Source organism: Paenibacillus sp. FSL H8-0537 (assembly GCF_038051995.1).
Classification (GTDB): Bacteria; Bacillota; Bacilli; order Paenibacillales; family Paenibacillaceae; genus Pristimantibacillus.
In genome coordinates this window covers 6,095,686-6,153,356 of sequence record NZ_CP150290.1, presented here as the reverse complement: position 1 = coordinate 6,153,356, position 57,671 = coordinate 6,095,686, and the positions used below count along the sequence as shown (strand labels likewise).

46 protein-coding genes and 2 pseudogenes (2 of these 48 only partly in view) are annotated in these 57,671 nt (G+C 47.0%); 40 read left to right on the top strand and 8 right to left on the bottom strand.

The window, feature by feature from the left end; all coding sequences use genetic code 11:
- From MHB80_RS25970 to arsC, 5 genes are all read left to right on the top strand, one after another.
- Positions 1–13, top strand: the final stretch of a protein-coding gene (locus MHB80_RS25970; protein ID WP_341283082.1) for an ABC transporter permease subunit. It extends 860 nt beyond the left edge of the window; the window shows 13 of its 873 coding nt (coding positions 861–873); its start codon lies off the left edge, out of view; the stop codon is at positions 11–13.
- Between the two features lie 24 nt (positions 14–37).
- Positions 38–964 carry a carbohydrate ABC transporter permease gene (locus MHB80_RS25965; protein ID WP_341279671.1) on the top strand — a complete coding sequence of 309 codons (927 nt, stop codon included), beginning with the start codon at positions 38–40 and terminating at the stop codon, positions 962–964.
- Positions 965–1,232: 268 nt separating this feature from the next.
- Positions 1,233–1,601 carry a metalloregulator ArsR/SmtB family transcription factor gene (locus MHB80_RS25960; protein WP_341279670.1) on the top strand — a complete coding sequence of 123 codons (369 nt, stop codon included), beginning with the start codon at positions 1,233–1,235 and terminating at the stop codon, positions 1,599–1,601.
- Positions 1,598–2,998 (top strand): arsenic transporter, encoded by a 1,401-nt coding sequence (locus MHB80_RS25955; RefSeq protein ID WP_341279669.1) that lies wholly within the window; start codon positions 1,598–1,600, stop codon positions 2,996–2,998. Before MHB80_RS25960 ends, MHB80_RS25955 begins: the two co-directional genes overlap by 4 nt.
- Before the next feature lie 15 nt (positions 2,999–3,013).
- The gene (gene arsC / locus MHB80_RS25950; RefSeq protein ID WP_341279668.1) at positions 3,014–3,439 is read left to right on the top strand and encodes an arsenate reductase (thioredoxin); all 426 of its coding nucleotides are present in this window, start codon (positions 3,014–3,016) and stop codon (positions 3,437–3,439) included.
- 140 nt (positions 3,440–3,579) lie between these two features.
- Here arsC and MHB80_RS25945 read toward each other — a convergent pair whose 3' ends face one another.
- Positions 3,580–4,965, bottom strand: coding sequence for an MmgE/PrpD family protein (locus MHB80_RS25945; RefSeq protein WP_341279667.1), 1,386 nt, complete (start codon positions 4,963–4,965; stop codon positions 3,580–3,582).
- Between the two features lie 146 nt (positions 4,966–5,111).
- A complete protein-coding gene (locus tag MHB80_RS25940) occupies positions 5,112–6,086 on the bottom strand; it encodes a LysR family transcriptional regulator (protein WP_341279666.1) in 975 nt (324 codons plus the stop codon).
- A gap of 257 nt (positions 6,087–6,343) precedes the next feature.
- On the opposite strand from MHB80_RS25940, the gene MHB80_RS25935 reads away from it, so the two are divergent.
- The 7 genes from MHB80_RS25935 to MHB80_RS25905 all read left to right on the top strand — a co-directional run bounded on the left by MHB80_RS25935 (position 6,344) and on the right by MHB80_RS25905 (position 13,856).
- Complete coding sequence (locus MHB80_RS25935; RefSeq protein ID WP_341279665.1) at positions 6,344–6,901, top strand: DJ-1 family glyoxalase III; 558 nt, start codon at positions 6,344–6,346, stop codon at positions 6,899–6,901.
- Between the two features lie 15 nt (positions 6,902–6,916).
- Positions 6,917–7,468, top strand: a complete 552-nt coding sequence (locus MHB80_RS25930; protein ID WP_341279664.1) for a DJ-1 family glyoxalase III — start codon at positions 6,917–6,919, stop codon at positions 7,466–7,468.
- Between the two features lie 171 nt (positions 7,469–7,639).
- Positions 7,640–9,565, top strand: a complete 1,926-nt coding sequence (locus tag MHB80_RS25925; protein ID WP_341279663.1) for a beta-glucoside-specific PTS transporter subunit IIABC — start codon at positions 7,640–7,642, stop codon at positions 9,563–9,565.
- Entirely contained in the window at positions 9,558–10,973 is a 1,416-nt protein-coding gene (locus tag MHB80_RS25920; RefSeq protein WP_341279662.1) for a 6-phospho-beta-glucosidase, read from the top strand. Before MHB80_RS25925 ends, MHB80_RS25920 begins: the two co-directional genes overlap by 8 nt.
- A 44-nt stretch (positions 10,974–11,017) precedes the next feature.
- Positions 11,018–11,290, top strand: a complete 273-nt coding sequence (locus MHB80_RS25915; protein ID WP_341279661.1) for an HPr family phosphocarrier protein — start codon at positions 11,018–11,020, stop codon at positions 11,288–11,290.
- Positions 11,283–13,010, top strand: a complete 1,728-nt coding sequence (ptsP, locus tag MHB80_RS25910; protein ID WP_341279660.1) for a phosphoenolpyruvate--protein phosphotransferase — start codon at positions 11,283–11,285, stop codon at positions 13,008–13,010. The genes MHB80_RS25915 and ptsP overlap by 8 nt, the downstream gene beginning before the upstream one ends.
- Positions 13,011–13,190: 180 nt before the next feature.
- A complete protein-coding gene (locus tag MHB80_RS25905) occupies positions 13,191–13,856 on the top strand; it encodes an oxidoreductase (protein WP_341279659.1) in 666 nt (221 codons plus the stop codon).
- A 78-nt stretch (positions 13,857–13,934) separates the two neighbouring features.
- Here the strand turns inward: MHB80_RS25905 and MHB80_RS25900 are convergent, their stop codons facing one another.
- Positions 13,935–14,888, bottom strand: a complete 954-nt coding sequence (locus MHB80_RS25900) for an HD-GYP domain-containing protein (RefSeq protein WP_341279658.1) — start codon at positions 14,886–14,888, stop codon at positions 13,935–13,937.
- A 414-nt stretch (positions 14,889–15,302) separates the two neighbouring features.
- Between MHB80_RS25900 and MHB80_RS25895 the strand changes: the two genes are divergently transcribed.
- The 13 genes and pseudogenes from MHB80_RS25895 (at position 15,303) to MHB80_RS25835 (ending at position 32,357) form a co-directional block, all read left to right on the top strand.
- A complete protein-coding gene (locus MHB80_RS25895; protein ID WP_341279657.1) occupies positions 15,303–16,868 on the top strand; it encodes a response regulator in 1,566 nt (521 codons plus the stop codon).
- Positions 16,869–16,871: 3 nt separating this feature from the next.
- Positions 16,872–18,602: a sensor histidine kinase gene (locus MHB80_RS25890; RefSeq protein WP_341279656.1), complete on the top strand. Its 1,731-nt coding sequence runs from the start codon at positions 16,872–16,874 to the stop codon at positions 18,600–18,602.
- 125 nt (positions 18,603–18,727) lie between these two features.
- The gene (locus tag MHB80_RS25885; protein ID WP_341279655.1) at positions 18,728–20,434 is read left to right on the top strand and encodes an extracellular solute-binding protein; all 1,707 of its coding nucleotides are present in this window, start codon (positions 18,728–18,730) and stop codon (positions 20,432–20,434) included.
- A gap of 50 nt (positions 20,435–20,484) precedes the next feature.
- Positions 20,485–21,444 carry an ABC transporter permease subunit gene (locus MHB80_RS25880; protein ID WP_341283081.1) on the top strand — a complete coding sequence of 320 codons (960 nt, stop codon included), beginning with the start codon at positions 20,485–20,487 and terminating at the stop codon, positions 21,442–21,444.
- A 15-nt stretch (positions 21,445–21,459) separates the two neighbouring features.
- Complete coding sequence (locus tag MHB80_RS25875; protein ID WP_341279654.1) at positions 21,460–22,380, top strand: carbohydrate ABC transporter permease; 921 nt, start codon at positions 21,460–21,462, stop codon at positions 22,378–22,380.
- A gap of 66 nt (positions 22,381–22,446) precedes the next feature.
- Positions 22,447–24,186, top strand: a complete 1,740-nt coding sequence (locus MHB80_RS25870; protein ID WP_341279653.1) for a carbohydrate-binding protein — start codon at positions 22,447–22,449, stop codon at positions 24,184–24,186.
- Positions 24,187–24,258: 72 nt separating this feature from the next.
- Positions 24,259–26,193 (top strand): carbohydrate-binding protein, encoded by a 1,935-nt coding sequence (locus tag MHB80_RS25865; protein ID WP_341279652.1) that lies wholly within the window; start codon positions 24,259–24,261, stop codon positions 26,191–26,193.
- A gap of 261 nt (positions 26,194–26,454) precedes the next feature.
- Positions 26,455–28,357 (top strand): annotated as a pseudogene (locus MHB80_RS25860) (MMPL family transporter); the annotation flags it as partial.
- 18 nt (positions 28,358–28,375) lie between these two features.
- Positions 28,376–28,702, top strand: a pseudogene (locus tag MHB80_RS25855) (sensor histidine kinase); the annotation flags it as partial.
- A 15-nt stretch (positions 28,703–28,717) separates the two neighbouring features.
- Positions 28,718–29,155 (top strand): hypothetical protein, encoded by a 438-nt coding sequence (locus tag MHB80_RS25850; protein ID WP_341279651.1) that lies wholly within the window; start codon positions 28,718–28,720, stop codon positions 29,153–29,155.
- 86 nt (positions 29,156–29,241) lie between these two features.
- A complete protein-coding gene (locus MHB80_RS25845) occupies positions 29,242–30,006 on the top strand; it encodes an AAC(3) family N-acetyltransferase (RefSeq protein WP_341279650.1) in 765 nt (254 codons plus the stop codon).
- Positions 30,007–30,344: 338 nt separating this feature from the next.
- Complete coding sequence (locus MHB80_RS25840; protein WP_341279649.1) at positions 30,345–32,033, top strand: diguanylate cyclase; 1,689 nt, start codon at positions 30,345–30,347, stop codon at positions 32,031–32,033.
- A 171-nt stretch (positions 32,034–32,204) separates the two neighbouring features.
- Entirely contained in the window at positions 32,205–32,357 is a 153-nt protein-coding gene (locus MHB80_RS25835; protein WP_341279648.1) for a hypothetical protein, read from the top strand.
- A 989-nt stretch (positions 32,358–33,346) separates the two neighbouring features.
- Here the strand turns inward: MHB80_RS25835 and MHB80_RS25830 are convergent.
- Both MHB80_RS25830 and MHB80_RS25825 read right to left on the bottom strand, forming a co-directional pair.
- Positions 33,347–34,204 carry an SDR family oxidoreductase gene (locus MHB80_RS25830; protein ID WP_341279647.1) on the bottom strand — a complete coding sequence of 286 codons (858 nt, stop codon included), beginning with the start codon at positions 34,202–34,204 and terminating at the stop codon, positions 33,347–33,349.
- A 156-nt stretch (positions 34,205–34,360) separates the two neighbouring features.
- Positions 34,361–34,777 carry an Rrf2 family transcriptional regulator gene (locus MHB80_RS25825; RefSeq protein ID WP_341279646.1) on the bottom strand — a complete coding sequence of 139 codons (417 nt, stop codon included), beginning with the start codon at positions 34,775–34,777 and terminating at the stop codon, positions 34,361–34,363.
- A 158-nt stretch (positions 34,778–34,935) separates the two neighbouring features.
- On the opposite strand from MHB80_RS25825, the gene MHB80_RS25820 reads away from it, so the two are divergent.
- The 8 genes from MHB80_RS25820 to MHB80_RS25785 all read left to right on the top strand — a co-directional run bounded on the left by MHB80_RS25820 (position 34,936) and on the right by MHB80_RS25785 (position 44,975).
- Positions 34,936–36,108: a TerD family protein gene (locus MHB80_RS25820; protein WP_341283080.1), complete on the top strand. Its 1,173-nt coding sequence runs from the start codon at positions 34,936–34,938 to the stop codon at positions 36,106–36,108.
- A 479-nt stretch (positions 36,109–36,587) separates the two neighbouring features.
- The gene (locus MHB80_RS25815; protein ID WP_341279645.1) at positions 36,588–37,475 is read left to right on the top strand and encodes a sugar ABC transporter permease; all 888 of its coding nucleotides are present in this window, start codon (positions 36,588–36,590) and stop codon (positions 37,473–37,475) included.
- Between the two features lie 18 nt (positions 37,476–37,493).
- Positions 37,494–38,351, top strand: coding sequence for a carbohydrate ABC transporter permease (locus MHB80_RS25810; RefSeq protein ID WP_341279644.1), 858 nt, complete (start codon positions 37,494–37,496; stop codon positions 38,349–38,351).
- Positions 38,352–38,407: 56 nt separating this feature from the next.
- On the top strand, positions 38,408–39,682 hold the full coding sequence (locus MHB80_RS25805) for an extracellular solute-binding protein (protein WP_341279643.1): 1,275 nt from the start codon (positions 38,408–38,410) through the stop codon (positions 39,680–39,682).
- 36 nt (positions 39,683–39,718) lie between these two features.
- Positions 39,719–41,320: a glycoside hydrolase family 43 protein gene (locus tag MHB80_RS25800; protein WP_341283079.1), complete on the top strand. Its 1,602-nt coding sequence runs from the start codon at positions 39,719–39,721 to the stop codon at positions 41,318–41,320.
- A 7-nt stretch (positions 41,321–41,327) separates the two neighbouring features.
- Positions 41,328–42,380, top strand: a complete 1,053-nt coding sequence (locus MHB80_RS25795; protein WP_341283078.1) for an NAD(P)-dependent alcohol dehydrogenase — start codon at positions 41,328–41,330, stop codon at positions 42,378–42,380.
- Between the two features lie 80 nt (positions 42,381–42,460).
- Complete coding sequence (locus MHB80_RS25790) at positions 42,461–44,230, top strand: sensor histidine kinase (protein WP_341279642.1); 1,770 nt, start codon at positions 42,461–42,463, stop codon at positions 44,228–44,230.
- Positions 44,202–44,975: a response regulator gene (locus MHB80_RS25785; protein ID WP_341279641.1), complete on the top strand. Its 774-nt coding sequence runs from the start codon at positions 44,202–44,204 to the stop codon at positions 44,973–44,975. The genes MHB80_RS25790 and MHB80_RS25785 overlap by 29 nt, the downstream gene beginning before the upstream one ends.
- A gap of 8 nt (positions 44,976–44,983) precedes the next feature.
- On the opposite strand, the gene MHB80_RS25780 is transcribed toward MHB80_RS25785, so the two are convergent.
- The 3 genes from MHB80_RS25780 to MHB80_RS25770 form a co-directional block, all read right to left on the bottom strand.
- Positions 44,984–45,838: an alpha/beta hydrolase gene (locus MHB80_RS25780; RefSeq protein ID WP_341279640.1), complete on the bottom strand. Its 855-nt coding sequence runs from the start codon at positions 45,836–45,838 to the stop codon at positions 44,984–44,986.
- Between the two features lie 232 nt (positions 45,839–46,070).
- Entirely contained in the window at positions 46,071–46,691 is a 621-nt protein-coding gene (locus MHB80_RS25775; protein ID WP_341279639.1) for a TetR/AcrR family transcriptional regulator, read from the bottom strand.
- A gap of 45 nt (positions 46,692–46,736) precedes the next feature.
- Entirely contained in the window at positions 46,737–48,200 is a 1,464-nt protein-coding gene (locus MHB80_RS25770) for a DHA2 family efflux MFS transporter permease subunit (RefSeq protein WP_341279638.1), read from the bottom strand.
- A 285-nt stretch (positions 48,201–48,485) separates the two neighbouring features.
- Here MHB80_RS25770 and MHB80_RS25765 point away from each other — a divergent pair, with 285 nt between their 5' ends.
- The 7 genes from MHB80_RS25765 to MHB80_RS25735 all read left to right on the top strand — a co-directional run.
- Complete coding sequence (locus tag MHB80_RS25765) at positions 48,486–49,376, top strand: sugar ABC transporter permease (RefSeq protein ID WP_341279637.1); 891 nt, start codon at positions 48,486–48,488, stop codon at positions 49,374–49,376.
- Positions 49,377–49,391: 15 nt separating this feature from the next.
- Positions 49,392–50,228: a carbohydrate ABC transporter permease gene (locus tag MHB80_RS25760; protein WP_341279636.1), complete on the top strand. Its 837-nt coding sequence runs from the start codon at positions 49,392–49,394 to the stop codon at positions 50,226–50,228.
- A gap of 32 nt (positions 50,229–50,260) precedes the next feature.
- Entirely contained in the window at positions 50,261–52,033 is a 1,773-nt protein-coding gene (locus MHB80_RS25755) for a sensor histidine kinase (RefSeq protein ID WP_341279635.1), read from the top strand.
- The gene (locus MHB80_RS25750; RefSeq protein WP_341279634.1) at positions 52,030–53,655 is read left to right on the top strand and encodes a helix-turn-helix domain-containing protein; all 1,626 of its coding nucleotides are present in this window, start codon (positions 52,030–52,032) and stop codon (positions 53,653–53,655) included. The genes MHB80_RS25755 and MHB80_RS25750 overlap by 4 nt, the downstream gene beginning before the upstream one ends.
- A 143-nt stretch (positions 53,656–53,798) precedes the next feature.
- Positions 53,799–55,214, top strand: coding sequence for an extracellular solute-binding protein (locus tag MHB80_RS25745; RefSeq protein WP_341279633.1), 1,416 nt, complete (start codon positions 53,799–53,801; stop codon positions 55,212–55,214).
- 106 nt (positions 55,215–55,320) lie between these two features.
- Entirely contained in the window at positions 55,321–57,315 is a 1,995-nt protein-coding gene (locus tag MHB80_RS25740) for an alginate lyase family protein (protein ID WP_341279632.1), read from the top strand.
- A gap of 19 nt (positions 57,316–57,334) precedes the next feature.
- Positions 57,335–57,671, top strand: partial view of a hypothetical protein gene (locus tag MHB80_RS25735; protein WP_341279631.1) — the start only. Its footprint extends 2,072 nt past the window's final position; the window shows 337 of its 2,409 coding nt (coding positions 1–337); the start codon lies at positions 57,335–57,337; its stop codon lies beyond the right edge, outside the window.

The window sequence follows — 57,671 nt, the reverse complement described above, 5'->3', positions numbered from 1 at the left end:
CAGGCTCTACTAATCCATGTGCAAGGAGGCAAACACTATGAGTCAAGCCAAATCAACTCGTAAAGCATACTTTTCTTCCCCTGATAAAATATTCGATGTGTGCAATATCATTTTTATGCTATTGCTGATCGTTGTAACGCTGTACCCTTTCTTGAATATGTTTGCTCTTTCCTTTAATGATGCCAATGATTCCATTCGTGGGAGTATCTATATTTGGCCTCGTGATTGGACGCTGCGAAATTATGATTACATCTTCAATGAGTCCGCTATTTTCCATGCAACCTTTATTTCTATAGCGCGCACGATCGTAGGAACAGTAGTCTCTGTGTTTTGTACAGCGATGCTAGCCTATACAATCAGCCGCCCGGAATATGTTTTCAAAAAGTTTGTGACCATCATTTTTATTTTTACGATGTATTTCAGCGGAGGTTTAATTCCGAACTACTTGCTGACGAAAGAACTGGACTTGCTGAACACCTTTTGGGTCTATATTATTCCCGGAATTATTGGTGTCTTTAACATGATTGTCATTCGTTCCTTTATTGAAGGCTTGCCCGAAGGAATTATGGAGTCGGCAAGAATTGATGGCGCTGGGGACTTTACGACGTTTATGCGTATTGTTCTGCCTCTTACCGTACCGGCCCTCGCGACGGTTTCGCTATTTGTAGCGGTTTATCAATGGAACTCCTGGTTTGATGTTTTTCTATATAACTCTTCCAGTCTTAATTTAAGTACACTGCAATATGAGCTGATGAAGGTACTCTCAACATCAAGCACAACTACCAGCTCAGGCGGAACAGCAGCTGATGCCTTTGCCAATGCACAGGGCAATGTAACGATGGTAACACCGACTTCGATTCGAGCAACGATGACGATTGTTGCCAGTCTGCCGATTATTATCGTTTATCCATTCTTGCAAAAGTATTTTGTGCAAGGGATGACTGTCGGCGGTGTGAAGGGATAACGGAAGATTTTTTGACTGCAAGCCAAGTAAAATCAGGCATTCACGCCTGATTTTACTTGGCTGTTCTTTTTTCCGGCAGAGAAGTTATCCTCTGTCATCTATGCCTATCAGAAGGTTCAGGAAGAGTGGCAAAAGCGGTTGTACGACAGCTCATATAAAACGCTGACTTTACAAAAGCTTAATATATTCGCCGTTGATTATATAAGTGATTAATTATATGATTATGCAAAGAGGATCAGATAACCGAATTTATAGGGAGGTGCCGCATATGGAACAACATGTGGAACAACATATGGAACAACATGTGGAGCAAAAAATTCAACAGATGGCGGAAGCCTATAAATTGTTAGCGGATAAAACACGGTTAACGATTATTGCTTTGTTAAAAGAAAAGGAGCTTTGTGTCTGTGATATAACCGAAATGATAGGGATGTCTCAGCCGAATGCCAGCCAGCATCTTCGCAAGCTGAAAGCAGCAGGGCTGCTGAGCGAAAAGAAAAAAGGGCAGTGGGTCTATTATTCTTTAAACCCGGAAGCGGAAGCCTATGTACAATGTGTTTATGAATATTTGCCTTCCATGAAAGCACAATTAGCAGGCCTGAAAAATAACAGCTGCGGAGTACAGGAGGAAGCATGACTGTCATTGCCGTTGTCATTTTTCTGCTGACCCTTGTATTTGTCATTTGGCAGCCGAAGGGGTTAAGCATTGGCTGGTCGGCAACGGCCGGAGCGGTGCTTGCCCTTCTCATGGGAGTGGTGAGCTTCGCTGATGTTGGCGCGGTTGCAGCACTTGTATGGAATGCTACCCTTGCCTTTGTAGCGATCATTTTAATTTCGCTGATTTTAGACGAAATTGGTCTGTTTGAATGGGCAGCGCTGCATATGGCCCGTCTCGCAAAAGGGAATGGCAAGCTTATGTTTGTGTATGTCATTTTGCTTGGAGCTGCTGTCGCTGCATTTTTTGCAAACGATGGTGCCGCATTAATTATTACCCCGATCGTGCTTTCCATGGTGAGGGCTTTGAAATTTGAACATAAAATGATTTTGCCTTTTATTATGGCGAGTGGGTTTATTGCAGACACTGCTTCTTTGCCTTTAGTTGTGAGTAATTTGGTTAATATCGTATCTGCCGATTATTTTGAAATCGGATTTGCAGAGTATGCCAGCCGTATGATCGTTCCGGGCTTCTTCTCCATTATTGCAAGCTTAATCATGCTCTACCTGTTGTTTAGAAACAGCATACCGAAAAATTACGAGCTAGCACAATTAAAGAAGCCAGTCGATGCCATCAAGGATAAGAGATTATTCAAGCTTTCTTGGATTATTTTAGCTGTATTACTGCTGGCGTATTTCGGCAGCGAATTTTTCTCCATTCCGGTTTCGATTGTAGCGGGTATAGCTGCTGCCTGTTTTCTTATTGCAGCCCGCAACAGTCCAATCATTCATACGAAAAAGCTGATAAAGGAAGCTCCATGGACGGTCGTCATTTTCTCCTTGGGCATGTATGTTGTCGTATACGGCTTGCGAAATGCGGGGCTGACGGATGCCCTTGGAAGTGTGATTCAAACGGTTGCGGATAAGGGATTGTTTGTCGCCACGGTGGGAATGGGCTTCATTGCTGCGATATTGTCTTCCCTTATGAATAATATGCCGACGGTCATGATTGACGCGTTAGCTATAAATGGAACCCAAACGGAAGGGATACTCCGTGAAGCATTGATTTACGCTAATGTGATTGGCTCTGATTTAGGACCGAAGATTACACCGATTGGTTCACTAGCTACTCTTCTATGGCTTCATGTGCTTTCGCGCAAAGAGGTGAAAATTAGCTGGGGGTACTATTTTAAGATCGGTCTTTTATTAACGGTACCGACCCTATTTATGACGCTTGCGGGGTTGTCTGCATGGCTATATTTTATCTATACAGTAAACCTTAATGTCTGGATTTCCACTGTTTTGGCAGCCGCCATCATCGTGTTGATTACAGCGGTTTTGGTGAAAGGGCTAGGTAAAAAAGGAAGCTATCCATATTAAAAAGGGGATAAGAAAATGGAAAACAAACCACTTATTTATTTTTTGTGCACAGGAAACTCCTGCAGAAGCCAAATCGCCGATGGTTTTTTGAAATTAATTGGCGGGAATAACTATGAAGTGAAAAGTGCAGGACTTGAAGCTCATGGCTTAAATCCTCGTGCCGTTCAAGTAATGAAAGAAGCGGGTGTCGATATTAGCAGCCATACGTCCGATGTCATTGATTCTGATATTCTAAATCATGCTGATTATGTCATTACTCTTTGTGGGCACGCAGACGAGCATTGTCCTGTCGTTTCCAATCCGAACGTGATCAAATGGCACTGGGGCTTTGATGATCCGGCAAAAGCAACAGGAACAGAGGAAGAGATCATCGCTCAGTTCCGCATGGTTCGCGATTCAATTAAACAACGCATTGAACAATTCGTACAAGAAGGCAAGTAAAGAGCTGTTAAAATACGATTGGGAAAAGATTGCAACAAAGAACGAATGGCTTCGCCCTAAAATGATCAGGGGTGAAGCCATTCGCTTTTAAGAGAGAGGCTTTTTCTCACGAGACTAGCCAAACCAGTAAACAAATCATTTTAAAATCGGAATAACCTGTTGATATCATTAAAATTTTCAAGATTTCTCAGAAAATCAAATCGTTCCTCTTTTGTTTTACCAGCAGGCGTTTCTTCAACTAAATGGTTAAATTTAACTTTCAACATCTCCCAGCCAAATGGCGTTTCGACATCCCCTAAAGGCACAGGAACCCATCTTTCATAGGTTTCTCCTTCACAAGTTTCTAGGATGACTTTAGCTGCGCAAAAATGCGTAGGGTTTCCGGCTAAGTACGCCTGTACCTCATCATCCTTTGAAACGGTTATTTTACCAACCAACTCTTGAACTTCAGGATCGGTGAAGCTGTTGTATATGAGGTCCTCCGAGTCCATTCGGCCATATTTTAATGCGACTGCCGATGTGAATTGTGTACTTGCCTGCGCGCCGACGGCTGTCTTGGGATTCGGATTGGACAGGCGAAAGATAAACGAGGATGTTCTTATATCGATTGATTTGATCTTCGCTGGCGATAGGGCATAGCTTTCTCTCAAGTCGAGCATCGCATCCAAAATGGCATGTAGCCCTCGCTGACAAGCATGGCGTTTGAAATAAATGCTTGTTACTTTGAAATTTTTTCCAAGATCACTTGCTACATGGGTTAGATCACAATGACCACTTGTTCCCGTAAACGCTTGGAAAAATCCGTATTTTCCTTCAAGCGCAGCATCAGGCCCGGTAAAGCCGCAGGCAGCAAGCCTTACCGCCCTCATACCGGTTAATGCACCCCATCCGTTGCACATGATTTTTCCGGATGTCCCATCATTTTGATATTCGATTAATCCCCCTGTAAATAAGGAGGAAATACCCATGGCATGCTTTGTTTGTACAGCATCAGCACCAGTCATTTTCGACATTAACGCTGCTGCTGCAACAGCACCGCAAACGCCAGTAGCATCAAAGCCTCTTTCACGGTACATAAAAGGATTGATAGCTTCGCCAAGGCGAGCGTAAACATCATAAGCTGCTACAATGGCCGTGATCATTTCTTTGCCATTCCTTTTGTGCAAATGAGCCATCGTAAGCAGCAACGGTACGAGAATTGAACCGGGATGTCCCATCGCATGCCGATAGCCATCATCCAAATCTGCGCAGCGTGCCATCATGGCATGTACAAAAACAGCCGTATCAGAACCTGTGAAGGTATCTTCCTCACCGAGTAAAGGGACTAATTCTTCGTTTTTCACCTCGGTATCTGCTAATTTTGCATAGTCCATAATAAGCTTGCTTTCTTTGCAGTAACGGCCAAATACCATGTTTCCATATGCATCCAAGATGACCTGCTTCCCTACTTCAATGGCTCTTTCGGATAAATCCTCATATCTAAGATTTGCTGCGTAATTGGATAATTCATCAATTAAAAGGTTCATAACCTGCCCCCATCATTCTTTACTGCTGATATTAACGGAATATGCCTCGATATCAAGCACATCTTATTTGCAATGCAGCAACTTTTATTTGCGATTAGGGGAGGGTCTTTCTCAACAAGCAGCTTTCCCATGAGCAGAAGCACAAACTATATGTTTCCTTGTAGTTCATGTGAAAAATGAGCGATGGGGCTGCAAAATCGTTTAATAATATTTTTCAAGTCCTGTGTATAGGCTGGAAATATTTTGTTTTTGTTATATATCAGAGCAAGCGGATTGACCGATGTAAAGTTTGCAATGGGGAATACATTCAAATAGGAATATTTTTTGGACTGATTTAATTGATTGACTCCAGACAAGTACATCGTTAAGCAAAAACTGGCTGCATAATCCTCAGCGCATAACAGGTGATGGATGTCAGGCTGGGTCAACTCATTAATGCAGTTCAAAGAGATCCCACATTCAGATAGATGCCTATCTAGGAGAATACGGGAATTGAAATTTTTCTCATTCAGAACGAAGGGGACATGTTGAAATAAACGTAAATCGGCCCCCTTCGCAAAGGTCTCTTTACACGCGGGAAAGTCATTTGGGAAATACTGCTTTAATAAGTTGTCAGAAATAACAAGGTACATATGCTCATTTAGGATCGTTTCGTATTTTAATTGCTGAGAAGCCAGGTTGCTTACACCAGACAAAAATAAATCAAGTGAGTGATTTAGCACCATTTTCTGCATCTGCGGTGAGGTTGTGCGGTGAATCGTTAATTCCACCTTCGGATAAAGGCTATGAAATTCCTTTAATAACTTAGGAACCAAAATCGGATAGCGCCCTTCCGTTATTCCGAGATGAATGGTGCCTGTTCTGTCCTCTTTCAAATCGCTAAGCTGATTTTCTAGATTTTGCTCCGAGAGCTCAATTTGGCGCAGCGTATCCAGCATGATTTTGCCGGCGGCTGTTAATACAAATTTAGGTTTTCGCTCAAAAAAAGAAACATCATATCTTTGTTCCAGTCCCTTCAAATATTTGCTTAAGCATTGATGGGAGATAAACAGCCGTTTGGCTGCATTTGATATGTTCAGCTCTTCAGATAAAACTAGAAAATACTTGTAGTTGTTTATCATAAAAAACCTCCGTCATGTAATAGCCATATAATCTGCTGTGAAGATGTTTGCAACTTATTATTACATATACAAAATGTAAATGTGATTCTCAGTTGCGTGTAATCCATGTTAAGGTATGGTTGCGTTAAAAGCAAATGAGGATTTATGCTGCACAACCGACGATGTTCAAGGCGTCGGTCCGAAAATAGGACAAATTAAGAATAAGCAAAGTGGCAGAGAATAAGGCCCAGCTTACCAAGAAGCAGGAGGGTGTGAATGTGAGTAAAGTCGCAGTGATGTTGGCGGAAGGATTTGAAGAAAGCGAAACTTTAACGATTGTAGACATTTTAAGACGAGCCAGAATAGAGTGCCATTTAATTAGCATTGCAGGTGAACGCGTTCGCGGCGCTCATGACATCGTAGTCAAGGCGGATGCAATCATCAGTGACGATGTAAAAAACTACGATATGATTGTGCTGCCAGGCGGTTTGCAAGGAGCTACACGGCTGCGGGATGATGACCGAGTGATCAGACTGCTGCAGGAGATGAATCAGGCTGGAAAGTTTGTGAGTGCAATGTGTGCAGCGCCAATTGCTTTAGGAAAAGCAGGAGTGCTCGATGGGAAAAAATTCACAGCCTATGTAGGCTACGATCAAAAGATCGAAACAAGCGGCACCTTTAAGGAAGATGTTGTAGTGGTGGATGGTAATTTAGTCACCAGCCGCGGGCCTGCAACGACCTATGCATTTGCTTATAAATTGGTAGACGTGCTTGGCGGAGACAGCCTGGCGGTGAAAAATCGGATGGTGTATTTTAATTCCTTTAATGCAGAATAGGAGGGACGTATAAGCATGGGTAAAATAGCAGTGTTGATGGCAGAGGGGTATGAAGAAGGCGAGACATTAACGATCGTAGATATTTTGAGAAGAGCGGGCCTGACATGCGACACCTTTTATTTTGGAGATAAGCTGGTCAAAGGGATGCATGGCATTTATGTAGAGGGCGACAAACCCTTTGGCGAAGAAGTGAAGAGCTACGACATGGTTGTGCTGCCTGGCGGACGTCCAGGGGGGCAGAACCTGCGCGAAAATCCGGAAGTTATCAAGATGGTCCAATATTTTAATGAGCATCAAAAATATATAGGCGCTATGTGCTCTGGTACAGTCGTGTTATCCGAAGCCAAGGTCATTGACGGCAAACAGGTAACAGGTTATACGTGCTACGCAGAAAAGCTGATCGGCGGCATTTTCAAAGATGAAGTTGTTGTAGCTGATCAAAATCTGGTTACAAGCCAAGGACCGGCGACACCGTATCCGTTTGCCTATAAAATCGCCGAAATATTTGGCAAAGATACGTCTGGCTTGCGTGAGAAAATGTTATATCATTTGGCCGGCGGCAAATAAAAAAACTTGCCGTGAAGCTCGGCAGGCGTGGATGCGGGAAGGATCGGGCAGGAGCCCGATCCTGAATCTCCCCTATGATGATCTGCGCTGTAGGCTGCTTAGACTAGCATTTTCTTTGTTATTCACTCAGCAAGGTAAAGAGATAGAACAGACAGATGAGGGGGAAACAGCTTGAAAACGGAGGATTTAGCCAAGCAAATATTAGATCAAGTAGGGGAAAGCAATATCACCTACCTAACGCATTGTGCTACCCGATTGAGGTTTAACGTAAAGGATGAAGCTTCCGTTGACTTGAAAGCGCTTGATCGATTGGAAGGCGTTCTTAAAGCGCAATTCAGAAGCGGTCAGCTGCAAATTATCATCGGGGCAAAAGTAAAAGCCGTATTCGATGCTCTCAGCGAGATGATCGATTTAGATAAGAGCGACATCGAAGTGAAAGAAGTAAAGCAGAAGAAAAATGTGATCTCCAGAATTGTGGAAACGGTTGCTGGCATATTCGGCCCAGTTATCCCCGTGCTCATCGGTTGCGGAATGGTCAAGTCCGTGCTGGCTATACTTACTAGCATGGGCTTGATCGAAACAACAAGTGGCGCTTACCAGGTATTTAACTTAATTAGCGATTTGATTTTTTACTTCTTTCCGTTCTTCCTTGCGGTCAGTGCAGCTAAGAAGTTTAAAACCAGTGAGTATCTAGCGGTTGCTTTAGCAGGAGCCTACATGTACCCAACCCTCTTGGAAGGGGCGGCCAACGTAGCGAAAACAGGGGTCACCAGCTTAGACTTTTTTGGGCTTCCGCTTTTATTAGTCAATTACAAATCGACGATTATTCCAATCATCATCTCAGTTTGGATCATGAGCTATGTGTATCGTTTTATTGATAAACGGATACCGGACTTGTTCAAAATCTTGTTTGTCCCGATGCTTGTTTTGTTTATTATGGTTCCCCTTGGCTTAATTGCGATCGGACCTTTCGGCACCTATGTGGGGAGCAGCATCGCCAAAATCGTCACGTACCTCTATACGGCGAACGGCGTAATTGGTTCGTTCCTGTTCGGCACATTCAGGCCTGTGCTCATCATATTTGGGATGCATTATTCAATTACGCCAATTAACAGCCAACTGATTGCAGAGTATGGTTATTCCGTCATATCGCCAGCAAATTTAACGGGCAATCTGGCTCAAGCTGGAGCATGCTTTGGCGTGTTTTTCCTGTTGAAAAATAAAGCAAAAAAATCGGGCGCCTTATCAAGCGGCTTGACCGGATTATTCGGAATTACAGAGCCCGCTATATTCGGTTATAACCTGAAGTATAAAAAGCCTTTTATCGTGGCAATGGTATCTGGAGGTATTGGGGCTGCCTATGTGAACTTCTGGGGCGGTGGAGCAACGGCATTGATTTTGCCGGGATTATTGGCGCTGCCGACTTACATTGCAGACAGCTATATTCATATTTTAATTGGCGTTGCGATCAGTATCACGCTTGCTTTGGTCGGAGTCCTAATCTGGGGCATTGATGAGGAAGACATGCCGGAGGCGGTAGCGGTAAGCGCTGGAGCAGCTGGCAATGCAGCAGTTAAAGAACAGCCTTCCACTGCCAAGAAAACAAGGGATGCAGCAAGCGGCTTAGCACGAGAAATCATCATAAATTCGCCTTTGAACGGAAAGGTGAAAAGCATCGCTGAAATCGATGATCCTATATTTGCGCTTGGCGCCGGTGCTGCAATCGAATCAGACGATGGAAAAGTGTATGCTCCATTTGACGGCTCGGTCATGTCCTTATTCCGTACCCACCATGCGATCGGCTTGCTGTCCAAGGATGGGGTGGAAATGCTCATTCACGTTGGCATAGACACCGTCAAATTAAAAGGCCAACATTTCACGGCGCATGTGAAGCAAGGTCAGCTAATCAAACAGGGAGACCTGCTTCTTGAATACGATAAAGAAGCTATTCGAGCTGCGGGCTATGATACGGTAGTACCGGTCATTATCTCTAACACGAATGAATACAAGAGCGTTGTTCAAGTAGCCGCGAAGCAGGTGGCAATAAGCGAAGCATTGCTAGCGATTGATGCTCAAAGGAAGGATACGGATGAGTAGATTATCGGACGATTTTTTATGGGGCGGCGCAGTTGCCGCGAATCAGGTAGAGGGCGGATGGAATAAAGGCGGCAAAGGTGTCAGTGTCAGCGATGTGATGACGGCTGCTGCCCATGGGGTGGAACGGGAAGTCACGGATGGCGTGCTGCCGGATCGCTATTATCCCAATCATGAAGCCAGCGACTTTTATTCGAACTATAAAGAAGATATTAAGTTATTTCATGAGATGGGCTTTCGGTGCTTTCGAACCAGTATCGCATGGACCAGAGTTTTTCCGAATGGAGATGAGGAGGAGCCGAATGAGGAAGGGCTGATGTTTTACGATGAAATGTTTGATACCTGCCTTGAATATGGCATTCAACCAGTCATTACAATATCCCATTTTGAAATGCCCTATCATCTCGTCACGAAATACGGCGGCTGGAGAAATCGCAAGCTGATTGATTTTTATTTGAATTATTGCCAAGCCGTATTTACCCGGTATAAGGACAAGGTTAAATATTGGATGACCTTCAATGAGATCAATATGATTGTCCGCAAGCCTTGGAAGCCTGGCGGCATTCAAATCGCTGAAGGCGAGAACAAGCTCCAGACCATGTACCAGGCAGCTCATTATATGCTGGTGGCTAGTGCAAGGGCTGTAAAGCTTGGCAAGGAAATTAATCCGGCGTTTGTCATTGGAGGCATGTTTCTTCATCCAACATCCTATGCGGCGACCGCAAGTCCGGACGATGTTCTGGCAAGCGTAAAGAAGCTTCAGGAAGCCTACATGTTTTTGGATGTTCATGTACGCGGCAAGTACGCTAATTCATATTATCATTTTCTGGAAAGAAATGAATTAATCATTGAAACACAGCCAGAAGATGCGCTTATCTTGCAAGAGGGAACGATTGATTTTATTGGCTTCAGCTACTACTCTAGCTCTGTCGCCATTGCGAATCCGGCAACTCAGAATAAGAGCGAGGGCAATGAGATTAGCGGCTACAAAAATTCTCTTCTTCCAGCCAGTGAGTGGGGATGGCAAATTGATCCCGTCGGTCTTCGTATTACGCTGAACTGGCTGTACGATAAGTATCAAATCCCGCTGTTTATTGTAGAGAATGGTTTGGGCGCGGTAGATACGGTCGAAGAGGATGGCAGAATTCGCGATGATTACCGTATTGAGTATTTTAGAAGACACGTAGAAGAAATGAAAAAAGCGGTGCTGGAGGATGGCGTAGAACTACTTGGATACACGCCTTGGGGCTGTATCGATCTGGTTAGTGCCGGAACCGGTGAGATGAAAAAAAGGTACGGTTTTATTTATGTCGATAAAGATAACGATGGCAAAGGAACCTTGCAAAGATATAAAAAGGACTCCTTCTATTGGTATCAGGAATGTATTAGAAGCAATGGAGAAACGATATAGAACTTGCATTGACAACTTGCAACTACAAATAGGAGCTGGTAGAGATGAATAAAACATTTATGGTATTAAGCGAAGATGGTATCCATGCACGGCCGGCGACAGCCATTGTGAATATGGCGAGTAATTTTAAAGCCGAGATTTTTGCTGAAGCGGATGGACGCAAGGTAACCTTGAAATCCATTCTTGGCGTTCTTTCGCTTGACCTGAGCACGAATGATGTAGTCACCTTCATTGCAGAAGGAGAAGATGCAGCCGAAGCGCTTGAGGCGATCGAGGGAATATTCCAGAAGGAAGGCCTGGGTATTCTTTATGATTAACATAGAAGGTATAGCGGCTTCGGCAGGCATTGCTATTGCAAAGGCATTCGTTATCGAACAGCCGAATTTGCAGGCGGAGAAATGGACGATTGATGATGCAGATGGCGAAATGTTCAGATTTCACGAGGCTTTGGCACAATCGATTGTGGACGTGCAGGCTCTGAAGCAGCGGACGCTGGAGCAATTAGGCGAGGAGAAGGCGGAAATTTTCGAATCCCATCTGCTCGTACTGAACGATCCCGAGCTCATTGGACCGATCGAGCGTCTCATTCGAGAGGAGCAGGTCAATGCCGAGCATGCTCTTCAAGAAACAACAAAGTTCTTCATCGCTATGTTCGAGAATATGCAGAGTGCTTATTTAAGGGAACGCGCGTCAGATATGCGGGATGTTAGCAAGCGAGTGCTGGGGCATCTTTTGAAAGTAAAGGCTGAAAATTTGGGCTCCATTCTGGACGAAGTTGTTCTGGTGGCTGAGGATCTGACGCCATCGGATACAGCACAGCTAAACCGGAATTATGTGTTGGGATTCATAACCAACATCGGAGGGAGGACCACTCATTCAGCTATTATGGCTCGATCACTTGAAATTCCCGCGGTTGTAGGGACGAAAGGGGCAGCGCTTCAAATTCGCAGCGGCGATCTGCTGATTCTTGACGGGCTGGAAGGAATCGTAATCATCAACCCGGATGAGCAAACCGTCGAGCAATACCGTATCAAGCAAGGGCAGTATGAAGAGCAGCGTAATGAATGGGCCAAGCTGAAAAATAAGCCTACCGTGACTGCAGATGGTCATCATGTGGAGCTGGCGGCGAACATTGGCACCCCTGCGGACGTTTCCGCTGTCCTCTCAAACGGAGGCGAAGCGGTGGGGCTGTACCGGACAGAATTTCTGTATATGAGCCGGGACAGCATGCCATCGGAGAATGAACAGTTTAATGCCTACAAGGCTGTATTGGAGAAAATGGATGGCAAGCCAGTGGTCGTTCGAACCCTGGACATCGGGGGAGATAAAGAGCTTTCGTATTTAGAGCTTCCTAAAGAAATGAACCCATTCTTAGGCTTCCGGGCTATCCGTTTATGTCTGGAGCACCAGGATATTTTCCGTACCCAGCTCCGTGCGCTGCTTCGCTCCAGTAGGTATGGAAATTTACGGATCATGTTCCCGATGATTTCAACATTGGATGAGTTCCGTCAAGCCAAAGAAATGATGCTGGAGGAAAAAAGTAAGCTGGAGGCTGAAAATATTCAAGTTTCAGACCAGATACAGGTCGGCATAATGGTGGAGATTCCATCTACCGCTATACTTTCTGATCGCTTCGCCAAAGAGGTAGACTTTTTCAGCATCGGCACCAACGATCTGATTCAATATACGATGGCTGCTGACCGAATGAACGAACGGATCTCATATTTGTATCAGCCGCTTAACCCTGCCATATTGCGCTTGGTCAAAATGGTAATCGACGCTGCTCATTCACAAGGGAAATGGGTGGGCATGTGTGGAGAAATGGCGGGTGATGCGGCAGCCATTCCGCTGCTTGTAGGTCTTGGTCTCGATGAATTCAGCATGAGTGCCGCTTCGATCCTGCCTGCTCGCAGCCAAATATCCAAATTGTCGTACGAAGCTATGAATGTTTTTGCCGAAGAAGCTCTAGCTTGCAATACTGCATATGAGGTTGCAGAACTCATAGAGAAGAAGATCCAGCCGCTGCTTCTCAAATAAGCCCTGACTCATCTATAGAGACCATCTCCTGGTAGATAAAACTACTGTCGAGATGGTCTCTTTTCGCGTAGGCAATTGAAAACAGGGATGCACTATATTAAACTCTTCTAAAGTGGAGTCAAATATTGCGAACGATTAAATCTTCAGTTGATAATAGCGTTTTTTACAGGAGGCAGCCAAATGAACAGAACAGCTGTAGTGGCGGGAGCCACAGGCTTAATTGGCAAGGAGTTGGTTCAATTGTTGCTTAACGATGCAGCATACAAGGCCGTAACGATTTTTGTTCGGCGGCCAACGGGCATGGAGCATCCAAAGCTCGTGGAGCAAATCATCGACTTCGAGCAATTGCAGCAAGCGAGTGTGCAGATGGACGGTGCAGATGTGTTTTGCACACTCGGTACGACAATCAAGAAGGCCGGGAGTCAGGATGCTTTTCGGAAAGTAGACTATCAATACCCGCTATCGCTCGGACAATTGGCGAGCAGGCAAGGAGCAAGGCAGCTATTGCTTGTATCTGCAATCGGGGCAAATCCATCATCGCGAGCCTTCTATAATCGTGTGAAGGGGGAAGTGGAAGAAGCGCTGAGCAGCCTCAAGCTTCCGGCTTTGCATATACTCCGTCCTTCGCTGCTGCTTGGCGAGCGGGAGGAATTTCGGTTCGGGGAACGAATCGCCGCATCGCTGTCGGGCTTGCTTTCCCCACTGTTTTCGGGGCCGCTCAGGAAATATGCTCCTGTGCAGGCCAGTGCTGTTGCCAAAACGATGATTTCTGCAGCGAAAAGCAATCAAGCAGGCATTCATATTCATGAGAATGAGCATATCGTAAAGCTAAAGCAGGAAAAATAAAACAGCTGCGGTCTAGGACGTTATTTTCAGGTCCGAGGCTGCAGCTGTTTCTTTATTCCAAGGTTGCTCTATGGTTGGCTAAGCAGAATACTTGGATAATAATTGAGGTCCTTCACGCTGCCAGATGTTCATAAAGGCTTTGACTACGTCAGGATCAAATTGTGTTCCTGCATTTTTTCGAATTTCCTCTATCGCGAACTCAACATCGAGCTCTCCTCTATATACCCTCTTGGAGGTCATGGCATCGAACGTATCAGCAACAGCCATAATTCTAGCTGCTATTGGAATTTCGGTATGTCCAATACGGCTCGGGTAGCCGCGTCCGTCAAATCTTTCATGATGATGAAGAATCATATCCAGAATGCCGGACCGTTTAAGATGGGAGATATGACTTAGCATCTCATAACCCGTATTAGGATGCTCCTTAATAATTTCAAACTCTCCGTCCGTCAACCTAGATGGTTTGAGGAGAATATGCTCAGGCACGCCGATTTTCCCAATGTCATGAAGGATGCCGCCAATATAAATGCGTTCGCACGCTAGCTTGGACAGATTCATTTCTTCGGCGATTTTCCTCGAGTAATAAGCCACGTTATCCGAGTGGTCGGCTGTATAATGATCTCTTGAATCCAAGGCTTTAGCTAATGTAAAGGTGAGCTGAAGCATATTTTGCTTCTGTCTATTGTAATACAAAATCATAAACGAAATAGAAGAGGAGGTTAAAAAATACGTAAGGACTAAGGTGAAGACTCTCAAGAGAAACTCATCCTGAAGGAAAACGGCTGGCTGCCGCTCCAAATAAACTCTAAAGAAAACGATAAGAACGACGAGCACGCTTCGAATCCAAGCTTCCTTCCAGAAAGAAAGGCCTACCAGTAAGCTAAGCATTAAATAAGCAAACTGGAACAATATGTAATTCTCGAAGCGGAAGTCTGCCGCAATAACAGCAAGAAATGCGATTCCGAATAAGAAGCGGCTTGTATATTTACTAAGAATAAAGGTTTCCGCTTGGTGAGCGATGTAATTTTTCATAGGACTGAGAACCTCTGCAATCATTCAATTTATTTCTAAATTATGTATTTAGCTGTAGAGAATTATATCACATTCTAAAGCTCAGCCTCTATATAGAATTATTAATATTACATGAAGGCTAACCATCTATATGTCTATCTGTATCTATCGGGATTATGTTAATAAGTTGGGAAGTACGCAAAGGTTCAGGTCCACGTAACTATTAAATTTTTATTTGGATAAAATATGTAAATGTGTTAACATGAGTAATCAAGCAGTATTTTTGCTGCCCCATTAAAGCCCCCCAAATCAGCGTATATTCGCAAAGATTCCTTTGGGCTTTATTATCATTCTAATAATATGATAGCGCTTACATAACTAAGGCAAGGTAACTAATCACGAGAGCTTTTATTTTAATGAAGAAAGGGAAAATGGATGATGCTCAAAATAGTGCTGGCAGACGATGAGGTATTTGTTCGGAAAGGACTGATCGAGCTAATCCCATGGGAAGAAATGAAGTTCACAATAGTCGGTGAGGCGAATAATGGCAAGGAAGCGCTGGAAATGATTAAGGACCTGGAGCCAGATTTAGTCATTACCGACATTCGCATGCCGCTCGTGGATGGACTTGATCTGATTCGAAGTGTAAAGGAGCATAGCCAGCTTGACCCGTTTTTCATTATTATCAGCGGCTATAATGATTTTAATTATGCACAGCAGGCTCTACGCTACGGGGTACACGACTATATTATGAAGCCCATTGACGAAGAGGAAATGACGGCGGCTTTACGGAAGCTGACCTACAGCATTATAGAAAAAAAGAAGGCTTTGCTGTCCGGAGACAAGCAGCAAGGCAACCCTATTCTAGAAGCGTTGATGCAGGGGGCTTTAGGCAAGAAGGAGGCAGAGCCATATTCCGCAATGCTAGGCATGCCGGAGGGTGCAAGCCTGATGTATGTGTTGGTTGACGTGTACGCCGCTCCGCAGGAACAGCTGGCGGACATTAAGATGTTTCAGGAAGCGCTGCACGCTATTGAGTGTAGAGAAGGAGATGTTCCTGTCATCGAGCTGCAGCCGGGCAAGTTTGGGCTCCTGTTAAACGTGGACCGGCTGCATACGAGAGAGGGGGGGATTGGGCCCGCTTTGGAAAAGCTACGCATAGCCCTTTCCCATCGCCTGAGCTGTGACATCGGCATGTATGTGGGCAATGCCGTCGATCATATTGCCGAGCTTCGCCATTCCTATCTGGAGGCTAGCGAGGCAGCCCGGCATAAATATGCTGAACGCGGTGTGATATGGTACGCAAAAATTAAGGATCTGCCACTGTATGTTTTTGATATTAGTCCAGACCTTTCAAATAGGCTGGTTTTGCAGCTGGAGGAGGGCAGCCGGGAGGCATACTGTCAAACGGCGGCGGACATGTTCCGCCTGTTCCGTGAGCAACGTTTCACCCCGCAGGCTGTAACGGGGTCGCTCTCCCGATGCATTACCGGAATTATAGCCGTCATTAAGGAGATGGACGGCAGCGAGGAGGAGGTTGGGTGGTTAAAGGAGCTGGCCGAACGGGAGCATGGCAATTGGAGCCTACAGCTGCTGGAGGAGCATTTCATGCTGGCGCTTACGGAAGCGGAGGACTACATTGCCTTGCTTCGTCAGGAGTGGTCCAAGGGCAGCATCAAGCAGATTAAAAACTATATTGACGCCCATTATAGCGAAAATATCAGTCTCAAATCCATCGCGGCAATGTTTTATATGAATGCCTTGTATCTGGGCCGGCTTTTTCGCAAAAGCTATGGGGTTTATTTCAATGAATATTTGCTGGAGCTGCGGGTCAAGGAAGCCAAAAAGCTGCTTCGGCAAACTGACCTGCGCATGTACCAAATCGCCGCCAGAGTCGGCTTTCAGAATGCGGATTATTTTGTCGCCCAGTTCGAGAAGCGAGAGAAGCTGTCGCCGACAGAATACCGAAACATACTGAACGCCAAGGAGCTGGGAGGCTGAACGATGATTAAATTCAATTTGAACTACATGAAGCTGCGCGACAAGCTGCTGCTCATGTACATACTATCCGTATTTATCCCTATCGTTGTCACTAACGTGGTTTTTTATAATGTGACTACCGTTAATATTCGCAGCCAAAAAACCCGTGATGCCGACATGGCCTTAAACAATCTCAAAAACGATCTGCGCGTAACGTTTGACCAAGGCGTTGGTTTGTCCTATTCCCTCTATGCCGATCCCATCTTTAACAAAACAGTTGCAAGGCATTTTGCCACTCAGCTGGATTACATTGAGACTTATCATTCTTATCTGAGCGGGGCGTTTTCCGATCAAAACGTGCAGGGTGTCCGCTGGTATCAGGTGTATACAGATAATCCCACCGTTTTGTCCTCGGGCTACATTGACCACCTGAACGAAGCGGTTCGGCAATCCGACTGGTATATCCAGTCTAAGTCCTCTTCTGCTCCTTATCCAGCTTTTGTTTATGCCGACAAGAAGCTCAGCCTCATTCAACAGTTAAATAACTACCATACCGGAGGTATTGAGCAACTGGTAAAAATTGATTTGAACATGGATTTGCTCGCCCAAAAATTCGGAAACAGTGCTTTTGGCGGCAAGGTTTATTTGGTTGACCCTGAGGGACGGGTGTGCTTTGGCTATGAACAGGTAGGAGAATGGCAGCAGGCAAATGTTCGGTTTGAGGACATTGCGCTTCCTAAAAACTCACATTTGTTTGAGGCTTCTTTTGATGGCATTAGTTATTTGGAGGGGTGGACGCTCCAGGGCGTGATGAATGAGGCAGTCTTCCTTACAGAGGTCCGCGATTCGCGGTTCATTGTCATTTGGCTCGCTTGCATTAATTTTGTGCTGCCCTCCATTATTATCGCTGTGATGTCGAGATCTCTGCATGTACGGCTGGTGAAGATTCTCATGCATATGAAGAAGGTGAAAACGCAAACCTTTCAGACGATTCCTCACGAAGAGGCGAGAGATGAAATCGGCCAGCTAACGGTGGAATTCAATCAAATGATGGGAACGATCAAGAACTTGATTAATGAGGTTTATATTGCGGATATCCAAAAGAAGGATTTGGAGCTGAAGCAGCAGCAGGCGCAGCTTCATGCCTTGCACAGCCAGATCAATCCCCACTTCCTGTTTAACGCTCTGGAATCTGTCCGAATGAGGAGCGTCATCAAGGGAGAGCGGGAAACGGCAAAAATCATTCATCATATGTCCCAAATGTTCCGCCAGTCTATCTCTTGGAGTCGGAAGCATGTGCTGGTGCGTGAGGAGCTTGAGCTGATAGACAGCTTTCTGGAAATACAGCAATACCGCTTTGGGGGGAAGCTGGACTATAGCATTGTAGCAGATCCGTCAGCGCTTAACCGCCGAATTCCTAAGATGGTTATTTTGCCGTTTGTGGAGAATGCCAGTATCCATGGAATCGAATCGAGTCCCGACAAAGGAATCATTACGATCTCTGTTACCGAGCGGGAGAACCAGCTTTATATCAGATTATACGATAATGGTATCGGCATGTCTCAGGCCAAGCTGGATGAGCTGTTTCATTATTTGGAGGAAAATGATGATATAGGCGAGCGGGTTGGCATGAAAAATGCTTATTACCGTCTAAAGCTGTGTTACCAGGATCGCTTTGACTTCTCCATCCATGCCAGTGAAGGGATGGGAACGCATATCGAAATCGTTCTGCCGTTGGAAACCGAGGAGTTGTAATAGTTGGGAAAGAATGGGTATGCTTTTCGAAGAAAAAGGTATGGTTTGTAGGGTAATCAAGAAAACGCTTTCTTGATATATTGAAAGGGCTTACAACTTTGCGGTTGGAAGGGGAATTTGTTGAAATGTACAAAAGCAAGGCGGTAATTGCTGGCTTGATTATTTTATTAGCAGCGATGTTCGGAGGGTGCAGTAAGGCGGATAACGTTACGCCTAACAGCGCCTCTAGCAGCAAATCCACATCCGATGCTTCCACAGCAAGCGGAGAGGAGAACCCGCCCGTAACTTTTTCATACTATCATTTTTCGACAGGCAAGAAGGACACCTTGGCGAGTGAAACGGCCATCGGCAAAGAATTGCAGAAACAAACCGGTGTCGACTGGAAGCTGGAATATGTCGTGGGCGACAGCGTAACCAAGGCTGGAGTCATGATTGCCAGCGGCGATTATCCAGATGTGATCAGCTCTAGTGGCGAAATGGCGAAGCTGATGGACGCAGGAGCCTACATTCCGCTCGATGATCTGATTGAGGAGTACGGGCCTAACATCAAACGCGTGTACGGAGCTTACTTCGATAAAATGCGACAGGAGGACGGGAAAATTTATACGTTGCCGTATACCGCCAATCAGGGCGAGTATCTCGGTGGCCCCAATATTGGCGGAGGAGCCTTCTGGATCCAGCGTTCGGTGCTGAAGGCATTCGACTATCCGAAGATCAAAACCTTGGACGAATATTTTGCTCTAATCAAGCAATACAGGGAGAAGCATCCGACAATTGATGGCGCGGATACGATAGGGTTCGTTTCCCTGGCCGGCGTCGCAAATAACTTCTTTACGCTGCAAAACCCTGCTATGCATCTTGCGGGCTATCCTAACGACGGCCGTGTTATTGTCGATATGGAAACCCATGAGGCCGAGGTTGTAGCCGGAACCGACTATCAGAGGAGATGGATTCAGAAGCTGAACGAAGTGAACGCGGAAAAACTGTTTGATCCGGAATCCTTTACCATGAACAAGGATCAATATTTGGCCAAATTGACCTCAGGGCGTGTGCTTGGCTACTTTAACTACGCATGGCAGGCAGGGGATGCTTCCAAAAATCTATTGGCGGCTGGCATTGACGAGAAACGTTATGCTCCGCTTCCCCTTGTATTCGACAAAGACATCAAAGATCAGTATGTGGACCCGCCAGGCTTTGTCGCCAATTATGGGGTCGGCATTTCCATCAAAGCCAAGGATCCCATTCGTATTATTAAATACTTCGATACTTTGCTGAAGGAAGAAAATCAAATCCTCGTACAGTGGGGGATCAAGGACCAAACCTACAGTGTAGATGACCATGGCCGCTTTTATTACGCAAGCGATGAACAGCGCAAATACCATGATGATCTGGAGCTCAGCCGTACTTTTGGCTTCACCTACTTCGAAACAGACTGGCCGCGTTACGGCGTGGAGTCCACTTTATCAGACGGCAATGCCTTTAGCCCCGGCAATCAGCCCGAGCTAGCCTATGCCTCGTTTACCGATGGCGATAAAACGATTCTGAACGCATATGGTGTCGATACGTTCAGCGAGATGTTTTCAAAGCCAGAAGCACGTCCATGGTTCCCCGCATGGTCCATCGCGCTGGAGCAAGGCTCCCCGGAGCAAATTTTTACGATGAAGTCGGATGATGTGCAGCGCAAATATTTGCCTGCTCTGGTCATGGCATGGCCGCCTGATTTCGACAAGCTGTGGGAGGAGTATATCGGCGAGCTGAACAAGCTGGACAAGAAGACCTATGAGAATACGATAACCAAGGTGATAAAGAATCGCGTTGCAGGCAAATGGTGAGCAGGGCTTAAGCAGGGGGCTGGAAGGAGTCATATCAAGTGGGGAAACTGATGAATACGATGGATGCAGCACTAGGCACCGATAGAACAGAAATAAATAAAATAAAGCTGTTTTATCATCGTCTTATTCAGCAGAAAACGCTCGCGTTTATGTGTATTCCATTCGTCATTTGGGCTTTTATTTTCAAATATTTACCGCTTTGGGGCTGGACGATGGCCTTTCAAAACTACAAGCCGGCAAAATCCTTCGGGGAACAGAAATGGGTGGCCTGGCATCACTTCAACCTCCTATTCGCTGACAGCACCTTCTATCGTGTGCTGCGCAATACTCTAGTAATGAGCTCCATCAAATTAGTACTAGGTTTCGTTACAGCGATTACGTTGGCTCTTCTACTGAATGAGCTGAAAAACATCATTTTTAAACGGTTCGTTCAGACCGTCAGCTATTTACCGCACTTTATTTCATGGGTAGTAGCTTCAAGCATCGTTCTGACGGTTTTATCTCCGGATGGCATCCTTAATTTGCTGCTGCTGAAGCTCAAGCTCATAGATAGTGCAGTCCTATGGATGGGCAAAGGAGAATATTTCTGGGGAATCCTCGGGGCGACCGAGGTTTGGAAGGAGGTGGGCTGGAGCACGATTATTTATTTGGCCGCCATTAGTGCTATCGATCCTTCCCAATATGAAGCGGCTGAAATAGATGGAGCGGGCAGGCTCCAGCGCATGGTTAGCATAACGCTTCCCGGCATGAAGCCCGTTATCATTATTTTGCTAATCATGAACATGGGCAACATTCTTGAAGCTGGTTTTGAGCCGCAATATTTGCTGGGCAATGGGATGAACATGGATTACTCGGAGAACCTCGACCTATTCGTGCTGAAGTATGGCATGGGAATGGGCAACTTTTCCTTAGGAACGGCGGCTGGCATTTTTAAAACGGTAGTCAGCTTCATCTTCCTTTTCTCCGCCAATTCGATTGCTAAGAAAATGGGAGAAAGCAGATTGTTTTAAAAGGGGAACTACACGATGCAAAAAGCCAAAATGTCCCGCTTGCCCAGAGCAGGCTTTGGGGATCTCGTGTTTGACAGCTGCAACATTATCTTTATGATAGCGCTGATGGTCGTCACCATTTACCCGTTTGTCCATATGATGGCCGTTTCCTTTAATGATGCTGACGACGCCATTAGGGGCGGGATATATTTGTGGCCACGGGAATGGACGCTGGATAATTACAAGTATATTTTTGGAGAATCCGATGTTTATCACGCTACTCTCATATCGGCACTGCGTACGGTTATTGGAACGGTTGTGGCCGTATTTTGCACAGCGATGCTCTCCTATACCGTCAGCCGGCAGGGATTTGTTCTGCGCAAGTTTGTCACGATGTTTTTCGTGTTTACGATGTATTTCAGTGGAGGCTTGATTCCTAGTTATTTGCTTATTCGGGATTTAGGCTTGATTAACTCCTTCTGGGTTTATATTGTTCCGGGTGTAATTGGGGTGTTCAACATGATCGTCATCCGTTCCTTCATTGAAGGCCTGCCGGAAGGCATTCTGGAATCGGCCCGAATCGACGGTGCAGGAGAATTCACCACATTCGTCCGCGTCGTATTGCCGCTGACCGTGCCCGTGATGGCGACCGTGTCGCTGTTTGTAGCGGTAGGGCAGTGGAATTCCTGGTTTGATGTGTTTCTATACAATTCCTCCACTCTTAAATTAAGCACGCTGCAGTACGAGTTGATGAAAATTTTGCAAACATCCACTACGGCAGCCACGGCAACGGCCGGAGATATTTATCAAGCTGCGGGCGACAGCGGAGCGATGGTGACGCCAACTTCAATCCGGGCTACGATGACGATCATTGCCAGCGTTCCCATTTTGATGGTATATCCGTTCCTGCAAAAATATTTTATCCAAGGGATGACCCTCGGCGGCGTTAAGGGCTAAAGCATACGAATAACGACTGCATGAGTGAAAGCTAAAGGGATAGATGAGAAGGGAGGTGGTTGGCGGTTGTTGAAGCAGCCGGAGAAGCATATAGGAAAAAACTACTATTCTAAGGAGATGAAAGAAATGATCTCAAGATTGAAAAAAACAATGTTTGTATTATTGGCATGTTTAACGGCGCTTCCGTTAGTATTAACCGTGCCAGGTCCACCTAAGGTTTCAGCAGCAAGTGATGCAGTTATTAATTTATCGGCAGAAAAACAATTAATCAAAGGCTTTGGCGGCATTAACCACCCGGCTTGGATTGGGGATTTGACAGCATCCCAAAGAGATACGGCATTTGGCAATGGACAAAATCAGCTGGGCTTTTCGGTATTAAGAATCTTTGTAGACGGTGACAGCAATAATTGGTCCAAAGAAGTGCCGACTGCAAAACGTGCGATAGAGCAAGGTGCACTCGTCTTCGCTTCGCCATGGAATCCTCCAGCTAGTATGATCGAGACCTTCAATAAAAATGGTGATACTTCAGCGAAACGACTTAAATACGATAAATACGCTGCGTATGCCCAGCATCTTAATGATTTTGTCACTTACATGAAAAATAACGGTGTGAACCTTTATGCGATTTCGGTTCAAAATGAGCCTGATTACGCTCATGACTGGACATGGTGGACGCCACAAGAGATGCTTCGCTTTATGAAAGAAAATGCGGGCTCCATTCAAAATGCGAAGGTCATGGCACCGGAGTCATTTCAATACCTGAAAAATATGTCAGACCCGATTTTGAATGATCCGCAAGCTCTTGCCAATATGGATATTCTTGGTGCTCATCTTTATGGTACAAGCGTTAGCAATTTCGCATACCCGCTGTTCAAACAAAAAGGAGCGGGCAAAGAGCTCTGGATGACGGAAGTATACTATCCAAATAGTAACAACAACTCGGCGGATCTCTGGCCTGAGGCATTGGATGTATCCCATCATATTCACAATGCGATGGTTGAAGGCGATTTCCAAGCCTATGTATGGTGGTATATCCGCAGACAATACGGCCCGATGAAAGAGGACGGCACGATCAGCAAACGCGGCTATAACATGGCTCATTTCTCCAAATTTGTTCGTCCAGGCTATGTAAGGGTTGATGCAACTAAGACCCCTGAAACAAATGTCCACGTCTCTGCTTATAAAGGTAACAACAAGGTCGTTATTGTAGCCATTAATAGAAGCACCTCGGCCGTCAATCAAAAATTTGTTTTGCAAAACGGCAATGCATCGACGGTATCTTCATGGGTAACAGACAGCACTAGAAATCTTGCAGCTGGATCGTCGATTAATGTGTCGGCAGGTTCCTTTACAGGCCAGCTTCCAGCACAAAGTGTTACAACCTTTGTAGCTGAATTGGGTGGCGGTGGAAACAACAACAGCGGAACTACTTATGAAGCCGAGTCGGGAACAACCTTGACGAGCTCCGCAGTAGAAGCCATAAATTCAGGCTACAGCGGCAGCGGCTATGTCAACTTTAATGCTACAACTGATGCAGCCATTCAGTGGGGCAGCATCTATGCTTCCGTTGCAGGAACTAAAAATGTGAAGTTCCGTTATGCGCTGGAGTCAGGGACAAGAAATCTGGACGTTTATGTTAACGGGACGAAAGTGATCAGCAATGCAGCTTTTGCAGCGACTGGCAGCTGGACAAGCTGGGGTGAGAAAACGCTTCAGGTTGCCATGAATAGCGGAAACAATACTTTAAGAGTGGTTACGACGGGTACAGAGGGACCGAATATAGATAATATCAACGTTTCAGCCTAGTAGCAGGACAGCTGTAGGAATGGTTGTTTGTGAGAGGCAGGGTACGTACGAATTGAAGGAGGATATGGAGCTATGAAAAAGAAGTTGAGCGTATTTTTATTAGCTTTTGCTTTAATATTGAGCTGTCTGCCAGAGATGTCTGTATTTGCGGCCAGTACGACCATTGCAAAAAATGTAGGGAATTCCAACCCGCTGATTGACCATCATCTAGGGGCAGACCCCTTTGCATTAACCTATAACGGAAGAGTCTATATTTATATGTCTAGTGATGACTATGAATATAATAGCAACGGAACCATTAAAGATAATTCTTTTGCTAATCTGAATAGGGTGTTCGTTATATCTTCAGCAGATATGGTGAACTGGACAGATCACGGCGCAATTCCGGTAGCAGGTGCAAATGGAGCAAATGGCGGTCAAGGCATTGCAAAATGGGCGGGTGCTTCTTGGGCTCCGGCTGCGGCAATGAAAAAAATAAATGGCCAGGATAAATTTTTCCTTTATTTTGCAAATAGTGCCGGAGGTATCGGCGTTCTCACAGCAGACAGCCCGATTGGGCCATGGAGCGATCCATTAGGAAAAGCACTGGTTACAACCAATACACCTGGCATGTCCGGCGTTGTTTGGCTTTTTGACCCGGCCGTATTCGTAGATGACGACGGCACAGGGTACTTGTATGCCGGTGGAGGCATCCCTGGCGGTTCAAATCCAACGCAGGAGCAAAGGGCTAATCCAAAGACAGCCAGAGTATTGAAATTAGGCGCTGATATGACCAGCATTGTTGGCAGTGCATCCATGATTGATGCGCCGTTCATGTTTGAGGACTCAGGCATGCACAAGTATAACGGAGTATATTATTACTCCTATTGCATTAATTTCAGCGGTACGCACCCCGCCGATAAGCCTAGTGGTGAAATCGGCTATATGACCAGCACGAGTCCGATGGGGCCTTTTACGTATGCAGGACATTTCCTGAAAAATCCAGGCTCATTTTTTGGTGCAGGAGGAAATAACCATCACTCTGTGTTTAATTTAAACAACCAGTGGTATGTGGTATACCATACTCAAACGGTCAGCCATGCTCTATACGGAGCAGGTAGAGGCTATCGTTCTCCTCATATCAATAGACTTGTGCATAATGCGAATGGATCGATTCAGGAGGTTGCAGCCAATTTTGCAGGCGTGTCGCAGCTTGCCAATCTCAATCCCTATAACCGGGTAGAGGCTGAAACGATTGCCTGGAATGGACGCATTTTGACGGAGAAAACTTCAGCAACAGGCGGACCAGTAAGTAATCTTCACGTAACGAGCATTAACAATGGGGACTGGGTCGCTGTAGGAAACGCCGAATTCGGTTCAAGTGGAGCTACTACCTTTAAAGCAAACGTAGCCTCTACCGTGGGCGGGAAAATTGAAGTGCGTCTTGACAGTGTAACTGGCCCGCTTGTCGGAACGCTTAATGTACCTTCCACAGGTGGAGCGCAAAACTGGAGCGTAATTGAAACGGCTGTAAGCGGTGCAACCGGTACTCATAACGTCTTCCTAGTATTTACTGGGGCTGGCACAGGCAACCTATTTAATTTTGATTACTGGCAGTTTACACAAAATGCTATGAGCACTGGTACTTCTTATGAAGCAGAGACAGGCACTATACTGACCAACTCTTTAGTTGAAGCCATTCATACCGGCTACAGCGGCAGCGGATATGTTAACTTCAATGCTACAACTGATGCGGCTATTGAGTGGAATAATATCAACGCTGCAGTTGCAGGTACTAAAAATGTCAAGATCCGGTATGCATTGGAAACAGGTACGAGAAATTTAGATGTTTATGTCAACGGTACGAAAGTGATTAGCAATGCTGCCTTTACAGCAACCAGCGGCTGGGGAACTTGGGTCGAGAAGACGATTCAGGTACCTATGAACAGCGGAACTAATAGTTTAAAAGTGGTCACTACAGGTACAGAAGGGCCAAATATTGATAGCATAAATGTTTCGGCTCAGTAATTATTATGGCAAAAAGGCTTCGTCTCCTTTACATGGGGGCGAGGCCTTTTTGTTATGAATTCTAATCAGAACGATAGATATCCAATCGTTGTTGCGTAGGAGTTCTGATTAACGAAGTGACGCGCCCGGTGTTCAAGCGATTCGTGTGGCGGCTACGTATATTTCAAAAAGTTTATTTTGAGTTTATATGAAGAGAATATAATGCAATACGTAGCCAAAAGGTTTATTCGTATAGATAAATCTGAAATCAAGGAGGAAATAATGAATACTTTATTAAGGTCAATAACAGATTGGGTTTCGACAAAGAGGGGCATGTGGATCACAATTATCGTTTGGCTTGTTCTCATGATTGGTTTAAGTGCTGGACCCAAAATTAAGTGACTACAAAGTGACGAACTTTCAGTCATTACCGAACGAAGCGCAATCCATCATCGCTAACGAAAAGCTCGAACAGTATTTTCCAAACGATCAGGGAACACCTGGGATTCTCGTCTTTCATAAGGAAAACGGGAAAATAAATTTGGACGAAGTAGCACAAATTATGGATGCGATTCTAGCTGCTGATGTGGCTGGCATAGACGAAATCATTAATATTGCCAATCTGCCGCCTCAAGCGTTAGAAGCCTTTAAATCTGAAGACAAATCAACAATGATTATTCCGATGACATTAGACGCCGCTGCTGACAGTCGTCAGATCGGAGAAACCGTTGATAAAGTTGCAGAGATCGGAAACCAAGCAGCGCAAGGATTTACTGATACCCAATTTCGAATAACAGGACCTGCTGGTATTGTGGGTGATACGTTAAAGCTCTTTGAGCAAGCGGATTTTGTGTTAATAATGGAAACGATCGGAATTATTTTATTGCTTCTAATCGTTATTTACCGTTCACCTTTATTAGCGCTCATCCCATTATTAGCAACAGCGATTGTATATCAAGTTGCTAACCAGGTCATTGGCTTAATGGGGGCAGGCGGATTAGAAATTAATAACTCGACAACCTCGATTATGAGTATCCTGCTGTTCGCAGCTGTTATTGACTATTCCCTATTCGTATTCTCACGCTTCCGGGAGGAGTTGAATCATCACGAAAGCAAATATGATGCTATGAAGCATGCGATGCGTGCTACAGGTAAGCCCGTATTTCTAGCAGGTGGTACTATATTCGCAGCCATGCTTATTTTATTTTTGGCGAGCTTCCGTGATTACCAGAATTTTGCACCCATTTTCGGTACGACAATGGCAATCATAATGTTAGCATCGATCACACTATTACCAGCATTATTCACAATGTTCGGTCGCAAAGCATTTTGGCCTAACGTACCTAAGTTTGGCAAATCTAATGAAGTGAAGCATGGTTTCTGGGGTCCTGTGGCTAAGCTTGTAGTAAACAAGCCAGGACTATCAGGTGGTATTGTTGGGATTATTATGCTTGTGACAGCACTCAATGTATTTAACTTAAACTATGAGTTTGATACTGTGAAATCATTCCCGAAAGACCTACCATCTCGTGAAGGATATGAAATTGTTGAAACCCAATATAAAAAAGGAGAATTAGCACCGACTTCGATCTTGATAACAAGCGATAAAACAATATCAGAAGATCAAATCGAAGCACTTCGTTCGAGATTGCTTAAAGAGGATAACGTTGCATCTGTTAGACTGATTGGTATAACGGAGGATACAAAATCTCTAAAATATAGCATGACGCTTGATTTTAATCCTTATTCAGTCGAAGCGATTGATTTAATCAAAGAGCTACGTAATGGTAGCGATGACTTATTATCGGATGTTAACATAACTGGAGAAATTCATTATGGTGGTGTTACACCGAAGCTAGTTGATGAACGTGATGCTAATAACCGCGATTTATGGGTGATCGTTGTACTTGAAACGTTACTAATACTCGTATTATTGTTCGTATTGACCAAATCGCTTAGAATGTCAGCTTACATGATGGCTACGATTCTGATTTCATTCGTATCTGCATTAGGACTAGGTATATTCCTAATTGATGTATTATTCGGATACGATGCGGTGAGTACGCGTGTTCCTGTGTATGCCTTTATTTTCTTAGTCGCTCTTGGTATTGATTATAATATTATTTTAGTGTCACGATTCTTAGAGGAACGTAAAGCACGAAAAGTAAAGGAAGCGTTAGAAGTTTACCAGGGTGATAAGAGCTTATTAGAGACGGTGTGGGATAACTTATTTACTAATGCATTAAAATATAATAAACCGAATGGTTCCATACAAATTGAGATGGAAGATTGCGGTCCTTACGTGACCATTCAATTCAAAGATACCGGGATAGGTATTAAAGAAGACGAGCTTTCGCATGTGTTCGATCGCTTCTACCGAGCAGAACCTTCTAGAACGGAAGAAGGCACAGGTCTTGGTTTGACGATCGTTAAACAAATTGTTGAATTACATGAGGGGAGAATTCAAGTGTCAAGTAAGCTTGGCGGTGGAACTTGTGTATGGATTACATTGCCTAGAAATGAACTTTGAAAAGGAGTGGACATTTTGGTAATTTACAGTAAATGGTTAATTCGTATTTCTGCAGTATATGCTTTGATCGGCGCAATGCTCGGATCGGATATAGCGGGGAGAAAAGACTATACAATGGTTCCGGGTCACGCCCATATTCTAGTTGTCGGCTGGTTAACTCTTTTTGCATACGGTATTTTCTATTATGTATTTAAAGAGATCGACATGAAAAAAACAGCTAAATTACATGCTTGGTCCAGTCTGATTGGAGGCGGACTAATGCCGCTCAGTATGCTCCTGTACAACAAGATGGAGAACACGGTTACAATGATTACGTTTATTACGACAGCATCGATATTGTTATTCGGCATATGTCTCTTCACCATCCTTTTATTTTTTGATAAAAAAATATTTCAAAATAAGAGCAATAAAGTGACCCCCGGTTCAATAACTAATAAACGGGGAGATTTATAGTTTTCTATTAGCCGTCAGAGTGATACATCGAACCCTATCACAATTAAGGGCAAGTTTTGATATAATGGCGGGGGAGGGTGAAAAACATGCATACGATAGAGAGCTTAATGAAGCAGCTAGAGCAGCTAGGCATTGACGGCCAGGGGACGCTGCTCGTCCATTCTTCGATGAAAAGTATTGGGCCTGTCGACGGTGGCGCAGATACTGTCTTAGATGCGTTAACCGCTCATATGAAGGATGGGCTGTTGGTGTTGCCCACCCATACATGGTCCTACATTAATGCGGATAATCCGAAATTTTACGTTGATCGTTCCCCTTCCTGCGTCGGAATACTGCCCGAGCTTTTTCGCAAGCGGCCTGGTGTGGTGCGTTCGCTGCACCCCACTCATTCGGTGGCAGCATTAGGTAGAGATGCTATAGAGCTCACAAACGACGATCATCGTTTCGATACGCCCTGCGCTAGAGGCTCCGCTTGGGGGAAGCTGCTCGACCGCAGGGCGACTATATTGTTAGTTGGGGTCGATTTAAGGCGCAATACCTTTATTCATGGTGTCGAAGAATGGGTGGACATACCGGGCAGGTTAACGGATGACCATGAGCTGCTTTACACTATTTTAGCCGATGGAACAGAAATTTCTGTGCCTTCCCGCAGACATTGCGGGCTGTCGTGGTCGCAGCATTTTTGGAAAGTAGATGATATACTGGAAAGTGAAGGCGCTATGCATAAGGGGCGGCTCGGCGATGCGGTTGTAAGGGTTTGTGATGCGGCTGCGGTAGCGAGAGTAATAATTGGCATGCTCAAAGACAATCCCGATTTGTTTTCGGATAATAATCCCTTGGATCATCACTAATAGAATGTATGAAGGGGCTGTCCGGCAACGGATGGCTCTAGGGCGCGAACCGCGAAAATCTTCTAAATCTATCCCCAAAACAACCTCTTCTCTCTCATAGCTTAAGTCATAAACGTCCCATTCATGGGCAAATTCAAAGAATGTATGAAGAAATCGGTCAGAGGATGGTTGGACTGCCATTGTGTGGGCTAGCTGACTGTCTTTACTGTGTGATAAGATGTGGTTAATTTAACCAAGCTAATGATTTGGAGAAGTATTTTTTAAAGGTTCATTTAAGCGTCATGGATTATGCTATTTCTATAATATTGTAGTCGTCGAATCAAAAAAGGAGAAGATTTGTGAGCCCATTAGTATGGTATGATCTCTTTTTATTCCTCCTATTGTTTGCTTTATATGTTTATGTTTTTGCTACCGTGAGGATTACGAACTTACATAAGGTGTACTTTTTATTTCATTTTTTAATGATGCTTTGGCCACTGTGCCAGATTGCTATAGATCTGACCACTGATCCGCTGCTGCAGTTGTTCTATGTGATTTTGTCCTTTGTCGCACTCTCTTTGCTCGGAAGCGGCTGGCTGCTGCTTACTGTCTTTCTTACCGGAAATGCTGATAAATTAGGAAAAAAAAGCTTGTTTCTGCTGTTTGCTCCAGCGGTTATCGCAGCAGTTGGCGTGGTCATTAACCCGAATAATCTTTTTGTGACTCCGCTGGAGGGCGGTTACGTTCATCGAGCATACGGCACATGGTTTTGGATAGTCATCACTATTCTAGTGAGCTACTTCTTTGCTTCTCTCTTTGTATTGTTTGGGGCATTGAAGGCTTCCAAAACGTCACCAATGATTAGAAAGCAAGTGAAAGTAACGTTGTGGGGAATATTCGTGCTTGCTATATTTGCAGGTATTGATGCCATTCTTAATGTGGTCCTAAGAGAGTGGCTGCCAATCATTCCGGGCTTTACTTCGATGGGTATTTTTCTTTCGGATTTATTTTTCGTATATGTCATTAAAAAATATAATGTGTTTGATCTTGTCTCCATCGCTCATGAGGATGTGATCAACACGCTTCCATATGGCATACTTGTGCTGGATGATAATGAAACTATTATTGAAGCCAACAGATCTTTACGAAATTATATGGATTTAAATGTAGGTGATTATTTTGATATGGAGTTGTTGCTGGGGTCTGTTCGTGTTGAGGGCAGCAGCAAGAGGTTTCTCGAACGTTATAAGCGAAAAGAAAATACATTGTCTCAAATCGAAATTATCGATGAGCGAGACATTGTGCGTCATTTTATCGTACAGGCTTCTCCGATTGTCGATTCTTACCGAATGCAGATTGGTCATATCATTACGTTTCAGGATGTCTCGCAGGAGCGCTTTTTTGTGAAAGAAATGAATCGGCAAAATGAGGTTCTTCAGGAACGAAATCATGCACTTGATCGCATTCGCAATGAGCTGTCCACAGCTAATCAAAAGCTTGAAGAATTAGTTCTTACGGACAGTTTAACAGACTGCTACAATCGACGTTATTTGACGCAGCAGCTGATGCATGAGGTTATAACCAATATTCAATATAAAATTCCGTTTTCACTTATCCTTTTTGATATTGATTTCTTTAAATCAATTAATGATCGCTACGGTCATGTAATTGGGGATGAAGTTCTTTATCGTACGGCTCAAGCCGTCAAACAATCCATTCGTGGGACCGACATTCTAACTCGCTATGGCGGGGAAGAATTCATGATCTACCTGCCGCATACAGAACGCCAGTTGGCCAAACAATTAGCGGAACGAGTGAGATTAGCGGTAGAGTCGAACGACATTTTAGTAGATCATGAAATCGGAGAGGTTTCCATTACGGTAAGCGTAGGGTTTTTATCCATTGAAGACTTTAATCTTCAGCATGTACCGGACAATCCAGAAGGGTATTTAATTCAACTTTTTGCCGCCGTCGATAAAGCCCTTTATCAGGCCAAGCAAAATGGACGAAATCGAATCGAATTTGCCGATGTTCAGAGTGTTTCTTAAATGAAAGGAATCAACAACAGATAGATGAGGCCGCTGCTTAAGCAGACGGTCTTTCGTATTATCAGGTTAGCCAGAATATTCTGGTTGGCCTTTTTTTATTTTGCTCAAGTAACGGGTATCAAGCTATGAGGGGACTATAAATGTTAGAACTAATGAAGAATAGTCATCAGGGTGGAACGATACAGCCGGCAAGAAGTGAAATTTTATACGACCGTTGAGATCGCAGATCTTCAAAAAGAGGTTGACGAGCTATCGAGGAAATATCGGGAATTGGACTTCAAGATCCAAGAGAAAAACTGGAGCACGGATGTACTGGATATTTAAACAAGTTGGTAACCGAAATCATACAAGCGAGCACAACCCGCCAACGGGTAGTTGGACCTCCGAAGTAGATGCAGGGCCAGATCTACAAGATATAACGAATTAGCCCAATAATGTAACAAGAGTGCGCGTTAGCATGTAACTAGGCTGTATATGGTTTAATGTAACTACCACGTGCTGATGTATGGATAAGGTGAGGGTGGGCTCGGGGACTTGTTCCATTTTTTGTTGATGAGACAGCTGGCATTTGCTGGACTGTCTCTTTTTTTGTTTGGATGACGAAGAAGCTCGAACACCTATAGCCCAATAAAGACACTATTCATTTCACATTTGAAATCTATATGCGGGGGAACCATGAAAAAAAGAATTCGAAAAAAATATTATAAGCATTACCTCTAGTTATTCTCCCTTATCGGCAGAAAAACCACATCTACGTTAAGGACAGGAATGGTCTAGAAAAATGGAGGGTACAACAGGGGCAACAAAGAAGCGTTTGCAAGCCGGAGCTGGGGTACAGCTCCTTGCTTCGCGCTTATTCAAGCCCAATTTTATCTGACGATTCAAGCCCAAAGGACCGCAGTTTGCGATGGTAGTCTGAGATCTCAACGCTCGGGATGCTCACTGCTTTTTTTCTGAGGACAGAGGTTCCGCTATTCTGGTTTTTGACCTGGTTTTGCGTCTTTCGCGGACAGGAAATCCGTTAACGGCCTCCTCCTCCCGTCAAAATGGCCATTTGCAGAGCAATAGCGTCTCCTGAGTCCGCGGACTGTGCCATTACCCTTGATTTTATTGGAATAGCGGCTGCTGTGTCCGCCAAGTCTAGCTTTGTACAGGGAGTATCCCGGCAATCCCCGGAAACAAACGAACAGCATCAAGCTGTTGATTGCCGACTATCTAAATGTAAAACGAGTCTGTCCCGGAGGTCATTTCTGACCTGTCGAGACAGACTCGTTTCATTTGCTTGCCCTGCCTATCCTATTAGCCACAATAGCTTAACGTCCAGAAAGAGCGGAAACAAATGCGCTGAGTGGAGTAGCTGGACGGCCAAGCAGCGTTTCCAGATCATTGCTCTCTACATCGAGGGAGCCTTCGCGGATTGGAGCTTGTAAATCTACAATCATCGCTACGACAAAATCAGGAAGCCCTGCTTGCGTCAAAGCTTGGCCGAATGCAGCGTCGTCTACATCCACGACGTTGATTTCTTTGCCCAATGCTTCACCAGTGATGGCTGCAAGCTCAGCTTGCGTACGCGGCTTGCCCGACAGCTCGTAGACCGTATTGTCATGGCCCTCGCCAGCTAGAACAGCCGCAGCCGCTTCAGCATAATCGCTCCGTAATGCATAGCCTGCACGCGCAGTGCCAGTGGCATTCAGCCAAGGTGCTCCGTGGATGGCGCCCTGTACGCTGCCAGCTTCGTTTTCAGCATACCAGTTGTTACGCAGCAGAGAATATGGAATTCCCGTTGCAAGAATCGCTTCTTCCGCAGCGCGGTGGACTTCAGCGAGCGAGAGCGTGCTCTTATCTGCTTTGGCAACACTTGTGTAAGCAATGAAGCCTACGCCTGCTTTTTTGGCGGCATCGATAGCGGCTTGATGCTGGCGAATACGTGTAGCATTATCTGCATCAGCGGAAACGATCAACAAACGGTCCACACCAGCAAATGCTGTATCGAGGGTTTCGGGCTGATCAAAGTCACCGTGGCGTACTTCAACACCTTGTGCTTGTAAATGCGCAGCTTTTTCTGGCGTACGCACACTTACCGCAAGCTGTTCAGCAGGCAGGTTTTTTAATAAAGTATCGATGACGAGGGAGCCAAATTGTCCAGTTGCGCCAGTTACTAAAATTTTCATGATTCATTCCTCCATTGGTTGGGTTTGTGTGAAATAAAACGGGATTCAATGATTGAAATCCCCTTATAGCCTAGCTTTAGTTACTTTTGAAACCTTCACTGTTATAACCTAAGTAGTTACAACGAGGGCGTAAAAAAGCCATTGCAAGAGCTTTTTTTAACAAACTTGTCCCAGTATCTTCGCAATGCTAACGCTGCTCAATCTCTGCTCCATAGCGGCTTGAGCTTCAGTCAGTTCTGCCGTAAGGGAGGCTTCAATGGTTCTGCCTACAGGGCATCGCGGGCTAGGATTTGGATGAAAATGGAACAAGGGTCCCTCATCAATGACTTCAACCGCATTGTACACTTCCAATAAGCTAATAGATGCGGGGTCTTTCAATAGAGTAGCACCACCAACACCGGGCCGGACATTAATCAAACCGGCTTTTTTCAGCTGGGCCATAATTCTTCGGATGACGACGGGATTCGTATTTACGCTGCCAGCAATCATATCCCCAGTGCAATCTCCCGGCATAACAGCAATCAACGTCAGAATATGGACTCCCATCGAGAAGCGGCTGCTGAATTGCTTCATTGTTATCACCACCGTTGTAACCATAATAGTTACTTCTTGACGGAATGTCAATCCTGTTCTTATTCTTTTTGTGTTCTGGTTATTTGCCTATAGACTTTGATTCGTATGATATACTAAAAATGTGTCATTTTGTAAAATTGGAGATCGATAAGGAGCGGTTGTTGATGATCCTAGCAAAAGGTCAAAAAATCGATGTTACAAAAGGTCGCGGGATTTCCGATATTGTAATGGGGCTTTCTTGGCAGACCGCAGATCCAGCAATCGATATAAATGCATCAGCTTTCCTCTTAAATCAAGCAGGTGTATGTGCCAAGGATGAAGATATGATCTTCTATAATCAACCGTTCAGCCGGCAGCATGCCGTTGCACACTCAGGTCCGGCGAATGGAGATCGAGAGCTTATAAAAATTTCGGTAGGCAAGGTACCGAGTGATATACATAAAATCGCGGTAACACTCACTATTCATGATGGGGAATCGCACGGTCAAGCCTTTTCGCAAGTTCGCAGCGCCGTCGGGCGAATCTATAACCCAATCAACGGCGAGGAGATAGGTAGATTCAACCTCGGAGAAGGCCTTAGCAAAGAAACAGCTATCGTTGTTGGCGAATTTTATCTCCATAAAGGAGAGTGGAAGTTTAGTGCCGTCGGAAGCGGGTTTGAGGGAGGGCTCGCCGCTCTTGTTAGCAGCTTTGGACTCAAAGTATACAGCGAATCACATGCGGAAGTGGCTGCTGCTGCTGAACCCGCTGTTTCCCCGGCCAAGCCGCACCAACTGCTAAAAGTGGAGCTCAAGAAGAAAGAAAGCATTAACATTCAAAAGTCATCCAAGGTTACGGCGACTCTAGAATGGCAAACGGATAAGGATTTGGATTTGTATTGTTTTTATGTAACAAAGGACAAGCAGGTTGGCAAAATCTATTATCGCAATTTGGGATCACCACATACTGCACCGTACATTCAACTGGATGGGGATGCTATGGGACATGGGAAAGAAACGATTGTTATTCATCGGCCGGAAGCGTTAAGCTACGTTTTATTTGCTGCCTATAGCGCATTAAGCAATGGCGCAGGCAGCTTTAAATCGATGAAGGTTCGCGCAATTGTTGATAATCATCAGGGACAAACCGTAACAGCACCACTGCTCGAGAAAAACGATTACGCCTATTGGGTGGCAATCGCCCATATCGATTTCACAGATGCCAAGCAAATGCGAGTCAGTCACGTTGAAAAATACTCCAAAGACGGGGTGGAACGCAGTCCGCTTCTATATGAAAAAGGCGATTTTAAAATGGATGTCGGCCCAGAAGAGTTCAAGGATGATTGGGACTGAGGTTCCGCTATTCTGGCCTTTTATGCGGTTTCAGGCAGTATGCGGACAGGAGATCCGTTATTGGCCTCATTATCCCCTCGAAATAGCGATTGTTAACCCAATAGCTGCTCCTGAGTCTGCGAACTATGCCATAATCCGTGATTCGGTTGAAATAGGGTCTTCTGTTTCCACCAAGCCATCGATCGGGATCAATCGGGAATACGATTGAAGCGGGCTGCTTCTATCAGGATTTAGCGGGATTACGTTTCTATCCATGGCCTGCAATAGCCGGCACCAACTAAAAGCATTATCCCAAACAACTGCATTCAGACGAATGCGGTTTTTTGTTGTATTCCCTCGCCCTGCCGGACGAACCAATGAAAGTGCTATTTTACCTAATCATCGTGTCATTACAATGATTTATGTCATTGATAAAATAATGAAAACGGATACAAAAAAGCAAGGCATCATGCGCATTAAGCTAGGAGAGGGTGTTACGGATGAACGAAACAGGCGCCGGACGCTTGGGCAGCAGGTTATTTTTCATGGGACCTGCGCTGTTGATTTTTTTGGCAGTTATTATTGTGCCGATCAGTATGAGTATTTATTATAGCTTCTTCCAGTGGGACGGAGTTTCGGCAAAGGTGTTCAACGGAGGAGACAATTTCATTCGGCTGCTTCAAGATCCGGTTCTATGGACCTCGCTCAAAAACTCAGTGTTATTAACGTTGGGAGCGCTTTTCATTCAACTGCCAGTCGGTTTGTTTTTTGCGATTGTGCTGGGCTACAAGCTGAGAGGATCAAATTTTTTGAAAACGATTTATTTCACACCGGTTATGCTGTCTACAGCCGTGCTTGGCATTTTGTGGGGGCAAATTTACGACCCGAATTTCGGGCTGCTGAATAGTTTGCTTATGCAGCTTGGGCTCGACAGCTGGGCACATGCCTGGCTCGGAGAGGAAGCAACGGCGCTAGGGTCGGTTATCGCGGTTGTCGCTTGGCAGTTTATCGGCTTTTATATTATCGTCTATATCGGCGCGCTTCAGGGCATCTCGGAAGAGGTACTGGAGTCGGCACGGGTAGAGGGCGCTGGAGAGTGGAGAATTATTTTCAGCATTCAAATCCCGCTGATCTGGCCGACCATTACGTTCACGGTGCTGAACTGTGTGATCAATTCTTTGAAATATTTCGACCTGATCTATATTATGACGGGCGGCGGGCCGAATAATAGCAGCGAAGTGCTAGCAAGCTATATGATGAAAAATGCATTCCGCATGATGGACTTCGGCTATGGCAGCACCATCTCCACCTTCCTGCTGCTGTTCGGATTGTGCCTCGCATTTATTATTTCCAAGCTTCTGAGCCGTACAGGCGCCAGATTCCAATAAGAGAAAGGAGAGATGAAGGTGAGCGCGACTCAAACGATGCAGCCAGCGGGGACGCGAGGCAAAGGCTTTTCCCGATTGCTGCTGTATGTGCTGCTTCTGGTCCATCTCGTATTTACAGGATATCCGTTCGTATGGATGGTCATTTCGTCATTTAAAACCAATAAGGAGTATTTCGCCAACCCTTGGGGGCTGCCGGAATCGTGGCATTTTGATAATTTTGTGCAGGCCTGGAACCAAGGCATCAACGGCTATTTGTTCAACAGCCTGTACATTACCTTCTTCTCGGTAGTCGGGCTGCTGGTCGTATCGACGCTGATTGGCTTTTACTTATCGATTCGGCCGTTTAAGGGCTCGAAGCTGCTGCTGGGAGCATTTTTCCTCGGCATGCTGATTCCGATCCACAGCACCTTGATTCCACTGTTTACGATGGCGAACAAGCTGGGGATTTATGATTCGTTCTGGGCATTGTTTTTCCCTTATATCGCCTTTAATCTTCCGGTCGCTGTCTTTATCGCCCATGGCTTCTTTCAGGGCGTGCCGAAGGAGCTGGAGGAAGCGGCCATGATTGACGGCTGCTCGATTTATCAGACGTTTTTCAAAGTGTATTTTCCGATTGCGAAGCCTGTGCTGGCGACGATTACGATTCTCTCCTTTTTCAACATTATGAATGATTTCGTCTTTCCGCTCGTCATGGTATCCAAGGAATCGCTCAAAACGCTGCCGCTCGGCCTCATGATGTTCAAGGGCAACTTCAGTGCCGATTATTCGCTGATCAGCGCGGCATTGGTCATCACGACAGCTCCTATCATTATTTTATACATGTTTCTGCAAAAGTATATTCAAAAGGGGGTTGTAGCGGGCGCGGTTAAAGGCTAATAGGGACATCTAATTATGAGCTGCGGCATTCGACACTATCCAAGGGGGAAACAAATATGAAAAAGGGTCTTATCTTATTGTTGGCATTGATGATGGTAGTAATGGCAGGCTGCTCCAGCGCTGGAAACAAGGCAGAAGGCGAAGGGACGAAGGCAGGAGCGGGCGAGGTAACGAAGCTGACCATGTGGAGCATGGAAACGAGAAACAAGGCTATTATTGAAAAATCAATCAAGCAATTCAACGACGAGCATCCGAATGTGGAGCTTACGGCCGAGTTTTTTGAAGACGAAGCTTTAAAAACCAAAATGAAAGTAGCGATTACAGGCAACCAGGTGCCGGATATTATTACGTATTGGAGCGGTGAAACCTTCGATACGCTCGTGTCTAACAGTATGCTGGGCGATATTACGGAGCCGCTGAATAAGGATGAAGCGTTCAAAAACGATGTGCTTAATGGCGGATTGGAAACTTTCTCTTACGAAGGCAAAAACTACGGCATTCCCGTTCTGTTCAGCGGAGTATCCCTATGGTACAACAAGCAAATTTTTGATGAAAATGGTCTGACTCCTCCGACAACCTATGCGGAGCTGCTAAGTGTTGTGGATCAACTGAACGCTAAAAATATCGTTCCGATTACAGTCGCAGGCAAAGACCGCTGGCCGGTTCTGCACTGGTTTTCTTATCTGGCACAGCGCATCGGCGGCATGGAGCCGTTCGAGAAAGCGAAAAATGGCGAAGCTGATTTCACACAGGACAGCTTTGTAAAAGCAGGCGAAATGCTGCGTGAGCTTGCTGTCGATCACAAAGGCTTCATCAATGGTTTCCTTGGTCTTGATTATGCAGCAGCGGAATCGCTGTTTACGAACGGCAAAGCTGCCATGTATCTGCAAGGTGAATGGGCAATGAACTCCTTCCTCGATGGCGACTTTGCCGATAAAGTAGGCTTCGTGCCATTCCCGACCGTAGATGGCGGCCAAGGCGGCATTAACACTTACCAAGGCGGCTTCGGCGCAGGCATGGCGATTTCTTCCAAGACGAACCAAGAAGCGGCTTATGAAGCGATTCGTTTCCTTACTGACTCGCTGCAGCGGAAGGAAATTAATGAAGGCGCGAACATCAGCCCAATGAAAAACCCAGGACTTGAAGAGGCAAAAATGAATCCGCTGGCGTTTGCCTACGATAGCTCCATCAGCAGCAGCTTGGAAGGCTTCTTCAGCTACTATGACCAAGCGCTGGACGCGAAGCGTGCCGAGCAGTTCCTGAATTCGGTCGGCGCGATCGTCGGCCAAAATGCAAGCAGCGTTAAAGACGAGCTGGCGAAAATCAAGTAACAGCGGTCAGAGCATGTGAGACAGGAGGCGTTTGCGATTAACGTAATTAACAATCCGATATTGCGGGGCTTCAACCCCGATCCTTCGATCATTCGTGTCGGAGACGACTATTATATTGCGACCTCGACCTTCGAATGGTTTCCCGGCGTTCAAATTCATCATTCTCGCGATTTGAAAAACTGGCGGGTGCTCACGCACCCGCTTACCCGGGCGAGCCAGCTCGATATGATCGGCAATTCCGACTCCGGCGGAGTATGGGCGCCGTGCCTCAGCTACTATAACGGCATCTTCTATCTGGTGTTTACCGATGTAAAAAGCCATATGGGCCCGTTCAAGGACACGCATAACTATGTCGTTACGACAACCGATATTATGGGGCCTTGGTCAGAGCCGATTTATTTGAACAGCAGCGGCTTTGACCCTTCCCTGTTCCATGATGAGGATGGCACCAAATGGCTGGTCAATTTAACATGGGATCACCGTAAAGGGAAAAATCCGTTCGGCGGCATCGTCATTCAGCAGTATTCCGAGGAGCTAAAGGCGCTAACGGGACCGATTCAAACGATATTTGGCGGCACGCCGCTTGGTTTGACGGAAGGTCCTCACATTTATCGTCATGACGGCTATTATTATATGATCACCGCGGAGGGCGGCACGCGCTTTGGCCATGCGGCGACGGTGGCTCGTTCACGAACGCTGCTTGGCACCTATGAGGCCGATCCGGCTGGGCCGCTCATTACGTCAGCGGACCGCCCAGAGCTAGCGCTGCAAAAGGCGGGCCATGTCAGTCTAGTCGAGACGCAGGAGGGGCAGCTGTATATTGCCCATCTGTGCGCGCGGCCGCTCAGCCCTTCGGGAAGCTGCACGCTTGGACGGGAAACCGCCCTTCAGAGGGTCGCTTGGACGGAGGACGGCTGGCTGCGCCTTATCGGCGGAGGCCATTCGCCGGAGGTTCAGGTGAGCGCACCAGCGCTCCCGGAGCATCGTTTTGAGGCGGAGCCAGAGATTGAGCATTTTGACAGGGATGCGATAAGCATTCATCTTCATACACTGCGCGAGCCGCGGAGCGAGCAATGGGCAACGCTGAAGGAGCGTCCGGGCCATATGAGGCTGAAGGGAAGAGAATCGCTGTATTCCTCCCACCGGCAGAGCCTGATAGCACGCCGCCAGCAATCGTTCACCGTAGATGCTGAAACGGTGGTAGAATTTGAGCCAGATACTTATCAGCAGCTTGCTGGGCTTGTATACTATTACAATACAAAGAATTATTATTACTTATGGATCAGTCGTGATGAGCAGCTGGGCAAATGCCTCGGCATTATGTCGAGCGACCGCTCCGTATATGATGAGCCGCTTGAGCAGCCCATATCGATTGATGGGGCAGAGCGCTGCTATTTGAAGGCGGAAGTCCGCCATGAGGCGCTGCAATTCCACTATTCGCTGGATGGAGCGGCTTGGCAGCCGATTGGCCCTATTCTGGATGCCAGCAAAATATCGGATGAAAACGCCGAGCTGGTGAAGGACGGCATTGCGCTTGATCAAGGCTTCACTGGAGCATTTATCGGCATTTGCGTACAGGATTTAAGCGGACGAGGCAAGTATGCGGACTTTGATTATTTCAAGTATTCTGAAAGGTGAGCTGATGATGAGCATAAACGTAATGGATGCAGCCGTAATGAACAAACCGCTGGATATCGAGATTCAGAAAGTACCCGTTCCGACCCCGAAGGACGATGAGGCGCTCGTCAAAGTATACTGTATTGGCGTATGTGGCTCAGACGTTCATTATTATGAGCACGGAAGAATTGGCCGCTATGTCGTGGAAAAACCGATTATTCTCGGCCATGAGCTGGCTGGCGAGGTCGTTGCTGTCGGCGCACGCGTATCGGGTGTCGCGATTGGCGACCGGGTTGCGGTAGAGCCGGGCGTAGCATGCGGCCGCTGTGAATATTGCAAATCGGGCCGCTACAATTTGTGCCCGGACGTTGTGTTTATGGCAACGCCGCCGGTTGACGGCGCATGGGCTGAGTATGTAGCGGTACGCAGCGATTTCCTATTCAAGCTGCCGGATGAAATCAGCTTTGAGCAGGGCGCGCTTCTGGAGCCGCTGTCCGTAGGACTTCACGCGATGAACCGCGCGAAGGTCACTCCTGCAGACCGTTTGCTCGTAACCGGGCTTGGCCCGATCGGCCTGCTTGCGATTCAGGCAGCGAAGGTGTACGGCGTGAGTGAAATTTATGCGACGGACGTTGTGCCGTTCCGCCAGGAGCTGGCGAAGGAAATGGGCGTTACGGCTGTTATCGATCCAATGAAAGAGGATGTGCAGGCGCGCATTGCTGAACTGACCGGCGGAAAAGGCGTTACGGTTATCGTTGAGACCTCCGGAAACGGACGGGCGATCGCCGATGCGGTTCGCACCGTCAAACGCGGCGGACGCATTGTGCTTGTCGGAATGCCAGCTGCCTCCGAAATTCCGGTTGATGTGAACGCGATTATTGATGCGGAGGTAGATGTGCTCGGACTGTTCCGATATGCCAACACCTACCCGGGCGCCATTCAAGCGCTCAGCCAGTCCAGCGTGGACATCGAGAAGGTCATTACCCATAAATATGCGCTGCGGGATACGAAGGAAGCAGTTGAAATGGCCCGTACGCAGAAGGACACAAGTATAAAAATTATGATCTATCCAAATAAATAACCGTATGCGGACAAAGCCTATCCTTTCATGAACTTTCGAGAGGATAGGTTTTGTGCAAGTTTCACTGGAGGAAGCAGCAAGTGGGATACTTCAAAAAAATAGGATTGGATCAGACGAGAGGCCAAATTTTTGTCAGCTTTATTTTGACCATGTCCCTTGTCCTGCTCATTACGGTGAGCAGCCTCTATGTGCTGCTGTCCAAGGTGCAGCGGGAAAATGCGGCACTGTATATTGACGAGATCGCGCTGCAAGCAAGCGGAAGGCTGGAATCGCAGCTTAACGAGGTTAACGTCCTGACGCTGCAGCTGGCCATGGATGACCGGATACAAGAAGCGCTCAGCTTGGAGAAGCAGGGGCATTGGGCGGTTTATGACGAACGAATGAAGCTGAGGAGGCTGCTCATCGAAAAGACGGCCTACTCAGATACGATAAAGGACATTGAGCTTTACAGCTTGTCCCGCAGCCTCTACCCCATTGTGGAGAAGAGCATCGCAGAGCGGATAGAGGAGCGTTATTTGCAGCAGGCGGATGAAATCCATGAGGCGGGAGCCATGATATGGATCGGACGCGATCCAGACAACCCGGAATATTTGCTGGCCGTCAGGCAGGTCAAGCTTGAGAAGGAGAAATATGCGAAGGGCGGCTATTTGCTCATCCGGCTTAAGCCTGCGATTATCGAGCTGGCGACTACGGACAAGGCGAAGGACAATGGCCGTGTGATGCGTCTTCTTGATGAAAACAACAACAGCATGAACGTGGGGGACAGCGGACTGCTCCTGTCGGTCGGCGCTCTTGAAGGAGAGAGCGGCGATTATGTAACGGTAGAGCGGGCCATACGATCGACAGGCTGGAAGCTGCAAATTATGATTCCCAAGCAAACGCTGACCGCCGATATTTACTTTTTGCGCGATGTATTGCTTTGGGCGAGCGTGCTGAGCATATTCGTATTTGCGCTGCTGTCTTATTATTTATCCAAGTTTATTACTTCGCCAATTCGAAGCCTGACACGCATTATTCAGGGCGGCAAGCACGGCAGTCCACGGGAAAACCCCGACCAATATTTTAATCGCGAGGTTAATCAGCTGAATTTGACGTATAACCAGATGGTTAAGCAGATTAATTATTTAATTAAATCGGTATATGAGATTGAAATTGTGAAGAGCAAAAGCGAAATTAAAGCACTTCATTCACAAATCAATCCGCATTTTTTATTCAATACGCTCGATTCGCTCTACTGGGATCATATCCGCAAAGGAGAGCAGGAGCTGGCGCAGACCGTTATTCAGCTGGCCGATTTGTTCCGGTATACGATTCACTCAAGCACGCAGGACGGATTTGTCACCATTGATGAGGAGCTGGAGCAGGTCAAGCGGTATGGCGATATTATGAAAATGCGCTGGCGCGACAGGCTCGCCATTGAAATCGACTGCGAGCAGCAGCTTGGCGGCGTGCGGATTCCCAAGCTCGCGATTCAGCCGTTGGTTGAAAATGCCATCGTGCATGGCATTGAGCCTATGGAGCATGGTGGCACGATTAAGCTGCGCGTAAGGGAGGAAGCGGGCGTCATTTCCTTTACGGTGCAAGATAACGGCATTGGCATCGACCCCGATCAGCTGCATCAAATAAGAGAACGCTTACAGAGCGATTTGAGCATTGCTTTTGTAACGGGCAAAAGTGGGATTGGCCTATTCAATGTGTGCAAGCTGATTCAGCTTCATTACGGGAAGCAATTCGGCTTAACCATTGACAGCGCGCCGGGTGCCGGGACGACGATTGTATTGAAAATTCCGCTAGAGCCTGAGCCAGAGAGGAGAGCTTCTGATGATGAATCACAGCATACTGGTCGTTGATGATGAGTACAATTCGCGCATGGGGGTGGCCTTCACCCTGGAGCAGTGGGGAGAAGACAAGGTGCAGGTCGATATGGCGGACAATGGGAAGCAGGCAATCCGGCTGCTCCGGGAGAAGCCCTATGATCTGCTTATTACCGATATCCGGATGCCGCTTATGACGGGCATCGAGCTGCTTGAGACGCTGCGCGGCGAGCAGAACGACATTAATACGATACTGCTCACCGGCTTTGCGGAATTTGAGTATGCCCAGAAAGGGCTGAAGCTTGGTGCCGTCGATTATTTGCTGAAGCCGATTCGGCAGGAGCAGCTCATTCAGGCGGTTGGAAAAGCCTTTCAATCCAAGTCGGAGGAAGCGGCAAACGGGCTGTCCTATGGCGTGCCCTCCACCAATGCCTATATACTTAGTGCCGTTAAGTATATCCATGAAAGTATTGGCATGCCTTTGTCCATCAAGGAGGTCGCCCAGCATGTCCATCTGAATCCGAGCTATCTCAGCGTGTTGTTCAAGGAGGAGACGGGCGTAAGCTTCAGCGACTATGTCATCCGGCTGCGGATGAAACGGGCCAAGGAGCTGCTCTACCATTCTCCGCTTAGCCTAGATGGTATTTCGGAGCAAATCGGCCTCCAGACGGCGAGCTATTTTATTCGGATTTTCAAAAAATATGAAGGCATTACGCCAAAGCAGTACCGGGAGCAGCTTAAGCTGATGGCAGTCCATGGGAACCAAGGGTCGCTGTCTTAGCTACGTGGTTACTGATTTTCAGCTAAAAAGGCGATCTGCTTACGTTCAAATTCGGCAGCGTGCTTGCCTATCCATATCAGGTGACCCCATGCATCCAAAATAAAGGCTTCAGAATGTACAATATGGGCTTTGGCATTTTTAGCATGGCTGGGAGTAACGGAACGATCATTTTTGCTGTGCATAATTAGCGTAGGGGCTTTGATGGAACCTAGCTCTCGCGTATAATCTTTCTGGGTTTGCTCGAGATCAATCATAAAGCCGTAATTTGAGCGCTGCCTATTGTTCATTTCGCGAAATAATTCAACAGCAAGATTATCCAGCCTAGCATACGCCTCAGCTGGTGAGAGGGTAGAAAAGACAAAAAACGACATCCTTAACATGAGCCGCGGCAGAAGGTTATTCATCCCAGCCAGTATGAGCCAAGTTCCTTTTTCCACCCCGGGCTTGAAAATCAGCCTTCCAATGCGATAGGCTTTATTGTTTGAAGAGATCCAGGGCATGGAGATTGCGCATTGTAAGGTCAGGCTTGCCACTCGTTCAGGGAATTGCGCACAAAAAAGGATACCTGTAGGCCCTCCCGCTGAAGCTGCAATAACATGTACTTTGGCAATATGCAGGTGATCCAGCAGAGCCAAGTATACCTCACAGGCTTGCTGCAGCTCGGGAATAGGGGAGGTCTTGCTATATCCTGATCGGGAGGGGGTTATAATGGAATATCCCGAAGCGATAAGGCTCTGGTAGCCGAATTCTTCATAGCAGTTGGAGTGCCCGCCGTGAAAAAACAGCAGCGGCAGTCCTTCGCCTGCAATGGAGTATTCAAGCACATATTCACCTACTTGTATGGTGCTGACTTGGCGATCCATGACGTCCCATCCTTCCAATCTGTTGCACGCAGCGCAGGAGATCAGCTCTTTTATTAATAATAATTCCCTGCTCAGCCATTTTTCATGCCCAAGCCGTCCAGATTCACAGTAGGCTAAGCCAGCTTATTTAACAGAAAGAGGGTGTCCACGGCCATTTAAGCCGATAGGACACCCTCTTTTTTGATCAAAAGGATAAACGTACATTTCATAGCTGGCTGATTGATGGGGCCAATCAGTTCCCGTTATTCTCCGCCTTTGGTGCTTCTACAAACAACGGCTCAATAAACGTTACGCTGTATTGCTCAGAAATAAATTCCTTGCTGTAGCCCTGTTCTTCGAAATGAGCCATCAGCTCCGGTGAAAACGAGGAAATCAGCAGCGAGGCAGCGATGGCTGGCAAAATTTGCGGCCGCAGCTGCCCTGCTGCAGCGGCTTCCTCCAGCAATCCGCTGACCGTCGCATGCATGAAGGTATACGGTTCAGTTAGGAACCAATCCTGTTTGTTCTTATCCTCGGTACAAATAGCGGAAAGAATAGGACGTATATATTCCCGCAGCTCAAGCGAAAAGAATAGCAGGCTTTGTACAAAAGCCGAAAGGCGCATGACGACGGGCTGCGCGTCGTTTGCTTTCAATTCCTGCGTCGCATTCACTTTGAACTGCTCGAATTGGGTATGCAGCACCGACATGCACAGCGCGCCCTTGTTTGGAAAACGCCGGTAAAGCGTGCCCTGCCCAATCCCTGCACTTTTCGCAATCTGGTGCATATTGACCGCTTCAACGCCATGCTCGTTAAACAGCTGACGGGCCTTCGCAATAATATCCCGGCCCACCACATCCGTTTCAAAATTCAACTATCCTTCACTTCCTTAATGCTCACTCCGGCTTTGCGCTTCGACCTAAGCCGCTCTTTTCTCCTCCACATCAGGTGCTTTAGTGCGCCGGATGAACAAGCCCAGTCCAAAGGCGATGAAGGCAATGATAAGTCCAAGCAGGAACGCACTGTGCATGCCTGATACGAAGCCTTTGACCTGCTCAAGCGGGGAAGCCGGATCAGCAGAGCTTTCCAAATATTTTTTTGAGCCGGATGACATAATGCTGATAAATAAGGCGGTGCCGATAGCGCCGGCAACCTGCTGCAGCGTGTTCATAATCGCTGTGCCATGCGGATACAGCGGGCGGGGCAGCTGATTGAGCGCCGTCGTCTGCGCCGGCATCATCACCATAGAAACACCGATTAACAGCACGATATGGATAAAGATAATATAACCTATACTTGTCAGCTCGTCGATGCCAGTAAACATCCAAACCGCTGCCGCCGTTATAGCAAGCCCCGGAATGACGAGTACCCGTGGTCCAAACTTGTCGAACAGCACACCGGAAACGGGAGCCATCAAGCCGTTGATAATGCCGCCCGGCAGCAAAATAAGTCCGGCCGCCAAAGCGGTTTTGCCAAGCGCATTTTGCAGGAAAAGCGGCAGCAATATCATCGTGGAGAACAGCGTCATCATCATCACCAGCATCAGCAGGGCGACAAGGCTGAACATAGGATATTTAAAGGCGCGCAAATCCAGCAGCGGCTGGCTCGACATGAGCTGCTTCACAATAAACAGCAGCAAGGCGATTGCGCCGACAACGATAGACCAAATGACGATGGAACTGCCCCAGCCATCCTCGCCAGCTTTACTGAAGCCGTAAATCAGGCCGCCAAAGCCGAGCGACGAGAGAAGAATGGACAGAAGATCCACTTTTGGACGAGTGATATCCGAAACATTTTTCAAATAAACCGCCGCGAACAAAATAGAAAAAATAGCGAGCGGAATAACAAAGTAAAACAGCCAGCGCCAGTTAAAGGATTCAATAATCAGTCCCGACAGCGTTGGGCCGATAGCAGGCGCACTCATAATTACGAGGCCGATCATACCCATCGCGCCGCCGCGCTTTTCCGGCGGGAAGATGACCAAGATCGTATTCATCATGACCGGAAGCATTAAGCCGGTGCCAAGCGCCTGAATGACGCGGCCCACAAGCAGGGCAGGAAAGACGGTTGCCGTGCCGCAGACGATTGTACCGACAAGAAATAATATCATGGCGGATAGAAACATTTGGCGGGTTGTAAACCATTGCTGAAGCAGCGCCGTAATCGGAACCAATATGCCGACTACGAGCATATAAGCGGTCGATAACCATTGAATGGTCGCATAGCTGATGTCAAATTCCTTCATTAAATCGGGGAAAGCAATGTTAAGCAGTGTTTCGTTCAGAATTGCAACAAATGCGCCAATAATAAGTGCCGCTACAATAGGTCCTCTTTTTATTCCACTCAAATCTTTAGGTGCTGTATCTAGACTTGCTGTATTCAAAATCGTTCCTCCTCCATGCCCTTCGTGTGTGTTCTAATGCTGCTCTATCTCTAAATAAGTATGTCCCCGCTCCCGCCGGTTCACTCAGCTTCCATTCAGGCAGCGCATGCCGCTCATTACGTGCGGACAATTGTCCGAATTGCTGAAAACCATTTTAGTAGACAACTGTCCGCAAGTCAACAGCGACAATAGTCGTTTCGTCCCCCCAGCATCATTGATTGCCCCATCCCGTATGGAAGTCGGCATCCTTTACAATGAAGCTACAAAAGAAGGGGAGATGAAGGCATGCATAAAAATCGAATCGGGGCGTATTTGTTCAGCTTTCCAAGCTTTTTTCTAACCATGGCGCTCGGCATTTATCCGGTTGTATGGGCGCTTCGATATATGTTTTTCGAATATAAAGGGTTTGGTACGCCAAAATTTATCGGTCTTGAGAACTTTGCGCGAGTGGGAAGGGATGTCGAGTTTTGGCACTCTGTTGTGAATACTTTTATCTACGCGGGTGGAAAATTAATTATAACGCTGCCGCTATCGCTCATATTGGCGGTTATATTGAATCGTAAGCTGCGGGGACGGCATGCGTTTCGGGCGATTTTTTTCCTGCCAACGATTTTCAGCGCCTCTGTCATGTCCATCGTTTTCTATATTGTGTTCAATTCCTACAACGGTATTATTAATCAGTATTTGATGAAGCTGAACATCGTGTCCGCACCAGTGGACTGGCTGGGCGCGGCACATGCCATGACGACGATTGTCATAATTGCGGTGTGGGGAGCAGTCGGCAACTACATGCTGCTGTTTATCGCCGGTCTTCAGAATATTCCAGAGGATGTGTATGAAGCGGCATCCTTGGATGGTGTAAACCCGGTGCAACGGATGTGGTACATTACGATTCCAATGCTCGGTCCTGTTCTGCAAATGATTATTATGTTGGCGATTACAACGTCGCTTAAAGGTTATGAAAGCATCATGGTATTGACGGAGGGAGGTCCTTTCGGCAAAACAGAGGTTATGTATTTATATCTCTACAAGATGTTCTTCCCGATGACAACGACAGGCAATGCCGTTCAAAATATTGGCTACGGCAGCGCGGTCGGCTTTACAACGGCAGTTATCGTTGGTATCGTCACATGGCTGTATTTCTGGATGTCGAAAAGGCTTAATAACGTTTATTAAAAAGGGGGAACGATCATGACCATTCGTAAAATAGTACTTCGTACACCAGTATGGCTGCTTCTGCTTGTGACGGCAGCACTGATGCTTTTTCCAATCGTAATCGCGATATTCGGCTCCCTCAAGACGAACCTGGAGCTGACAACCGGAGCGACGTTTCTTCCTTCCTCCTGGCAGTTTAAAAACTATTTACAGGCGTGGAATCAAGCTGATTTCTCCGCTTATACCTTCAATAGCTTATATGTAGCTGTGTTCGTTACGGTTGGCACTTTGCTCGTATCTTCCATGGCTGCTTATGCGGTCGATCGCGTTGCTTTCAGAGGAAAGAAACTGTTTATTCTGCTTCAATCCTTCACTCTGTTTATTTCCATCGGTGCGGTTGTGCTGCGTCCACAATTTGATCTAATGGTATCCATTGGTTTGCAGAAATCGATGTGGGGCGTCATAATTATTCTAATTAGTGCGCATGCGACTGCCTTTTTTATGGTCATCGGCTTTTTCCGCGGCATTCCGCGAGAGCTGGATGAAGCGGCGCTCATTGATGGCTGTAATTTCTACTCCACCTTCTGGCTCATTATTTTACCGCTCCTGCGCCCGGCGCTGGCTGTCGTATCGCTATTCACATTCCGTAATGCATGGAATGAATATATATTGCCGCTCGTCTTTTCACTTTCGCGTCCTGATCTACAAACCTTGCCCGTGGGACTTGCGAACTTGCGCTACGGGGCGGGAGCCGCAGTTGAAAATCAACTGATGCTCGCTGGCGCATGTATTTCGATTTTACCTATGCTCATCGTATATATTTTCGCTAACCGTTCATTTATGCAAGTTACGGCTGGCTCGGTTAAAGGCTAACAAACTCCGTATGCATTGAGGCGATGAACAGCATGAACCGTTTATTTCGAAAAATGTCGCTTAAAAGACGTCTGTGGGTTTCGTTCGTTTTATTAACCGTCGTTTGCATATCTGTCACGGGAACTTATGTTTCCGTGTTTTTTTCTCGTGAAATGGAATCACAGGCAACGAAGACCAGCCAGGATACGCTCAATAAGTCGGCGAGGGTGCTCGATGAGCGCTTGAAAAATATCGTCGTGCTCGTCTCCACCCTCATGATGGGCGAGCCCTTCCAGCGAACGCTGAAGGAGGTGCAGTCAAGCAGCAAGAAGGAATATTATAATCGGCTTTCCGAGCTGCAAACGCCCTTTGCCCAGCTAATGCTGGCTGAGCAGTCGATTGACTCCGTGCTGGTGCATACGCCAATCGGCGATTTTTATCCGACGGGAAACCGGCGCAGCCCGAGCCGCGATTTTGAGAGCACGATTATTAATCAGAAAATAACGGATACACAGGAAAGATGGAGCAAGCTATGGGTGCCGGGACATGCCGATGAGCTGTTCAGCCGGAGAAGCTCCGTTATTACCTTAATCATTAAACCGTTTTTTGATATCCAGCTGCCCGGTGTGTATGTCGTAGTCAACATCCGCGAGGATCACCTACTGGAGCTCATTCAGGCGGATATGCAGAGCGCCAGCCTTCAGCAGCTTGTCGTGGACCGGACTGGCAAGGAGGTTCTTACTTCTACGGAAGGCATCCCGCAAAGCAATCCACAAATTTATGAGCGGGTCGGTTCCAGCGCGCGAGGGAACTTTGAATATACAAGCCAGAGCGGAGACGCTTATCTGCTTAATTACGCGGCGCTTGGGATGAATCCAGACTGGGTATTGATTGGCTATCAATCCAAGTCGGAGCTGCTGGAGCCTGTTCAGCGCATGCGCTGGACGATTCTTACGATTATGGGCGGCTGCGTCGTACTGGCGCTGGTCATGTCCAGCATGCTGTCGGAGCTGCTGCTAAAGCCGCTGTTCAAGCTGCGTAATCTCATGGTGAAGGTTGAGCGCAATAAGCTTGATGTCAGGTTCGAGAGCGCATTTGAGGATGAAATCAGTCAGGTTGGCCACAAGTTTAACCGGATGCTGGAGCAAATTGGCGAATTAATCGAAGAGGTTAAAGCATCCGAGCAGGACAAGCGCAAATCGGAAATCAAAGCGCTGCAGGCGCAGATTGATCCCCATTTTTTGTACAATACGTTAAATACGATTTATTGGAAAAGCGAGATGGAGGAGCAGCAGGCGGTCAGCGGCATGATTGTTTCGCTGTCCCTGCTGTTCCGGCTGGGCCTGAACAATGGCCGGGAAATTACGACGCTGCGGCAGGAGCTGGAGCATGTGGCGCAATATTTGAATTTGCAGGAAATGTGCTATCCGGACTTGTTCCGGTACAGCATACAGAAGGTCGATGAGAAGCTGCTGGATACTCCTGTGCTTAAAATTTTGCTGCAGCCGCTGGTGGAAAACGCTATTTTGCACGGCTTTCAGGAATTGCCCCATGAGGGGATGATTCGAATTGAGGCGGAAGCCGATGCTGCCAAGGGCTTGCTAGTGCTAACCGTTACGGACAATGGGATTGGCATGGATGCCGAGCGAGTGGAAAAAATGCTGAACGGTCCAGAGGTGGAGCGGACGAGCTACGCGCTAGTGAACGTACGAACAAGACTGTCGCTGTATTACGGCTATAAGGCTTCTATGGAGCTTGAAAGCGAGCCGGGCGTGCAAACCTCCGTTAAGCTAATCATTCCTATTCAAGAGGTGATAAACGAATGAGCGAGATTACGATGTGCATTATAGACGATGTAAAGACGGTCATCGATGGGATAGTATCAAAGATTCCTTGGGGGGAGCATGGAATCAAAATTGTGGGTACGGCTGCTAATGGCAAGGATGGCTTGCAGCTCATTAAAGAGAAGCATCCGCATATTGTGCTGACCGACATCCGGATGCCGATGCGCACCGGCATTGATATGATCCGTGAGCTGAAGGAGAGCGGAGAGCCGGAGGCCAAGGTTATTTTTTTCAGCGGCTACACCGACTTCACCTATGCCCAGGAATCTGTGCGGCTGGGGGCATTCGATTATTTGGTTAAGCCGTTTACGACGCAGCAAATTGTCGAGGTCGTGCTGCGCGCTAAAGCGCAGATTGAAACGCAGCAGCTGGAGCAGCTGGACCGGTTGACGCTGGAGCGCAAGGTGAGGGAAAGCTTGCCCTATTTGCGCCAAGAGTATTTTCGACTGCTGATCCGGCATGATGAGCTGCCCGAGCGGGCGCATGACAAGTGGGAGTTTCTAAGCATTGATATGGATACCCGTCGTTTCGTAGCAATGTCTGTGCAGATCGAGGGGCTAATGGACGAGCATTCCCCGCTGTCCGTGCGGGAAGTGGAGCTAACCCGCTTCGCCGTGCAAAACATCATGGAGGAAACGATCAAAAAACAGGCGAAAGGCATCGTATTTCGAGAGCATCTGGGCCAATTTGTCATTTTGCTGAATTCCAATGAGGAGGTGGGGATGCTGGCACTGGCGGAGGAGTGCCGGGACAATGTGAATCGCTACGCGAAGCGGGACATTTCCATTGGCGTCGGAAGCTGCGTGGAAGGAATCAGCGAAATCGCTCTTTCCTATAATCAGGCGAAAACAGCGCTCAGCTATCAGTTTTATTCCGGCAGCGGCAGCGTTATCTCCTATAGCGATATTGAACGGCAAAATGATATTTCACCCCATTATTCCGCAGATAAGGAAGTGGAGCTGCTCTATTGCTTGCGCTCAGGCAACCGGGAAGGGACAGAGAAGCTGCTGGAGAGTATTTCCGAGGAATGCCTGCGTTATCCGACGCCGCCTGATCCTGATGTGATGACCAATCTGTTTTATGGACTGGCCTTCTCCATCTACCGCGTCATTGCCGAGAAGGCGGACAGCAAGCAGCGCATATGGCTCGATGAACGGCTGAACATCATTAAGAAAGGCCGGTATTTATCTACCTCCGAGCTGATTAAGGATGTGAAGGAGCTCGGACTGACCGGCTGTGACTGGCTCCAGAAGCGCCAGAAAAACAATGTCGGCCAGCTCATCCATCAGGCTATGAATTATGTGGGCGGGCGGCTAGGCAGCGACTTGACGGTACAGGAATGCGCGAATGTCGTCCATTTGAGCCCAAGCTATTTTTCCAATTTGTTTAAAAAAGAGACCGGAATGACGTTCATGCAATACGTCACCTCCGCACGGATGGACAAGGCAAAGGAGCTGCTGCTGGAAGGGCTGCAGGTGCAGGATATTACGTATGAGCTTGGTTATCGGGACCGTCCTTATTTTACCGAGCTGTTCAAAAAGCATACCGGGCTGACGCCTACGGAATTCCGCAGCAAATACGAAAGCTCGGAACCGAAAGCGTAATCAAAGTGATTTTGCCCTCCCAGAATCGTGTTTTTGTCCTTCATGGGCAAGTGGGCAACGATGCTACAATGAGGTCAGCAAGAGGAGCTGGGCGGTAGACACCGCTATAACGCCGCTTGCCAAACAAAGGGGAGGTACGACAGATGAAAAAAAGATTTGCAACGAAACGCTCGTTTCTGCTTTGCAGCTTGCTGGTATTGGCTTTGATGCTAGGAGCATGCTCAACGGGTAACGGAACGAATGCCGCACCAGAAGCAAGCACAGGCACAGAGGGTGCAGGCAGCGCAGCAAAGATTAAACTCTCTTATTGGACGGGTGACCGTCATGATATGGATTATATGCAGGAGCAGGTCGATAAATATAACGCGACGAATACAGATAATATCGAAGTCGAAATGAAGGTTATGGCGGATAACTACAATCAGGCGGTTGAGGTTGCATTCGCAAGCAATCAGGCTCCGGACATTTTCAAGAACTATGACTTTCAAACCTATGTGAGCAAAGGCTATTTTGCGCCGCTCGATCAGCTGTTAAGCAAGGATTTTCTAGCCAAGTTCGATGGCTTGCTAATCGAGGACATTTATGCAAAAGAGGGCCATGTGTATTTGCTTCCAAATACAGGGCAGTTCTGGCGCTTGCTGTACAATGTGGATCTATTGGAGAAGGCAGGGTATACAGAACCGCCAAAGACGCTTGATGAAATGGTTGAAGTAGCGAAAAAAATAACGGAGCAGGGTAAGGCTGAGGGCGTTTATGGCTTCGCCAGCAATTTCAAAAATGGCTCCGGTTTTACTCGTCCGGCCTATGCGTCAGGTTCGCTTAGCTCAGAAACGAGCCACGAGGGCTTTAATTATAAAACGGGCGAATTTGATTTCGGGATGTTCCGTGATATTGCACAATCGCTTCACCAAATGAAGGTGGACGGCAGTATGATGCCAGGGGTGGAATCGCTTGATATTGATCCGCTGCGCGCACAGTTCGCACAAGGCAAAATTGGCATGTATGTCAATCATTCCAGTGAGCCAGCGGTATATTCCTCGCAGTTCCCTACGGATATCCGTTGGTCAACAGCTCTAGTTCCGACGAAGGACGGCGAGCATAACGGGGTGACGTGGGTGAATGCGAGCGGCTATGTTGGCATCAGCACACAATCGGACAAGCAGGAAGCAGCAGCGAAATTTTTAGAGTATTTGTACACGCTTGAGCTTCGTAAAGATTATCAAGAAAAAGGGCTGGGGCTTTCTGTTCTGCCTTATGTTAACGAAGCGTCTGGCAAGCCGGATCTGAAGGGTATCGAGGGCTTTCTTCCAACAAAATATGATGGCATATATCCTGCCACTCCAACTTCAATTACAGAAACGAAGCTGGAAGGTAAAAAAGCAACCGACGTATTTATTGAATACATTCTAACCAGCAATCAGGATTTGGAAGCAGCGATAAAAGATTTGAATACGCGATACAACAAAGCGCTAGCAGCGGCTCGTACGGAAGGGCTGACCAATATCCAGGCTAATCCGTCGTTCAGCGCCAAGAGCCTGCAAGGCTCGCTTGGCCAGTAGCCGAATAGCTGAAGAAAAAGAGGGGCTGCCTGCGGGCAGCCTCTGCTTTTGAAATATAGGAAAGTATTGTGTATGGGGAAAAGCAGAGAGAGGAGCGAGTGCTTAAATGGATCATTTGTATTTTAGGCCGAAACAGAGAAGCGATTGGGGAGCAAGCTTTCAGCAGCATTTTCCGCAGCAGGCTGCCGCTGCAATTGCCCAGGCTAATCGCTGGTGCGAGGATAAGCCTGTGATTTGGAAAGGTTTTGAAATCGATTTGGGCCAGCCCATTAATTGGCTTTACAACCCAACTGGGGACAAGGAATTTACATGGGGCATTAACCGTTTTAAGCATCTCCGCTCCTTAGGCACCGCCTATGCGTGCACCGGGGACGAGAAATATGCAGCTAAGGCGCTGGAGCATATTTTAGGCTGGATCGATACGCAGCCTTGTCCGCGGGATTTGCCGGCAGAGGAGCTGACCTATTTTCAAAGACCGGGTCCGTGGCGGCTGTTGGAAGCGGGTCTCAGGCTGCGCCAATGGATATATGCCTATCACTTTTTCGATGAATCGGACAGCTGGAATGGCGAGGTGAAGCAGCGGTTTCTCCAATCGGTGAAGGAGCATGCTTGGTTTCTCTCTACCTACAAAGCGAGCATTGAAATCAATCATTCGATTATGCATATGATCGGGCTGCTAGGCGCGGGGCTGACGTTCATGTCTTGGGAGGAAAGCGAGGAATGGCGCAGCATAGCGATGAAGCGGCTGGAGGAATGCATCCGCGTGCAGGTGCTGCAAGATGGCGTCCATTCGGAGCTTACGCCGCACTACCATATGGTATCGCTGGAGCTATTCGTTGATTGTGCCGTTATGGCGAAAAAGCGTGGACTTGCGTTCTCTGAGGAATACGAGCGAATTGTAGCCGGCATGACGCGCTTCGCAAGCCTGATGATTAGGCAGGACGGCAGCATGGCGCCGTTTGCCGATTCCTTCGCGAATCAGCCGCCAGATTTGAATGCGGCGGCGCTGTATTATGATCGCCCGGGGCTGCTGCTGGAGGATCAGCTGTATGAGCAGTTTTGGACGGTCGGCCCTGAGGCGATCGACCGTCTGCTGGCGGCGGCAGCTAAGTCGCCAGAAGCAGCAACATCGCAGTCGCAAGAAGCATTATCGCAGTCGACTTCAACGGCAAGCGGAGCAGGAACGTTGCTCGGTGCTCATGCACAGGAGCGGCTGCCGTTTGCTTTTCCGGCAGCAGGCTATTATGGGCTTGGCGATACGGAGCAGCAGCTCATCTTCGATGCCGCTGCACTTGGCGGCCCTCATGGTCATGCCGACGCGCTGTCCTTCGAATGGTGCGCCTATGGCGAAGCATTGTTTGTCGATCCGGGCACGTACACGTATATGGAAAATCCGTGGCGCCGTTATTTCAAAAGCACCTCTGCCCATAATACCGTTCTCGTGGACGGGCAGGATCAGACGCCTTACTTGCGCACCCAAAGATGGGGCGTGCCAGAAGCTGCTGTTTCCTTAATCGCTTGGAGGCCGGATCAGCAAATGATTTGCGCGGAGCATGACGGCTATGCATCCCGTGGCGTAACGCACAGGCGCGCCTTATGGTTTCTGGATAGCGGAGAATGGGTCATTTATGACCGCCTGACTGGTACTGGCGAGCATACGTATCAGCACCGACTGCACACTAGGCTGCTGGAGTGGGAGACGCAAAGACTGGATACGGACAACGGCGCCTTGAATGATCAAACGCGTCCCCTTGAACAGCCTGCCTGCTACTATGCCAAGGGCAGTGGCCTAGCGAATGGATCAGATCCTACTTCGCCGCTCGCCTGCGAGATGCTCGTTTTTGGACCGCCGGAGCTGGAGCTAGACGTGGAGGACAGCTGGGAATCGGTTCACCAAATGAAGATGCAGCCGCTGAAGGTGCTTCAGGGCTTGCTGACAACAGAAAATGCTGGTGCTTGGTTTATTACCGTGATGAAGCCATCTCTTGGAACGCAGCAGCTGCAGACCTCTGAATGGAGCGTCAGCATAGGCGAACATGGCCACCCTGTTCTGAGCTTAAACCGTGATGGACAGCTTGCCGTGTTCGCTATGCCTGAATGAAACGATTGGAGTGAAGCATGTGGATAAGCAAAACGGATTTATTACTCATTATCTCACTTCAGGACTGCGGCTGAGTGATTTTATATCAGATAAAACCGACAAAAACCAAATACGCTACGAGCAATATTTACGCTCGATTGTCGCAGACAGGAATCTACCAGCGCCTGCGGCTGCAGAAGCCATTCAAATCGGCGCCGAGAGCGAGCTGGGGCTGCCTTGGGAGTATCTTTACCCTTGCAGCGGCTTCGTAAATTTCAGCCAGTTTTCGTTTACGCCCCAGAAAGTAGAGCTGCTTGCCGCTACCGTGCTTGTTGCGGAAGAAGACCTGGTCGCCTTGGCGAACCTATGGACGTATA

Excerpts from the sequence above, each read along its gene's own strand:
- MHB80_RS25965 (WP_341279671.1), top strand. The coding sequence starts at position 38 with ATGAGTCAAGCCAAATCAACTCGTAAAGCATACTTTTCTTCCCCTGAT.
- MHB80_RS25960 (WP_341279670.1), top strand. The coding sequence starts at position 1,233 with ATGGAACAACATGTGGAACAACATATGGAACAACATGTGGAGCAAAAA.
- MHB80_RS25955 (WP_341279669.1), top strand. The coding sequence starts at position 1,598 with ATGACTGTCATTGCCGTTGTCATTTTTCTGCTGACCCTTGTATTTGTC.
- arsC (WP_341279668.1), top strand. The coding sequence starts at position 3,014 with ATGGAAAACAAACCACTTATTTATTTTTTGTGCACAGGAAACTCCTGC.
- MHB80_RS25945 (WP_341279667.1), bottom strand. The coding sequence starts at position 4,965 with ATGAACCTTTTAATTGATGAATTATCCAATTACGCAGCAAATCTTAGA.
- MHB80_RS25940 (WP_341279666.1), bottom strand. The coding sequence starts at position 6,086 with ATGATAAACAACTACAAGTATTTTCTAGTTTTATCTGAAGAGCTGAAC.
- MHB80_RS25930 (WP_341279664.1), top strand. The coding sequence starts at position 6,917 with ATGGGTAAAATAGCAGTGTTGATGGCAGAGGGGTATGAAGAAGGCGAG.
- MHB80_RS25920 (WP_341279662.1), top strand. The coding sequence starts at position 9,558 with ATGAGTAGATTATCGGACGATTTTTTATGGGGCGGCGCAGTTGCCGCG.
- MHB80_RS25915 (WP_341279661.1), top strand. The coding sequence starts at position 11,018 with ATGAATAAAACATTTATGGTATTAAGCGAAGATGGTATCCATGCACGG.
- ptsP (WP_341279660.1), top strand. The coding sequence starts at position 11,283 with ATGATTAACATAGAAGGTATAGCGGCTTCGGCAGGCATTGCTATTGCA.
- MHB80_RS25905 (WP_341279659.1), top strand. The coding sequence starts at position 13,191 with ATGAACAGAACAGCTGTAGTGGCGGGAGCCACAGGCTTAATTGGCAAG.
- MHB80_RS25900 (WP_341279658.1), bottom strand. The coding sequence starts at position 14,888 with ATGAAAAATTACATCGCTCACCAAGCGGAAACCTTTATTCTTAGTAAA.
- MHB80_RS25895 (WP_341279657.1), top strand. The coding sequence starts at position 15,303 with ATGATGCTCAAAATAGTGCTGGCAGACGATGAGGTATTTGTTCGGAAA.
- MHB80_RS25890 (WP_341279656.1), top strand. The coding sequence starts at position 16,872 with ATGATTAAATTCAATTTGAACTACATGAAGCTGCGCGACAAGCTGCTG.
- MHB80_RS25885 (WP_341279655.1), top strand. The coding sequence starts at position 18,728 with ATGTACAAAAGCAAGGCGGTAATTGCTGGCTTGATTATTTTATTAGCA.
- MHB80_RS25880 (WP_341283081.1), top strand. The coding sequence starts at position 20,485 with ATGAATACGATGGATGCAGCACTAGGCACCGATAGAACAGAAATAAAT.
- MHB80_RS25875 (WP_341279654.1), top strand. The coding sequence starts at position 21,460 with ATGCAAAAAGCCAAAATGTCCCGCTTGCCCAGAGCAGGCTTTGGGGAT.
- MHB80_RS25865 (WP_341279652.1), top strand. The coding sequence starts at position 24,259 with ATGAAAAAGAAGTTGAGCGTATTTTTATTAGCTTTTGCTTTAATATTG.
- MHB80_RS25845 (WP_341279650.1), top strand. The coding sequence starts at position 29,242 with ATGCATACGATAGAGAGCTTAATGAAGCAGCTAGAGCAGCTAGGCATT.
- MHB80_RS25830 (WP_341279647.1), bottom strand. The coding sequence starts at position 34,204 with ATGAAAATTTTAGTAACTGGCGCAACTGGACAATTTGGCTCCCTCGTC.
- MHB80_RS25825 (WP_341279646.1), bottom strand. The coding sequence starts at position 34,777 with ATGAAGCAATTCAGCAGCCGCTTCTCGATGGGAGTCCATATTCTGACG.
- MHB80_RS25815 (WP_341279645.1), top strand. The coding sequence starts at position 36,588 with ATGAACGAAACAGGCGCCGGACGCTTGGGCAGCAGGTTATTTTTCATG.
- MHB80_RS25805 (WP_341279643.1), top strand. The coding sequence starts at position 38,408 with ATGAAAAAGGGTCTTATCTTATTGTTGGCATTGATGATGGTAGTAATG.
- MHB80_RS25795 (WP_341283078.1), top strand. The coding sequence starts at position 41,328 with ATGAGCATAAACGTAATGGATGCAGCCGTAATGAACAAACCGCTGGAT.
- MHB80_RS25785 (WP_341279641.1), top strand. The coding sequence starts at position 44,202 with ATGATGAATCACAGCATACTGGTCGTTGATGATGAGTACAATTCGCGC.
- MHB80_RS25780 (WP_341279640.1), bottom strand. The coding sequence starts at position 45,838 with ATGGATCGCCAAGTCAGCACCATACAAGTAGGTGAATATGTGCTTGAA.
- MHB80_RS25765 (WP_341279637.1), top strand. The coding sequence starts at position 48,486 with ATGCATAAAAATCGAATCGGGGCGTATTTGTTCAGCTTTCCAAGCTTT.
- MHB80_RS25760 (WP_341279636.1), top strand. The coding sequence starts at position 49,392 with ATGACCATTCGTAAAATAGTACTTCGTACACCAGTATGGCTGCTTCTG.
- MHB80_RS25755 (WP_341279635.1), top strand. The coding sequence starts at position 50,261 with ATGAACCGTTTATTTCGAAAAATGTCGCTTAAAAGACGTCTGTGGGTT.
- MHB80_RS25750 (WP_341279634.1), top strand. The coding sequence starts at position 52,030 with ATGAGCGAGATTACGATGTGCATTATAGACGATGTAAAGACGGTCATC.
- MHB80_RS25745 (WP_341279633.1), top strand. The coding sequence starts at position 53,799 with ATGAAAAAAAGATTTGCAACGAAACGCTCGTTTCTGCTTTGCAGCTTG.
- MHB80_RS25740 (WP_341279632.1), top strand. The coding sequence starts at position 55,321 with ATGGATCATTTGTATTTTAGGCCGAAACAGAGAAGCGATTGGGGAGCA.